The 56,806-nt window shown below is 46.6% G+C and carries 62 protein-coding genes (2 of these 62 only partly in view); 34 read left to right on the top strand and 28 right to left on the bottom strand.

Annotated elements, in window-relative coordinates:
- Window positions 1-84 carry the final stretch of an ureidoglycolate lyase gene (locus BCT27_RS24035; RefSeq protein ID WP_102397004.1) on the top strand. Its footprint begins 435 nt before the window's first position, so the window shows 84 of its 519 coding nt (coding positions 436-519); its start codon lies beyond the left edge, outside the window; it ends in the stop codon at window positions 82-84.
- Between the two features lie 92 nt (window positions 85-176).
- On the top strand, window positions 177-1,373 hold the full coding sequence (locus BCT27_RS24030; RefSeq protein WP_102397003.1) for a urate hydroxylase PuuD: 1,197 nt from the start codon (window positions 177-179) through the stop codon (window positions 1,371-1,373).
- 762 nt (window positions 1,374-2,135) lie between these two features.
- On the opposite strand, the gene BCT27_RS24025 is transcribed toward BCT27_RS24030, so the two are convergent.
- Window positions 2,136-2,648, bottom strand: coding sequence for a hypothetical protein (locus BCT27_RS24025; RefSeq protein WP_102397002.1), 513 nt, complete (start codon window positions 2,646-2,648; stop codon window positions 2,136-2,138).
- Between the two features lie 215 nt (window positions 2,649-2,863).
- Here BCT27_RS24025 and BCT27_RS24020 point away from each other — a divergent pair, with 215 nt between their 5' ends.
- Window positions 2,864-4,597, top strand: coding sequence for an SgrR family transcriptional regulator (locus BCT27_RS24020; RefSeq protein ID WP_102397001.1), 1,734 nt, complete (start codon window positions 2,864-2,866; stop codon window positions 4,595-4,597).
- A gap of 60 nt (window positions 4,598-4,657) precedes the next feature.
- Here the strand turns inward: BCT27_RS24020 and BCT27_RS24015 are convergent, their stop codons facing one another.
- The 4 genes from BCT27_RS24015 to msrP form a co-directional block, all read right to left on the bottom strand.
- On the bottom strand, window positions 4,658-5,539 hold the full coding sequence (locus BCT27_RS24015; RefSeq protein WP_102397029.1) for an AEC family transporter: 882 nt from the start codon (window positions 5,537-5,539) through the stop codon (window positions 4,658-4,660).
- A gap of 206 nt (window positions 5,540-5,745) precedes the next feature.
- The gene (locus BCT27_RS24010; protein WP_241905058.1) at window positions 5,746-6,288 is read right to left on the bottom strand and encodes a hypothetical protein; all 543 of its coding nucleotides are present in this window, start codon (window positions 6,286-6,288) and stop codon (window positions 5,746-5,748) included.
- 212 nt (window positions 6,289-6,500) lie between these two features.
- Window positions 6,501-7,118: a protein-methionine-sulfoxide reductase heme-binding subunit MsrQ gene (gene msrQ, locus BCT27_RS24005; RefSeq protein WP_102390005.1), complete on the bottom strand. Its 618-nt coding sequence runs from the start codon at window positions 7,116-7,118 to the stop codon at window positions 6,501-6,503.
- Window positions 7,118-8,143: a protein-methionine-sulfoxide reductase catalytic subunit MsrP gene (msrP, locus tag BCT27_RS24000; protein ID WP_017007955.1), complete on the bottom strand. Its 1,026-nt coding sequence runs from the start codon at window positions 8,141-8,143 to the stop codon at window positions 7,118-7,120. The genes msrQ and msrP overlap by 1 nt, the downstream gene beginning before the upstream one ends.
- A gap of 438 nt (window positions 8,144-8,581) precedes the next feature.
- Between msrP and BCT27_RS23995 the strand changes: the two genes are divergently transcribed.
- Window positions 8,582-8,992: a hypothetical protein gene (locus tag BCT27_RS23995; protein WP_102397000.1), complete on the top strand. Its 411-nt coding sequence runs from the start codon at window positions 8,582-8,584 to the stop codon at window positions 8,990-8,992.
- Between the two features lie 189 nt (window positions 8,993-9,181).
- Window positions 9,182-10,120 (top strand): L,D-transpeptidase family protein, encoded by a 939-nt coding sequence (locus tag BCT27_RS23990; RefSeq protein WP_102390001.1) that lies wholly within the window; start codon window positions 9,182-9,184, stop codon window positions 10,118-10,120.
- Window positions 10,121-10,185: 65 nt separating this feature from the next.
- On the opposite strand, the gene BCT27_RS25525 is transcribed toward BCT27_RS23990, so the two are convergent.
- The 7 genes from BCT27_RS25525 to BCT27_RS23960 form a co-directional block, all read right to left on the bottom strand.
- Window positions 10,186-10,371 carry a hypothetical protein gene (locus BCT27_RS25525; RefSeq protein WP_157939251.1) on the bottom strand — a complete coding sequence of 62 codons (186 nt, stop codon included), beginning with the start codon at window positions 10,369-10,371 and terminating at the stop codon, window positions 10,186-10,188.
- A gap of 183 nt (window positions 10,372-10,554) precedes the next feature.
- Window positions 10,555-10,800 (bottom strand): LPP leucine zipper domain-containing protein, encoded by a 246-nt coding sequence (locus BCT27_RS23985; protein ID WP_017007952.1) that lies wholly within the window; start codon window positions 10,798-10,800, stop codon window positions 10,555-10,557.
- Between the two features lie 187 nt (window positions 10,801-10,987).
- Window positions 10,988-11,452 (bottom strand): copper chaperone PCu(A)C, encoded by a 465-nt coding sequence (locus BCT27_RS23980; protein WP_102389998.1) that lies wholly within the window; start codon window positions 11,450-11,452, stop codon window positions 10,988-10,990.
- Between the two features lie 75 nt (window positions 11,453-11,527).
- Window positions 11,528-12,127 (bottom strand): SCO family protein, encoded by a 600-nt coding sequence (locus tag BCT27_RS23975; RefSeq protein ID WP_102396999.1) that lies wholly within the window; start codon window positions 12,125-12,127, stop codon window positions 11,528-11,530.
- Window positions 12,124-12,573 (bottom strand): hypothetical protein, encoded by a 450-nt coding sequence (locus tag BCT27_RS23970; protein ID WP_241908638.1) that lies wholly within the window; start codon window positions 12,571-12,573, stop codon window positions 12,124-12,126. Before BCT27_RS23970 ends, BCT27_RS23975 begins: the two co-directional genes overlap by 4 nt.
- Before the next feature lie 139 nt (window positions 12,574-12,712).
- Window positions 12,713-13,636: a polyprenyl-phosphate transporter gene (locus BCT27_RS23965; RefSeq protein WP_102318020.1), complete on the bottom strand. Its 924-nt coding sequence runs from the start codon at window positions 13,634-13,636 to the stop codon at window positions 12,713-12,715.
- 84 nt (window positions 13,637-13,720) lie between these two features.
- On the bottom strand, window positions 13,721-14,401 hold the full coding sequence (locus BCT27_RS23960) for a DUF4336 domain-containing protein (RefSeq protein WP_102317821.1): 681 nt from the start codon (window positions 14,399-14,401) through the stop codon (window positions 13,721-13,723).
- Between the two features lie 264 nt (window positions 14,402-14,665).
- Between BCT27_RS23960 and BCT27_RS23955 the strand changes: the two genes are divergently transcribed.
- The 3 genes from BCT27_RS23955 to BCT27_RS23945 all read left to right on the top strand — a co-directional run bounded on the left by BCT27_RS23955 (window position 14,666) and on the right by BCT27_RS23945 (window position 17,777).
- A complete protein-coding gene (locus tag BCT27_RS23955; protein ID WP_102396998.1) occupies window positions 14,666-15,505 on the top strand; it encodes a pirin family protein in 840 nt (279 codons plus the stop codon).
- A gap of 182 nt (window positions 15,506-15,687) precedes the next feature.
- On the top strand, window positions 15,688-15,918 hold the full coding sequence (locus BCT27_RS23950) for a hypothetical protein (protein WP_241810469.1): 231 nt from the start codon (window positions 15,688-15,690) through the stop codon (window positions 15,916-15,918).
- 116 nt (window positions 15,919-16,034) lie between these two features.
- A complete protein-coding gene (locus tag BCT27_RS23945; protein WP_102396997.1) occupies window positions 16,035-17,777 on the top strand; it encodes a bifunctional metallophosphatase/5'-nucleotidase in 1,743 nt (580 codons plus the stop codon).
- A gap of 501 nt (window positions 17,778-18,278) precedes the next feature.
- Here BCT27_RS23945 and BCT27_RS23940 read toward each other — a convergent pair.
- Window positions 18,279-19,202, bottom strand: coding sequence for a hypothetical protein (locus BCT27_RS23940; protein WP_241908637.1), 924 nt, complete (start codon window positions 19,200-19,202; stop codon window positions 18,279-18,281).
- A 258-nt stretch (window positions 19,203-19,460) separates the two neighbouring features.
- Here BCT27_RS23940 and BCT27_RS23935 point away from each other — a divergent pair, with 258 nt between their 5' ends.
- The 10 genes from BCT27_RS23935 (at window position 19,461) to BCT27_RS23890 (ending at window position 29,070) form a co-directional block, all read left to right on the top strand.
- Window positions 19,461-19,652 (top strand): hypothetical protein, encoded by a 192-nt coding sequence (locus tag BCT27_RS23935; RefSeq protein WP_102389986.1) that lies wholly within the window; start codon window positions 19,461-19,463, stop codon window positions 19,650-19,652.
- 319 nt (window positions 19,653-19,971) lie between these two features.
- On the top strand, window positions 19,972-20,247 hold the full coding sequence (locus tag BCT27_RS23930) for an HlyU family transcriptional regulator (RefSeq protein WP_102317826.1): 276 nt from the start codon (window positions 19,972-19,974) through the stop codon (window positions 20,245-20,247).
- Window positions 20,248-20,569: 322 nt separating this feature from the next.
- Window positions 20,570-22,117, top strand: coding sequence for a Re/Si-specific NAD(P)(+) transhydrogenase subunit alpha (pntA, locus tag BCT27_RS23925; protein ID WP_102396995.1), 1,548 nt, complete (start codon window positions 20,570-20,572; stop codon window positions 22,115-22,117).
- 12 nt (window positions 22,118-22,129) lie between these two features.
- Window positions 22,130-23,527 carry a Re/Si-specific NAD(P)(+) transhydrogenase subunit beta gene (pntB, locus tag BCT27_RS23920; RefSeq protein ID WP_102396994.1) on the top strand — a complete coding sequence of 466 codons (1,398 nt, stop codon included), beginning with the start codon at window positions 22,130-22,132 and terminating at the stop codon, window positions 23,525-23,527.
- Window positions 23,528-23,672: 145 nt separating this feature from the next.
- Window positions 23,673-25,106 carry an ATP-binding protein gene (locus tag BCT27_RS23915; RefSeq protein WP_102317829.1) on the top strand — a complete coding sequence of 478 codons (1,434 nt, stop codon included), beginning with the start codon at window positions 23,673-23,675 and terminating at the stop codon, window positions 25,104-25,106.
- Window positions 25,078-25,749 (top strand): response regulator transcription factor, encoded by a 672-nt coding sequence (locus BCT27_RS23910; protein ID WP_017007936.1) that lies wholly within the window; start codon window positions 25,078-25,080, stop codon window positions 25,747-25,749. Before BCT27_RS23915 ends, BCT27_RS23910 begins: the two co-directional genes overlap by 29 nt.
- Window positions 25,746-26,618, top strand: coding sequence for a DUF2861 family protein (locus BCT27_RS23905; protein WP_102317830.1), 873 nt, complete (start codon window positions 25,746-25,748; stop codon window positions 26,616-26,618). The genes BCT27_RS23910 and BCT27_RS23905 overlap by 4 nt, the downstream gene beginning before the upstream one ends.
- 227 nt (window positions 26,619-26,845) lie before the next feature.
- Entirely contained in the window at window positions 26,846-28,003 is a 1,158-nt protein-coding gene (locus BCT27_RS23900; RefSeq protein WP_102396993.1) for a conjugal transfer protein TraF, read from the top strand.
- Window positions 28,004-28,129: 126 nt separating this feature from the next.
- A complete protein-coding gene (locus BCT27_RS23895; protein ID WP_198597618.1) occupies window positions 28,130-28,282 on the top strand; it encodes a YoaH family protein in 153 nt (50 codons plus the stop codon).
- A 263-nt stretch (window positions 28,283-28,545) separates the two neighbouring features.
- Complete coding sequence (locus tag BCT27_RS23890; protein WP_102317832.1) at window positions 28,546-29,070, top strand: HD domain-containing protein; 525 nt, start codon at window positions 28,546-28,548, stop codon at window positions 29,068-29,070.
- Between the two features lie 87 nt (window positions 29,071-29,157).
- Here BCT27_RS23890 and nadE read toward each other — a convergent pair whose 3' ends face one another.
- Window positions 29,158-29,994 carry an ammonia-dependent NAD(+) synthetase gene (nadE, locus tag BCT27_RS23885; protein ID WP_102389981.1) on the bottom strand — a complete coding sequence of 279 codons (837 nt, stop codon included), beginning with the start codon at window positions 29,992-29,994 and terminating at the stop codon, window positions 29,158-29,160.
- A 302-nt stretch (window positions 29,995-30,296) separates the two neighbouring features.
- On the opposite strand from nadE, the gene BCT27_RS23880 reads away from it, so the two are divergent.
- Both BCT27_RS23880 and BCT27_RS23875 read left to right on the top strand, forming a co-directional pair.
- On the top strand, window positions 30,297-30,824 hold the full coding sequence (locus BCT27_RS23880; RefSeq protein ID WP_102396992.1) for a nicotinate-nicotinamide nucleotide adenylyltransferase: 528 nt from the start codon (window positions 30,297-30,299) through the stop codon (window positions 30,822-30,824).
- Between the two features lie 85 nt (window positions 30,825-30,909).
- Window positions 30,910-31,389, top strand: a complete 480-nt coding sequence (locus BCT27_RS23875) for a hypothetical protein (RefSeq protein ID WP_102317835.1) — start codon at window positions 30,910-30,912, stop codon at window positions 31,387-31,389.
- On the opposite strand, the gene BCT27_RS23870 is transcribed toward BCT27_RS23875, so the two are convergent.
- Window positions 31,383-32,048: a hypothetical protein gene (locus BCT27_RS23870; RefSeq protein ID WP_102317836.1), complete on the bottom strand. Its 666-nt coding sequence runs from the start codon at window positions 32,046-32,048 to the stop codon at window positions 31,383-31,385. The two genes, BCT27_RS23875 and BCT27_RS23870, sit on opposite strands and share 7 nt — an antisense overlap.
- A gap of 221 nt (window positions 32,049-32,269) precedes the next feature.
- On the opposite strand from BCT27_RS23870, the gene BCT27_RS23865 reads away from it, so the two are divergent.
- Entirely contained in the window at window positions 32,270-33,382 is a 1,113-nt protein-coding gene (locus tag BCT27_RS23865; RefSeq protein ID WP_102396991.1) for a 1-acyl-sn-glycerol-3-phosphate acyltransferase, read from the top strand.
- Between the two features lie 97 nt (window positions 33,383-33,479).
- Here BCT27_RS23865 and BCT27_RS23860 read toward each other — a convergent pair whose 3' ends face one another.
- Complete coding sequence (locus BCT27_RS23860) at window positions 33,480-34,406, bottom strand: LysR family transcriptional regulator (RefSeq protein WP_102317838.1); 927 nt, start codon at window positions 34,404-34,406, stop codon at window positions 33,480-33,482.
- Window positions 34,407-35,022: 616 nt separating this feature from the next.
- On the opposite strand from BCT27_RS23860, the gene chrA reads away from it, so the two are divergent.
- Complete coding sequence (gene chrA, locus BCT27_RS23855) at window positions 35,023-36,177, top strand: chromate efflux transporter (protein ID WP_102396990.1); 1,155 nt, start codon at window positions 35,023-35,025, stop codon at window positions 36,175-36,177.
- Window positions 36,178-36,608: 431 nt separating this feature from the next.
- Here the strand turns inward: chrA and BCT27_RS23850 are convergent, their stop codons facing one another.
- From BCT27_RS23850 to BCT27_RS23820, 7 genes are all read right to left on the bottom strand, one after another.
- The gene (locus BCT27_RS23850) at window positions 36,609-37,637 is read right to left on the bottom strand and encodes a Gfo/Idh/MocA family oxidoreductase (RefSeq protein WP_017016465.1); all 1,029 of its coding nucleotides are present in this window, start codon (window positions 37,635-37,637) and stop codon (window positions 36,609-36,611) included.
- Window positions 37,638-37,888: 251 nt separating this feature from the next.
- A complete protein-coding gene (locus BCT27_RS23845; RefSeq protein ID WP_102396989.1) occupies window positions 37,889-38,653 on the bottom strand; it encodes a heme ABC transporter ATP-binding protein in 765 nt (254 codons plus the stop codon).
- Complete coding sequence (locus BCT27_RS23840) at window positions 38,653-39,696, bottom strand: FecCD family ABC transporter permease (RefSeq protein ID WP_102396988.1); 1,044 nt, start codon at window positions 39,694-39,696, stop codon at window positions 38,653-38,655. The genes BCT27_RS23845 and BCT27_RS23840 overlap by 1 nt, the downstream gene beginning before the upstream one ends.
- Before the next feature lie 12 nt (window positions 39,697-39,708).
- Window positions 39,709-40,593, bottom strand: a complete 885-nt coding sequence (locus BCT27_RS23835) for a heme/hemin ABC transporter substrate-binding protein (protein WP_102317842.1) — start codon at window positions 40,591-40,593, stop codon at window positions 39,709-39,711.
- Complete coding sequence (locus tag BCT27_RS23830; RefSeq protein ID WP_102317843.1) at window positions 40,590-41,006, bottom strand: ExbD/TolR family protein; 417 nt, start codon at window positions 41,004-41,006, stop codon at window positions 40,590-40,592. Before BCT27_RS23830 ends, BCT27_RS23835 begins: the two co-directional genes overlap by 4 nt.
- Window positions 41,003-41,740, bottom strand: a complete 738-nt coding sequence (locus tag BCT27_RS23825; RefSeq protein WP_102317844.1) for a MotA/TolQ/ExbB proton channel family protein — start codon at window positions 41,738-41,740, stop codon at window positions 41,003-41,005. Before BCT27_RS23825 ends, BCT27_RS23830 begins: the two co-directional genes overlap by 4 nt.
- Before the next feature lie 2 nt (window positions 41,741-41,742).
- Window positions 41,743-42,531 (bottom strand): energy transducer TonB, encoded by a 789-nt coding sequence (locus tag BCT27_RS23820; RefSeq protein WP_102396987.1) that lies wholly within the window; start codon window positions 42,529-42,531, stop codon window positions 41,743-41,745.
- 165 nt (window positions 42,532-42,696) lie between these two features.
- Between BCT27_RS23820 and hutW the strand changes: the two genes are divergently transcribed.
- The 6 genes from hutW (at window position 42,697) to BCT27_RS26010 (ending at window position 50,077) form a co-directional block, all read left to right on the top strand.
- Complete coding sequence (gene hutW, locus BCT27_RS23815) at window positions 42,697-44,214, top strand: heme anaerobic degradation radical SAM methyltransferase ChuW/HutW (RefSeq protein ID WP_102389974.1); 1,518 nt, start codon at window positions 42,697-42,699, stop codon at window positions 44,212-44,214.
- Between the two features lie 13 nt (window positions 44,215-44,227).
- The gene (gene hutX / locus BCT27_RS23810) at window positions 44,228-44,752 is read left to right on the top strand and encodes a heme utilization cystosolic carrier protein HutX (protein ID WP_017008945.1); all 525 of its coding nucleotides are present in this window, start codon (window positions 44,228-44,230) and stop codon (window positions 44,750-44,752) included.
- On the top strand, window positions 44,749-45,279 hold the full coding sequence (hutZ, locus tag BCT27_RS23805) for a heme utilization protein HutZ (RefSeq protein WP_017008944.1): 531 nt from the start codon (window positions 44,749-44,751) through the stop codon (window positions 45,277-45,279). Before hutX ends, hutZ begins: the two co-directional genes overlap by 4 nt.
- 114 nt (window positions 45,280-45,393) lie before the next feature.
- On the top strand, window positions 45,394-47,565 hold the full coding sequence (locus BCT27_RS23800) for a TonB-dependent hemoglobin/transferrin/lactoferrin family receptor (RefSeq protein WP_102396986.1): 2,172 nt from the start codon (window positions 45,394-45,396) through the stop codon (window positions 47,563-47,565).
- A 207-nt stretch (window positions 47,566-47,772) separates the two neighbouring features.
- Window positions 47,773-49,575 (top strand): ABC transporter ATP-binding protein, encoded by a 1,803-nt coding sequence (locus BCT27_RS23795; protein ID WP_102396985.1) that lies wholly within the window; start codon window positions 47,773-47,775, stop codon window positions 49,573-49,575.
- A gap of 283 nt (window positions 49,576-49,858) precedes the next feature.
- A complete protein-coding gene (locus BCT27_RS26010; RefSeq protein ID WP_102396984.1) occupies window positions 49,859-50,077 on the top strand; it encodes a GDCCVxC domain-containing (seleno)protein in 219 nt (72 codons plus the stop codon).
- Window positions 50,078-50,131: 54 nt separating this feature from the next.
- On the opposite strand, the gene BCT27_RS23785 is transcribed toward BCT27_RS26010, so the two are convergent.
- A complete protein-coding gene (locus BCT27_RS23785; RefSeq protein WP_017008941.1) occupies window positions 50,132-50,464 on the bottom strand; it encodes a cupin domain-containing protein in 333 nt (110 codons plus the stop codon).
- 234 nt (window positions 50,465-50,698) lie between these two features.
- On the opposite strand from BCT27_RS23785, the gene BCT27_RS23780 reads away from it, so the two are divergent.
- Window positions 50,699-50,917, top strand: coding sequence for a hypothetical protein (locus BCT27_RS23780; protein WP_102396983.1), 219 nt, complete (start codon window positions 50,699-50,701; stop codon window positions 50,915-50,917).
- A 447-nt stretch (window positions 50,918-51,364) separates the two neighbouring features.
- On the opposite strand, the gene BCT27_RS23775 is transcribed toward BCT27_RS23780, so the two are convergent.
- Window positions 51,365-52,237 carry a ribonuclease T2 family protein gene (locus BCT27_RS23775; protein WP_102396982.1) on the bottom strand — a complete coding sequence of 291 codons (873 nt, stop codon included), beginning with the start codon at window positions 52,235-52,237 and terminating at the stop codon, window positions 51,365-51,367.
- 323 nt (window positions 52,238-52,560) lie between these two features.
- On the opposite strand from BCT27_RS23775, the gene BCT27_RS23770 reads away from it, so the two are divergent.
- Window positions 52,561-53,187, top strand: coding sequence for a YiaD family glycine zipper/OmpA-like lipoprotein (locus BCT27_RS23770; RefSeq protein ID WP_102317851.1), 627 nt, complete (start codon window positions 52,561-52,563; stop codon window positions 53,185-53,187).
- Between the two features lie 210 nt (window positions 53,188-53,397).
- On the top strand, window positions 53,398-53,604 hold the full coding sequence (locus BCT27_RS23765) for a hypothetical protein (protein ID WP_017008937.1): 207 nt from the start codon (window positions 53,398-53,400) through the stop codon (window positions 53,602-53,604).
- 134 nt (window positions 53,605-53,738) lie between these two features.
- On the opposite strand, the gene BCT27_RS23760 is transcribed toward BCT27_RS23765, so the two are convergent.
- On the bottom strand, window positions 53,739-54,014 hold the full coding sequence (locus BCT27_RS23760) for a hypothetical protein (protein ID WP_102317852.1): 276 nt from the start codon (window positions 54,012-54,014) through the stop codon (window positions 53,739-53,741).
- Window positions 54,015-54,329: 315 nt separating this feature from the next.
- Between BCT27_RS23760 and BCT27_RS23755 the strand changes: the two genes are divergently transcribed.
- Window positions 54,330-54,806, top strand: coding sequence for a hypothetical protein (locus tag BCT27_RS23755; RefSeq protein WP_102317853.1), 477 nt, complete (start codon window positions 54,330-54,332; stop codon window positions 54,804-54,806).
- 229 nt (window positions 54,807-55,035) lie between these two features.
- On the top strand, window positions 55,036-55,347 hold the full coding sequence (locus BCT27_RS23750) for a hypothetical protein (RefSeq protein ID WP_102317854.1): 312 nt from the start codon (window positions 55,036-55,038) through the stop codon (window positions 55,345-55,347).
- 95 nt (window positions 55,348-55,442) lie between these two features.
- Here the strand turns inward: BCT27_RS23750 and BCT27_RS23745 are convergent, their stop codons facing one another.
- Window positions 55,443-55,943: a P-loop nucleotide/nucleoside kinase family protein gene (locus BCT27_RS23745; protein ID WP_102396981.1), complete on the bottom strand. Its 501-nt coding sequence runs from the start codon at window positions 55,941-55,943 to the stop codon at window positions 55,443-55,445.
- Window positions 55,944-55,982: 39 nt separating this feature from the next.
- The gene (locus BCT27_RS23740; RefSeq protein ID WP_102396980.1) at window positions 55,983-56,381 is read right to left on the bottom strand and encodes an ACT domain-containing protein; all 399 of its coding nucleotides are present in this window, start codon (window positions 56,379-56,381) and stop codon (window positions 55,983-55,985) included.
- 243 nt (window positions 56,382-56,624) lie between these two features.
- On the opposite strand from BCT27_RS23740, the gene BCT27_RS23735 reads away from it, so the two are divergent.
- A protein-coding gene (locus tag BCT27_RS23735) for a DUF6500 family protein (protein ID WP_102396979.1) crosses the window boundary here: on the top strand, window positions 56,625-56,806 show its 5' portion. It continues 43 nt past the right edge of the window; 182 of the gene's 225 nt are visible here — the first part of the coding sequence; it begins with the start codon at window positions 56,625-56,627; its stop codon lies beyond the right edge, outside the window.

The following is a 56,806-nucleotide window of genomic DNA, read 5'->3' as shown; positions in this document are numbered from 1 at the left end:
GAGGGTGAAGGGAATAACTGCGATGAGCATTTCTTTTCTGCTGAGACGAAAGTGGTTTTAGCGTTGGACGGTATTAGCATGTGAATGTAGCTGATGCTGTGCTCGCGAGAACCCACACAGAGACAGGATAACAACGCAGACGTTGAACAGTGTCTGCGTTGATACAGGAGTTATATATGGATCCGTATATCACAGAGTGGCTAAATCTGGCGATACGATGGGCACACATGATCACGGGTGTTGCGTGGATTGGCGCGTCGTTCTATTTCGTATGGCTAGAAAACAACTTAAATCGAGTCAATCCAAAAGATGGCCTTTCGGGTGACCTTTGGGCCATTCACGGCGGTGGGATTTACCATCTTGAAAAATACAAGCTTGCACCACCAAGCATGCCTGAAACGCTGCATTGGTTTAAATGGGAAGCGTATTTTACTTGGCTAACAGGCGTGGCATTGCTGACCGTGGTGTTCTATTCCAATGCCGACCTTTACTTAGTCAAACCCGGTTCTGGGTTGTCATCAGGTACGGCGATAGCGATCGGTATCGGCGCTCTGGTAGCAGGTTGGTTTATCTATGATCTTCTTTGTGACTCCCCGTTAGGTAAAAAGCCGTTGTTACTTGGTGTCTTCTTGTTTGCAGGTTTGGTCTTTGCAGCGTGGGCGTTGAGCCTTGTGTTCAGTGGGCGAGGCGCTTACATCCATGTCGGTGCGATCATAGGAACCATCATGGTGGGCAATGTCTTTCGTGTGATCATGCCAGCACAGCGTGGTTTAGTGAAAGCCATAGAAGAAAACCGAGAGCCTGACCCAGCATTGCCTGCAAAGGGCTTATTACGCTCACGTCACAACAATTATCTCACCTTGCCTGTTCTGTTCATCATGATCAGCAATCACTTCCCAAGCACGTATGGGCATGAATACAACTGGGCAATTTTGGCGGGTCTGTCCGTGCTCAGCGTGATGGTTCGCCATTACTTCAACACACGCCATGGAAGCCAAAAGTTTGCGTGGACAATTCCAACCGCTGCATTAGGTTTGGTGTGTTTGGCATTTGTGTCATCGCCAGCAATGAAATCCGGTTCAGGTGTTGCTCCAGAGCAAGCCCAAGTTGCCCCTGTTTTTGTTGAAGTGAATAACATCATTGCTGAACGTTGCACTGTGTGTCATTCGCAGAGTCCGACACATCCTGCTTTTGCAGTTGCTCCCGCTGGCGTCATGCTGGATACCCCTGAGCAAATCAAATTGGAAGCCGCGAGAATTGTGGCGCAGTCGGTTACGACCAACATCATGCCACTTGGTAACATGACTCAGATGACTGACGATGAACGATCATTAATCGGACAATGGGCAGAGGATGGGGCGCAGATTCAGTAAAAGGCACTGATATAGTATGTCATTCCTTAAATGTAATTTAACAGCCTGTTAACAAAGTCGCCGTGTATCTCGGCGACTTTTTAATTTTGCGCACTATATCCTATAAAATTTAGCGAGTTAGGCGCGCCGTCATAGTCACAAACGACGATGTTTCACTATAATATTGCTTGTCTGATAGCGTGAAAACGTAAATTCACGTGGAAAACACCAATTAGCAGACAAATAATTAACAATTCATAATTTCTTGCAACTAAAATTACTGTATACTCTTGCGCAATTTATGTTCAATGACACGTAAATTCAGAAGTATGTAGTCAGTGAACAGCGCATTTTTAACGCCCAATAATCGAAAGGAACATATCGTGGAAACACTACTGGTAATCGCATTTATCGTTGCAGCATTCTTCATCGTTAAGAAAGAGCGTTCTTCACGTTCATAAGCGATACACACTGAACGATTTGCTGCTGATAGACTTTTGAGTACCACGTTTCAGTTGCGATAGAGTCAGTTTTACTATTGACCTGCGATTCAAATATCGCCGGTGAGTAGGTGTTGTTTTTGTGCGTTTCGTTGAAATTCGAAAGACAGCGTAGAAAGATCCCAAGCATCGATTTCTATGAATGGCTAATGATTCACATTGGCTGACAGTAGAGACAAAAAAGCAGAGCCCCAGGGTTCTGCTTTTTGTTTTTGGATTCTGTGACAGTTTTTCTTCTTGCGGCACTGAAGGGGGCGGGAGCGGTGAACAATCACGTCACTGTCTATTCGCAGACGATCGTATCCGCCGACGTTGATGTGAAAACATGTGCCAACACCGCACGTTTGGCATCTTCGTTTACACCAAACACATCGTATATTCCCGCAACACTTCCCGTCTCTTCTTCACTGGTAAATACCATGCCTGTAGCAACAGGTGTTCCCTCCGACATGGCCACATATAAGGTAATGTCTGTTCCCGGTGCTGGGTCTAAGTCGGTGAGAGATAATTGCGAAAGAAACTCTAGCATCAGTGCGTGATCAGACTCAGGCCATTTCATTGCCAGCGTTTTGGCATAGCGAACCATGAGTGGGTGGCAATCGACAGCGTAAACAGTAATACCTTCAACAAGGCTGCTCGAATCTTCTTTACCACGAAGGGCAGGAAGAGATTCAGCCGTCTGGTAAATCGCTAAACCTTGCTTACTTTCTGCTGTAGGAAATTGCGCAGCGTTTATATGACTCGCCATCCACGCTTGTTTTTTGTGGAAGTGCGAAAGAATTGCCGTGTCAGCCATGCGGGCTCCTGCTGCTTTGCATGAAATGCGTAGTGCATGTGAGCCTCGATAATAGCGATATAAAGTAAAATAACAATGCTCGAATTCTAAATAGGGGAAATAAACTGTGAGTGCGATCGCGCTATAACCCCTTGATTGTGAGAGGCGAACAGCCCGAATTTCGGTTAAAATAGGAAATCTAAGCGTTAATTTTTCTGAATTTGGGTTCCTCTTTTATGTCAGGCCAACGTCTTCAAGTGCAATTTTCCAAAATCTACGCGCACTTTCACGGTAAAGACAGCGATACAAACCTTCAAGATATGTCGGAAATCTTGTTCTGTACCCGCCGCAATGCACGCATGGTATTGAACAAAATGGCCGAGCAAGGGTGGTTAACCTGGGACCCTGCGGTTGGCCGAGGAAAACAAAGCCGACTGACCTTCCATCGTTCGCAATCTGATCTCCAAATGAAGCGCGTACGCGAATGGGTAAAAGACGGAAAACTCGATGCAGCCCTAGAGCATCTTGACAACGATGCGTCTAAACTCGCTCAACTCATTCAAGAGCAATTGGGTGTTACTACGCAGGAAGGCAAGCAGATCATTCGCTTGCCATATTACCGCGCGTTCCCAAGCTTGAATCCGGCTAAACCGTTGCGTCGGTCTGAACAGCATTTGATCACTCAAATCTTTAACGGCCTTACTCGTATAAATGAAAGAACCAACGATGTAGAGCCTGATTTGGCGCACCACTGGGAAGCGTTGAGTGCATGTCACTGGCGTTTCTATTTACGCCCAGCAGTGAAGTTTCACGATGGCAGTTTGCTGAGTGCGACTGATGTGATTGCATCATTAGAAAACCTGCTTGATAACGCGTATTTCTCTCATATCGAAAAGATTGAATCGCCTGCTGAGAATGCCGTCGATATCTATCTGCATTTTCCAGATTGCCGCTTGCACGAGACCTTGGCGGTTCCCATGGCGGCGATTCAATCCAAGTCTTCGATGGGCACAAAGAACGCCGAGCGTATTCCGGTTGGCACTGGCCCGTATCTGGTGGCTGAAAACAACAGCCGCCAGTTAGTGTTGCGCGCACATGATCAATACTTCGGCTTTCGTGCATTGACAGATGAAATAGAGATTTGGGTTTTGGATAGCGCTGCCATGTGTTACTTGCAGCCCACAGCGTCGCTCGATCCCACCGTGTTGGACTCCCGACAGGGTGCGCTGCACCAAAACGCGATAAGCAACGGAGAGCACGATCGATTAGCGTTGGATGAAGGGTGCAACTACCTTCTGTTGAATCGACGTACGGGCATTGCAAAAGATCCACGTTGGGCGGAGTACCTGCATTCGCGTATTGCCTCTTTTTCGTTGATGCCGTATTTGGCGCAAGATGGCATTGGTGAATATCGTCTCACCAACGCCTATGGATTGGTGCCAGGTTGGGTTCATACCAATGCAGGATCAAGTGATCGCACTGCGCCTGCTGTCACTCGTTTGCGTTTGGTTCACCAAGCAGATAACCCGCTGTTCCCGAAGTTGGCGCATGCGTTGAAGGCTATGCTTGCGGCTGATCATGTTGCGCTTGATATTGATGTCGTGAGTTACGAAGACATGATGCAAGGGAAGTCAGCGAAGAAGGTTGATATTTGGCTGTGTGGGATGAGCTTAGGGAATCAACGCAGTGACGCGATGTTGCCGTGGCTGATGAATTTCAATCATATGTCTGTGGCAATGCCTGACGAAGATTACGCAAAGCTGGAAGAGAGCATGAAAACCTGGCGCGGAACGCCAAACAAACCATTTCCGGCTGAAACCTTGGGTCGCATGATTGTTGAACAGCGCCAAATTATTCCGTTGTTTCATATCTGGCTGGGTGTGGTGGACAGTCGTGATCTGGAAGACGTATCGTCAAACAACGTTGGTTGGTTCGATTTTAAATCTGTTTGGAAGAAACCCATTTTCTAATGGGTGTATGGGCGTAGATAACGTTTGAAGTTAATATCACTGTAGTGGGAACGACTGCAGTTAAAACCACGCAAACGCGATGTACAGCAAAGCGGGAAGCGTAACAATGGTCAGGAAGTTGCCAAATAACACCATGGAGGCGACTTCCTCAGCACCTGCATCGTAACGCTGCGCCAATAAAAAGTTCATCACTGCTGGTGGCAGCATGGTGAACAATACCATCATCCTCATGTGTTCAGACGGCAAAGGAATGAACACATAGATTGTTGCGAAGGCGATTGCCCCTGTAACAAGGCTGAGCAACGTGCTGAGCATACCAATTCTCATACCACTCCATCGTATCGCCGTGAGCTGAACCCCAAGTGAAAGCAGCATGACCGGCACGGCAGCATTCCCGAGTAACACCATGGCTTCATGAAGCGGCTGCCACACTTTTATGTCAGCGAAATTTGCGGTTAGCGCCAAACACGCTGCGATCAGCAGGGGCGTTTTCAAAATGGAGAGAAAGCGCTGTGATTGGTTGCTTAACAGAGAAATACCTACCGTGGTGTGCAGCACCACTGATACCAGAAAAAGCATGATGGCAGGGGCTTCGGCACTTTGACCGAACGCATACCCAAATAACGGTATGGCAAGGTTTCCGCTGTTTCGGAACATTTGTGCGGGGCCCCATACGCGAAAGGGCATATTACAAAACTGCGCCAAGACCGCCATGATCATGCCGGGCAGCAACACGGCGATAACCGCTGCGATGATCAACGAAGACTGTTCCATGCCAAGTGGCATTACAGACAGCGTGGAGAAGACCAAACAAGGCACCATGACGTCTATGTTGATGCGATTGATGGGCCCCATATCAGGTTTAAAGGTTTTGCCCACGATAAACCCTGCCACGACGACGGCAAAAACGGGAAAGAGAATACTAATGACTTTTTCGAGCATCCAAGCCCCGCGAAGAAGAGAAATGACGTTGAAAATCAAAGATACAGTTAGCCTACAGACTTTGTATATACCCAAGCAACCTCAAGGTGCGTGTTCTATGAGAACTTGCCAAGTTTCAAGTGCGGTGTGGGCGTGAAAAACACAGTGTTTATGTGAGTAGCTTGGACTGTTCCAGGGAACGTTGACCATAAAAGGTCAACAGACATCTAGTCATTGCTTAACGGGTAAACCGCAGAAAGTAGGAGGTATTTAAACAGTGGAAGGCCGTCACGTTGACGGTGGAAAGGGTGGAAAATACGATGCATGCCATCGTGTAACCGACAATCCGCTTGAAGATCAACAGCAAGAGAGTTCGGTGAGTCAACAAGCTTGACGCCTTGAGCAATAAACTCTGGTAGGTGAATGGGCTGGTGTCCCAGCCACCAACTTGGGATCGATTTACTTGCCGCGGAACGGTCAATCCAATGGTCGGAAATAATGATTAAGCGTTTTTCTTTGTTGTCGTTTACGTCAAGTCGATCAAGCATCCAACAGGTGTCTTTTACCAATCCACGGCGACAAGCAACGTTGGCACTAATTAAATTGTGCGCGACGATATATATTTGGTGATCGGGAGAATCAACACGAAATACCATTTGTTTTAATGAAGACGCATCTTCAAGCTGAACAAAATTGGCTGGGATATCGATATTTTCGTAGGAGTGGATCAGCCGTCGAGACAATGCCTTACCAAGGTGGCTTTCTTTCATTCCACGATTATGAATCGTCGGATAATGTTGTTCACAGAAACGTAAACAATCAGACTGAAAGTCACGTAGACTCTGCGAGATAATTTCATCTAGCAAAAACGCCCACTCCAAAAATAAGAACGACTACATAGGGTTGCCTTAAAGTATGGCAAAAATTATGAGAATTCTAGAAATAGTTAACTCAATTAGGAGATATGGGTCAAAATAGGACACTAAGTACGACGAACGGCTGGGCGAATAACGATCCTTTTAATCGATTTCCAACGAATTGCGAGCAATCCCACCGACAGCAAGATATAAATTGCGGGTTCAATAAGACCAGATTTTACTGACCAGTAATAGTGAATAGGTACTAATAGCGCGGCAAGATAAACCGTATTATGAAGTTTCTGCCACTTCGCGCCCATTCTGCGTTGAATTGCGCTGGTGGACGTGACCGTTAGCGCGAGCAAAATAAGCCACCCGACAGCGCCGACCGTCATGTAAGGACGCGTGACAATTTCTTCCCACAGAAAGGCAAAGTTAAATGCCAGATCCAGCGCGAAGAACGTTGCCATATGTAGGGTTGCCCATGCAAAGCTGTAGATACCGACAACACGGCGACACCTCACCAACATGCCTTGTTTAGCAAATTTTGCGATAGGGCTGATCAGTAGGGCAACCACCAAGGTGTTAAGAGCAGCAATGCCCGTAAAATGCGTGATGCCTTCTACTGGGTCTGCGCCAAAACCATTGTTAAAGGTTAGCCAGACTAAATTGATGAAGAAACCAAGGCTGATGAGATGCACACCTGCCTTGATACCCCAAATGTGTTTCTGCGTTAGTCGCATCAATAGTTAGCTCGCAAATCCATACCAGAATACAAGCTCGCGACTTCTTCGCCATAGCCATTAAACATGGCGGTGGGTTTTCTGCGCGAACTGAAGATAGAACCTTCACCAATAAAGCGCTCTGAAGATTGACTCCAGCGAGGATGGTCAACTTGTGGGTTCACGTTGGCAAAGAAGCCGTATTCGTGACGAGCAAGCAAGTTCCATGTCGTTGGTGGTTGCGCTTCGAGTAAGTGAATTTTGACAACAGACTTGATCCCTTTGAAGCCATATTTCCAAGGCACAACCAAACGAACGGGTGCGCCATTTTGTGGTGCAAGGGTTTGACCATAGAGACCCACACTGAGCATGGTCAACGGATGCATTGCTTCATCAAGGCGTAAGCCTTCTACATACGGATAATCAATACCGCCTCCCACAAACTGGGAGCGCTGCCCTGGCATTTGATCAGGGTCATAAAGGGTTTCAAAGGCGACGTATTTTGCGCTGCCAAGCGGGTCAGCTTCTTTAAGCAACGCCGCCAGCGAAAAACCGATCCACGGGATGTTCATTGACCATGCTTCTACACAACGCATACGGTACAAGCGCTCTTCGAGTGGGAAGCGCTTGAGTAAATCTTCATATCCTAAGGTAATAGGATTGTTAACCAATCCCGTTACTTCGAGTTTCCACGGGTCCACTTTGAAGTTTTGGCTGTTCTCTACAGGATCGCCTTTCCCTGTACCAAACTCATAGAAGTTGTTGTAATTGAGTACTTTGGTTTCCGGCGTGAGCTCAATGCCCGTGCCATACGCGTTGTTCTTAGGTGCTACGATTGGGGAGCGCTGAAAAATTGCACTTGATTCGCTTTTTTTGTCATCGCCACCGAAGATATCAAAAATGCCAGCTTGGCTCTGTGCTGCAAAAGGCAATCCAGCGGTAACAATTCCCAGCTTCTTAAGAATCTCTCGGCGCGATTTATAAACCGACTCTGGCGTCAGGTCGCTTTCCTTTAGCTCAGATTTTTTCGTTCTACGGATCAACATGCCCGCTATCTCCTCAAACTAGATACATCCAACACGCCTGCAACTGCAGGTTACGTACATAGACCTATTAAACGTTGTTTTTCTTTCATTAGTTTATGCCTATTACGAGTAAATGATTGTTTTGATGCGTTGAACATCAAACTTTGGCCAATCAAGCTATTAGGTTAGAAAATGCACGCAGACGTATCGCGCGTTGGTCCCATTGATTGGCGGCATGGATTGGAGGCATTGATTCGAGGTATGGATTCGAGGTATGGATTGGTGGTGTTGATTTGAGGCATTGATGGGAAATTGGTTGCGTTACGCTGGTTTAACTGAGATCCCCAAGGTAAAGTGATTTGGCTGTTTCTCGACGAATGACATTGGGCATTTCAGGGGATCAGTCTTGTTGGCTCGCATTGTTTTGCTGACGGTGAATTTTTAGATATGGATAGAGTAATGAAAAGGGTTCTTCTTCTACTGGCATTGGCAACACCAATGTCATCAATGGCTGCTCAAGGGTTTTCTGCAGGCATATTTTTAGGTGCACCCATGTCAGGTGTGACGGTGTCACAAGATGCGATTCGACTATCCTTCGGGATTGAAGAAACGGGTGTGGCTGTCGATGGGCTTTGGAATCTTGGCGATTGGCTGGCAAGGCCTGAATTTGCGCCAATCTATGGTTATACCGGCTTTCAATGGGTGGACGATGAACACCATGAGTGGGGCCCGCGTGCGGGATTAGGCTTAGCAGTGCCATTGGGCCACGGGAATGTGGAGCTATACGGAGAAGCGGGTTCAACGTGGTATTGGCAAGAAGACGCTGCGTTCAAGTTTGAAGGTTCGCTAGGCGTTCGCATGTACTTCTAAATACGTGGTGATTTTTTCGCCATTCGTAATAGAGCACCTCAAGGTGCTCTTTGTGTTTTGTGTCATTCGCAAGAATAGCGCATCGATATATACATTCTCCCGAAATGTTAGGCACCAGCAAAGGTCGTATTGCGTGATATCTTTAATAAGAGAAACATCACGGACAATGAACATAGAGATTGTGGTTAGATGAAAAGCTTTAGATTAACGCTTGCGCTGATATTCAGTGCATTGCTCGTCAACAACGCTCAGGCAACACAGTATGCTTGGCCAGAGGCAGACACGCGTTTGGTTGGGGAAAACCCCGTGCATGTTGTTCAACAGGGCGAACATTTAGAAAAGATTGCCAAACAGTACAATGTTGGTTTTCTCGCACTTTTGTCTGCTAACCCAGGTGTTGACCCATACCTTCCCAAAGCGGGCTCGTTTGTCACTATTCCCCAGCAGCTCTTGCTCCCAGAAGTTGATTACGATGGCATCGTGATCAACCTTGCTGAACTGCGCTTGTATTACTTTGATAAAGCCGCAAAGGAAATGTACATCTTCCCGATTGGTATCGGTCGCATTGGTCGAGACACGCCGATCATGACAACCAAGATAAGCCAGAAGCGCGAAAATCCTACATGGACACCGCCGCAGAGCATTCGTAAAGAGTATTTAGAAACCAAGAACATTGTTCTACCAGATGTTGTACCGGCAGGGCCTGAAAACCCGTTGGGTTTGCACGCGTTGCGTTTAGCGTATGGCACGGGAACGTATTTGATTCATGGTACTAACAAAGATTTTGGTATTGGCCTTCGTGTAAGTTCAGGGTGCATTCGTATGCGACCCGCTGACATTGCATGGTTGTTCAATCGTGTGCGTGTTGGTGAAAAAGTGCGTGTGATTAACCAGCCGGTTAAAACCAGTTTCGAACCAGATGGCGCCGTGTACGTTGAAGTGCATCGCCCATTGTCTGCAGACGAATCACAGGCAGGCCAGCGTTTGTTGACGCAACCAGACGCGCGTGTCTCTACGTGGCTAACATCAAACCACATGAACGAGCGCCGCTATCGCGCAGCATTGGCGATTCAATCTGGTATGCCTATCGAAATGGGGCAACAAATCCTCGCTGATAACGACATTTAACCTAACACCGCACCATCTGACTAAACGCGCTGTTCCTTTATGGGCAGCGCGTTTTTATTTGTGCTTCACTTTTCTGCGTCTGCGTCTGCGTCTGCGTCTGCGTCTGCGTTTGCGTCTGCGTCTGCGTCTGCTTCGTCTTCATCCGACAGTCGTAACGTTAACCCGGTGTCATCTGCACAGTGTTCAGCCAATGAGTGTTCAGCTAATGCGCCCACAGGCCTATGTTCACGTTCGCGATAAATATGATACACGACACAAGTTGCCGACTGAACGCGAGGTTGAGCTTGGGGGAGAGTCAGAGAACGTTAGGCAGCAGAGAATCATGCGTAGCGATGGAATAGGTGAGGAATTGCGGGTTAAGCGGAGTACGGCGCACAAATAGCTGCGGCACCCGAAGGTGCCGCAGAATTATAGGGGGTGTTACTTGCTAAATCTTACTTAGTGTAAGACTGAGCCATGTTGTCGATACGCTCGTTAGCGCGTGCTGCTTCGTCATAAGAAAGCGCTGACGCCGCTGCTACATCTGATACATCGCCTTGTAGAGCTGAAACCTGGTTAGATAGAGAATCTACTTTAGACGAAAGATCAGCAACACTTTGCTCTAGTGATGAGCTGCCTGAACAACCTACCAATACTGCACTAGAAGCAATTGCCGCTAAAGTTAGAAGACGCATTTTCATAGTCAAAACCTCATTGTTTTTGTTTAGATGCCGAACTGCTTTTTACCTGTTTTACAACTGGCTGCAGTTTAACAATAGACCGCGATTGTCTATTCTGCCGCCTTAGGTAGACATCGGTGCGACTCATTTTTGATACAGCACAAAAACTAAGCCTGATGTCAGCCTAAAAGTTTAGAATTTTGGGAGTTTAGTGGTGATCTTTCTTCTTGTGCTTATGCATCTTGCCCATCATTATCTTCTTTACGGGTATGTTTTGATTGATTTTTGACCCGTCTGAAAACGTTAGAGAGAGCAAAACCTCATTGCCTTCTTTCATTGGCGACGCCAAATCAAAAAACATGACATGCAAACCACCCGGTTCCAATACCACTTTGCCATTCGCTGGCACTTCAATCTCTTTCACTTGACGCATTTTCATCATGCCATCATGCATAACATGATTATGCAGCTCTACCTTGCCTGCGGCAGGGGATGTTGCGCTGATTAATGAAATATCATTGCTTGTTGTGTTCTCTAGCGTCATAAACGCTGCGCTATTCGGGGCGCTTGGTGGCATAGCTCGCGCGTATGCGTCATGTAAATCAACACTCGCAAACGCCGAAAGTGAGGAAAGCCCCAGTGCTAACCCGAGTAGCGAAGAACAATATTTCATTAAGTAGCTCCGTTGTTACGTCAATAATAGCGAGAAAAATGAAGTATGTAGGATAAATGTGATAATTATTTATGGTTATTGTGTTTGCATTTTTGTTGTGAGTCGAGAAATTGCATCCGATACCATATTTGGGTTAAGCGTGTGCGGCACTTTCTCAAGCAAGTTCCCGTTTGGCGCTAAGAAGTAAAAGTATGAACTGTGGTCAACGGCATACTCCATGGCTGAATCTTCAAGTTCTGTAATTTGATAGAGAACGCCATACTTTTTAGCGAGTGCATCAATCGCATCTTGTGATCCGCTGCTGCCTTCAATGCGAGGGTGAAAGTAGCCCGCATATTCTTGTGCGGCATCGCCATCATCGCGTTTAGGATCGAGCGTGACGAAAACAGGGCGAACCTTATCGAGTGTTTCATCGGGCAGTGATTTGAGCGCGGCAGAAAGGATAGCCAAAGATGTTGGGCAAACGTCGGGGCAATGCGTATAGCCAAAGTAAACCACACGCACGCGTTCATCGGCATTATCGAAAAGGTTGATGGTGTCCTGTCCACTTTGAAGCAATCCCATATTTACGTTTGAAGACGCGACGTGTTCATCTGTTGCGTTCTGTTCAAAGAAATATCGGGCACCGAGTCCGGCGATTAGCGCAGTGGCGAGTACAAGGATTTTTAGTTTCATCGCACCATTCTTACGTCAATGGGAAGAGAAATGGATTTATCAGGGCTGCTAATCGAGCCACGCCATGTCATTTCTGCATCCATGCAAATTGGTAACATCACATCACCTTGAAATTGGTTCTTGTTGGTTTTAACCAACTTTAGCTTGTAGATACCCATGTTCATTTCTACCCCTTCGAGTTCCACTAACAAGTAGGATGCTTCGCTGTCTGCGTTCACACTCAGCGTGGAAGGAACTAAGGGTTCAACCGTGTCATTTGCTAGCGTCGCCGAGGCATTGGAGAAATCACAGGTTGTGGTACTCAATACGCAATCTGGTGCGACGTTACTTTGCTCATTTGCAGAGGCAAACAAAAAGCTGTCAGCAAAAAAGTAGCCAATCCATACACATGCAAAGAGAGAAAACACGCTGACAAAACGGCGAAGAGGGTGTTGCGAACTTTTCATTAGGTGATGTTTTAGTAGTGAATACATCAAAAAGCTTACCACCAATTGTTATAAATCTGTGTGAGGGATGTCTTGAAATTTCGCCTATAAAAAAGGGCTGCATTGCGCAGCCCTGAGTGTTTGGTTGAATAGTGAACGATTAGTCAGCGAGTTTCTCGGAAACTTTTTCCAATCCAATAACAATGCCAAAGCCAACAATCATCATCACAACGGCGATCATCAGCTGAGACGGTTGACCAGTAGCCGCTTCAAATGCTGAAGGAGAAAGGACTTTCTCAACCAATGGCACTTTCTCACCCGATGAGTTTATGCGGAAACTGATGGCTTCTTTCCACGGCCATACTTTACCTAGCGCACCGATCAAAAGGCCGGTTAGGAACGCAATGGTCAGGCTGCGGTAGTTATTGAGTAGCCAAGACAAAACATGGGAGAAAGAGAGAATACCGACAAGGCAACCCAGCGCAAACAACGCCAGAATAGGCAGGTTTAAGCTCTTCACTGCGTCGAGTACAGGCGCATACATGCCAAGCAGAAGCAGAATAAAGCTACCGGAAATGCCTGGAAGGATCATGGCGCAGATAGCGATTGAGCCGGCAATAAATACTGTCAGCATACTAAATTCAAGCGTAATAGGACTCGCGACAGTGATGCCATACGCAAATATCGCGCCGCCAATCGCCAACGCGATTTCACCGATTGCCCAGCGTTCGACTTGTTTGATCATGTGGATGGCAGACGCAACGATCAAACCGAAGAAGAATGCCCAAATAACAACAGGGTGTTCGGTGAGTGCGTAGGAAACGGCTTTTGCTAGCGTCAAAATTGCCGTCAAAATACCTGAAAGCAAAGAGACTAAGAATGTGCCGTTAACGTGCGTCCAAACAGCGGAGAAGCCTTCTTTGCGCCATTTTGAAAATAGGGAAGGGTTCACACGGCGAATACTTTCTAGCAGTGTGTCGTAGATACCTGTGATGAATGCGATGGTACCGCCTGAAACGCCCGGGACAACGTCAGCTGCGCCCATGGCCATACCTTTGAAAAAGGTGAGAATATTTTGCTTCATGAAAAGTTGATTTCTGCTGTTGAGAGAAAATTGCGCATCATTATAGCGAGTTAACAATAAAGGGCTATGAATAACTTGGCGTACTCAATGTCCGAGCAGCCATGCATATGCATTCGCCAGTTTCTTTTTACCGTCGAACCATATTGGATCTCCATGTACAGGTAAAATGTGCTCAAACGGCCAAGTTAGGATTTCTTGCAGGGACCATCTGAGCAGATTGCGTTCTTTCACTGACATTTGGTGATAGAAAGGAATAGAGGCTTGATTGTGACAACCCAATAGTTTTCCCGCCAATTGTCGACCCAGCGATCCTTCGTTTAACCAAAGAATGCTCTCTCCAAAGAGTAAAGTTTTACTCAAAGGGTCACAAAAAACGACGTCTTCGCTTCGATCATTGCCACGCACGATGGTTTGGTAGAGTTGTCCTTTCCAACGGGGTGACGTGGTTGAGTTGAGCGTGCCATCAAAGCCAATATCTGTTCGAACTGACGCAAGGCCAGGCGCGGAATAAAAGTATGCATCAGGATACGCGAGCCACCAATCGGACAGCGCAGCATGAAGATGGCAGTTAACGGTTGTGATGATACTGACGGTACCCAACTTGGCGATGTGTTGGCGAATGTCTTCTGTCAGTGTCGTGGGGTTGTGAATGAGCAATTCACCGCTTTCTAAGCGGACAATCATCATTCGCTGACCGATATTCACGCCAAAGCAACGGTAATCATCAGATTGATACCACAGGCGGTTTGCTTGCCACTCGATCATTTGTGCTCATCCGTGAAAAACCTTGTTGATCGATAAATATCAAACATTGCACGATCCACAAAGAGAATCTTTTCGCTCACCAAAAGCAAAAAGCGTTATGGAGACAATCTGCACGTTTCCTGCCAAATAGGATGTAACGAACTTTACCGATAATTTTGTTGGTGAGATGCGTATCGTTCGAATTAATTGAATGACTTGTTCTTATCTAGGTGGTGTTGTCTCTCGTCACTCCTTCGTAAACTGGGTGCAACTAAGGAGAGAACAATGACAACAAGAAATGTAACTCGCATCATTCGCTCACATGCCTCGAAAGACGGTGACGGTGTAAAAATTAACCGAGTGCATGGCTTTAACGATGCTAAGTTCAGCCCGTTCTTATTGATCGACGAGCTGAAAAGCGAAAACCCTGATGATTACATTGGTGGTTTTCCGCCGCATCCGCATCGTGGCATTGAAACACTAACCTATATGCTTACTGGGCATTTCCAGCACCGTGACCACATGGGCAATGTGGGAGAATTAAAATCCGGTGGGGCGCAATGGATGTCTGCGGGTAAAGGCGTTATCCACAGTGAAATGCCAATCATGAGTGAAGGTGGTCTGCATGGTTTCCAGATCTGGATTAACCTACCAGCTGCCAAGAAAATGAACCCAGCGCAGTACCATGATTTTCAGTCAGAAGAGATCAATGAATACGGTTCCGACACTAATTTGCTTCGTGTTATCTCTGGCAACTTGACCGAGAATGGCAACGCGCTAACAGGTCCCCTTCAAAAGACGGGCGTTGAAGCTGTGGTTGCAGATTGGCGTGCCGTGGAAAAAGAAACGCGTACATTGAATGTGTCAGAACGCTACCAAGTGAATCTGTTTGTGTATCGCGGTGATGTTGACGTTGAAGGCACGACGATTCCTCAAGGGCATTTTGCGCAGCTTTCTGCAGGTGAGACCATTTCACTCACAGCACAGAAAGAAGCGGGCGTGTTGATTCTGGCAGGTGAACCCATCAACGAACCTGTGGTGCATTATGGGCCATTTGTCATGAATTCAATGGCAGAGATAAACCAAGCCATGCGTGATTATGAAAATGGTGTGCTGACGGATTAAGTGGCTAAGAGCGCTTAGCCATCTGTGTAAAACCCTGAAGAGGAGCTTGGCTCCTCTTTTTGTTGGGATGCAAGTGCCTTCACATCTAGGGCGCAAAAGCCAAACAAAACGTTGAATGTTTTCGGGTCATTTGTTTAATTTGAATAAGACGTGACCCACGAAGAGAGAATTTAAGCGTGCTGATGGTTATCGCGCAGGCAGTTGAAACGGTTTTATTGGTCTCTGGCATTGTGATGTTGGTGCGCTGTGCGTTTCAATATGCTGCAAGAACGGACAATTGGCATCAAGTGAACGTGGTTCTTTTTCGTGTTAGAAGCCTTTCAAATGACGAGTTGAAGTGGTGGTATGCCGCCATGATCAGTTTGTCTCTCGGGTTAATGATAAAAGTTCTTGTGCTTTTTCTCGCGCATTGACTAACCATCAATCTGTTATCTCCCTGCATGTAAACGGTTTAACCAAAATGTGATGTATGTGAACTAGGCTTAGATTCTGATACCATCTCGTTTTGTGCACTGCATCAAAGGGAATCATGCCTAAAGTCACTCGCTTCACGCTCTCAATTGCACACATCAACGATACACACTCCCACTTTGAGCCAACACCTGTTTCGCTGTCTGTAAAAGGGCAGGAAAAGCGTGTTTACGCGACGAGTGGCGGTTTTGCACGTATTAAAACGGTGGCAACACAATTTCGTGAAAATGCTGAACGCGAAGGGAATGCGTTTTTATTCCTACATGCTGGGGACTGCTTCCAAGGCACCTTGTACTACAACCTTTTCAAAGGCGATGCCAACGCTAAACTGTTGAACATGCTTGATCTCGATGCTATGGCATTGGGGAACCATGAATTAGATTTAGGCAACGCCGCGGTATCGAAATTCCTCGATCACATCTCCTTCCCATTGCTGGCTGGCAACTGGGACGTCAGCCAAGAAATTCGAAACAAGCCTAGCCCGTTAAAGGGAAAACCCTTGTTGTATGATTTCGATACGCAAGAACAGCGTGCGAAAGTGCTGGTGAGAACGTTCGGTGATCATCAAGTGGCTATTTTTGGTGTCTCTATCGATAAAATGGCACAGATCGCCATGCCAGATGCTGACACGCCTTTCCTCGAATCAAAAATGGTCGTGTTGAATACCATTGCATACATCCGCGATACCCTAGGAATCAACAATATCGTGCTGCTTAGCCATCTTGGGTATGACCAAGATTTGAAAATGGCGGAAGAGGTAGAAGGTCTGTCTGTTGTCGTGGGTGGACATAGTCATGTACTGCAAGGTGATTTTAGCAATATAGGGTTGGGTAACTCTGAACCTTATGGCCGCAAAATTAACAATACGCTGGTGGTGCAAGCAGGGTGTCATGCCTTGGCCATTGGTAAACTTGATGTGACGTTAAACAGTGATGGCAGCGTCCTGTCGCACACCGGTGATAATTACCTCATGCTCGGTCGCGGATTGGCGCTGGATGCCTCATGGGATGTGGCACTCGATGAGCATGATTTTGATGCGGCTAAATTGTATCTTGCTGAACAACCGAATGTTTTACACTGTCGTGGCAACAAAGACGTCAAAGCATTGCTGAATACGGAATACCGTCCAGCCGTCTTAGCTATGCGAAGTGACGTTGTCACTATATTGTCCGATAGGTTACGCCATGTTCGTGTTCCTGACGAAAAAGGGCCGAGCCAAATAGCTCCACTGGTCTGTGAAGGTTTGCTTTATTCCGCCAATATTCGTGGTCATGGTGTCGATTTCGCCATCCATAATGCCGGTGGTGTGCGTGTGTCGCTTGAAGCGGGAAAGCTCACAGCGGCAGATGTCGCAGGGCGGTTATTGCCGTTCGCGATCGATCTGATGGTTTATGAACCCACAGGTGCTCAAGTCAAAGCGGCGTTGGAAGGGGCGATCAACAATGCCACTAATAACGGTGTGGAAGGAACTGGCAATGGCAGTTTCCCTTATACCGCTGGGCTACGGTATACCTATGAATGCGGAAAGCCTGAAGGACAGAGAATCACTCAGCTCCAGCATCAACTTGTGTCTGGGGAGTGGCGCGATGTTGAGCCAGGTAAAATCTATCGTGCGGTCTCGTCTGCGTACACGTCCCAAGGGAAAGAAGGCTATGACGCGTTGAAGAACCTAGGTACTCAGCCTGTGTCTATTGGGGTTATTTTGTCGGATAGTTTTATTGAATATGCACGGGCTAACGACAACCTACGTGCGCCAAAAGATACCCTGCAACATTATGTACCGTGTGCCGAATCTAAGTAAGTCGCTGATTCTTAGGTAACCATTCCAGAACTATTCGAGACTACGGAGGACGTTACTCCGTATTCTTGATCCTGCCTATCTCACTCATTTTCAATTTGAATGGTTTTTTGCGCAATATGTGTCCGCTTTTTGCATAGACGTCATTTGAGGAATAAATCGGCGATAACTTGCCGCATCAGCGCAAAGTGTTCATGCAGTGCCACCTGTTCCTCCACAAACAAGATTCTTGAAAGCAGTATCGGTAAATGTTTCACGGATATCAGAAAACGTTAAGTTTTTTCGTGGCGTGCCGATAACTACAACAGGCTTTCCTTAGGGGGATACTATGGTGGAAAAGCGTGATTGGTTAGATTTTGGATTAATTGCCTTTTGGATCGTTGCTTGGGCTTCGCTCGTGTACTTCGTTCCAGCCACTGGCATGTGAAGATGTTCCCGCCTAGCCACGTGCAGGCGGGCCTTCTTATCGCCATATAATACAAGAGGGCGTAATTCCTAACACGTCTAGGTTCGCTCTAGCTTTTGGTGTCGCTTCAGCAGAAAGCGAATGACGATGGGCTGCATATAGGTGGGTAGTTGTAATGCCCCAATAAGCGGTAAGTAGAGTGGTCCTAAAAACGCGCCTGCCACAGAGTAGGTCAGTAACACATTCCTGTTTCCTGCGGTAATTGCAGCGATAAATGCTTCTTCCTTTCCATGCTTTCGATAGCAAACAAACCCAATGATGAAAAATAGTACGCAAATTGCTAATGCAAGGAAGAACATGGCAATGGCGAACTCACGATCGCTGTTCCACAACCATCGATATTGTCCTGCAAGCCCGAACGGAAAACTGAACACCAAGAGAACGGTAAATTGTGCCAACTTGCTATGCATTCGGGTGAGGCGATCTTTAGACATGCTCTTGTGTATCAGGAAGGACAATCCCATTGGGCCAAAGATGAATACCGCAAGCCTCAGGCAATAGCTCTTCATATCGAGCGCGAAGTTATCGCCGCTGAACAACGTTAGATTGATATAAAGAATCACAGGCATCATCAAGGTGCTGGCGATGGTAAATGCCATTGCCTTTAGCGGTTCAAAGCCCATAGAGCGAACGATTGCAGGGGTCGCGAAGAGGCTTCCTGTGGCACAGACTGCTGTTAGTGCAAGCAGCAACTCGGAACTTGCGTTAAAGAGAAGTGCGATGCTCGCCACGACCACCGTCGTGACACCACCGTGTAATAAGGCGTAAAGCCACGCCTCTTTTTTAAATAGGGCTTTCACGAGGAGAGGTTGATCGATACCAATGAGGGTAAACAACATCAAAACAAACAAGATGTAAGGCAGAAAAGGCAATGCGGCTTGTGAAAAATCAGGTAGCAAAAAGCCGAACACGGCAGCCAATGCAAGAAGGGTTGATGAATGTTTGCTAAGAAATGCTAACAAAGAAGCCTCAGACGGAATCGTTAAAGCCAAATGCTATCAAATTGTAATCAGTATGATAAATAAAAATTAATAATGTCTCATTGCTTTCTGTTTTAATGAGAAACCTTTTTTAAACAATGAAATATGGAGATAGTCCAAAGTCAAAAAATTCATTCACATTAGATATTCTAATTCAAAGTGCAAAAAATAGTCATTATGAACAATGCAATTAAATGACTAGAATTTGCAGAGTAAAGTCAATCACATAGCGAGCATAAAATGACACAGGCAGTTGATTTCGGTCACGTTGTTACTTCTGTTGATAACTCTCAAAAAAGCTATGCGGTTTCTATCAAAGGATTGTTTGCCCATGCAATGGACATTTTGCAGACGCGTCAAGTAAACAAAACGTTGCGTTCAACGTCTGATTTACCTGATCACATCAAGCGTGACATCGGGCTGATCCGCTAGGCTTATTCCAGACCTATCATCGATAAAAGCGTTGGTTTTTGACCAGCGCTTTTTTGTATGTGTTGAATATCATTGTGACGTTGTCACTTGAATCTTAATCCTACTTATCTCTCTCTATTCTTAGACTTTTATGGTCTATCATATTGATTAACTATTCTTATTCACTTCGCTTATGCCACACATTTCCCTTATTGAACAAATAATTATGTTGTCGAACTGTGGTATTTAGTCATGATTAAACATCATGCGGAAAGAGGCTAGACAAGGCGTTCTCAGTTCGTCACTATGAATCAAAGACAACAAAAAAGAGTGATTTAACGTGGGTCTATTTAATTGGTTGTTTGGTAGCAAAGAACAAGGGAAACGTGCTGTTGAGCCAACTGAGTACAAAGGCTATCTCATTTATCCGGAACCAAAAGCAGAAGGCGGACAGTTTCGAATTGCTGGACGTATATGCAAAGAATTGGATGGCGAAATAAAAGAGCATTTGTTCATCCGCTCTGATTTGCTTCCGGGTGAGGAAAGCGCGAAAGATCTCATGCTTCAAAAAGCACACACGTTTATCGACCAAATGGGCGACAGAATGTTTGGCTAACTGACCGAGATCAAAGCAAAAAATTGCTATTTCGGTCAAAAAATAGGTCTAGCACGATGCTTGTTTAGTCTTGTTCGGAACGATGGAAGTGCGCTTTTAGCTAAATGAGTCTTTAATCAATAGCTTAAAACCAAAAAAGATATAAGAGGTCTGACCTCCGTCCATGGTTGAATTACGTTATTTTCTTACTAAAACTCGTTAGTATGGGTTTAAACACGGTTTGATCATTGATTGTTTTAGTTTTTTTCCTACATATCTTGATTGAGCACTTTTAGTTCGTTACAAACGATTTACTTACACTGCCAATAGTCAGGGATTAACTATGCAAATTGGTGTACCAAAAGAAGTACTTGCGCATGAAACGCGAGTTGCTGCCACGCCGAAAACGGTGGAACAGCTTTTAAATATGGGCTTCGACGTTGTTGTCGAAAGCGATGCAGGTCTGCTTGCCAGTTTTGACAATACTGCCTTTGAACAAGCAGGCGCCAAAGTGGTTGATGCCGAGACAGTTTGGCAGTCAGACATCATTTTCAAAGTTAATGCCCCTGCTCAGGTAGAAGGGAATGACGAGTTTGAGAGCCTAAAAGAAGGCACGACACTCGTGAGTTTCATTTGGCCTGCGCAAAACGAAGCATTGATGGAAAAGCTTGCTGCTAAGAATATCAATGTGTTGGCGATGGATGCGGTTCCACGTATTTCTCGCGCACAAGCCTTGGATGCATTGAGCTCAATGGCAAACATTGCGGGTTACCGTGCTGTTGTCGAGGCGGCTCATGAGTTTGGTCGTTTCTTTACGGGTCAAATTACTGCTGCGGGTAAAGTGCCACCGGCGAAAGTGTTTGTTGCAGGCGCTGGTGTTGCAGGTCTTGCTGCTATCGGTGCTGCGGGTAGCCTAGGTGCCATCGTTCGTGCATTCGATGTTCGTCCTGAAGTAAAAGAACAGGTCGAAAGTATGGGTGCAGACTTCTTGCAAGTCGCTTTTGAAGAGCAAGCAGGAAGCGGTGACGGTTATGCGAAAGAAATGTCTGATGACTTCAATCGCAAGGCTGCCGAGCTTTACGCTGAGCAAGCAAAAGACGTTGATATCATTATCACGACAGCACTTATCCCAGGTCGTCCTGCGCCTAAACTGATCACCAAAGAAATGGTCGACTCAATGAAGTCGGGCAGCGTGATTGTTGATTTGGCAGCGGCAAATGGCGGTAACTGTGAATACACAGAAGCTGACAAAGTTGTGCTAACGAAGAACGGCGTAAAAATCATCGGTTACACCGATATGGTGGGTCGTCTTCCTACCCAATCTTCACAACTCTACGGTACTAACCTCGTTAACTTGATGAAGCTGCTTTGCAAAGAGAAAGACGGCAACATCGATATCGACTTTGAAGACGTGGTATTGCGCGGCGTTACTGTGATTAAAGAAGGTGAGGTCACTTGGCCTGCACCACCAATCCAAGTTTCTGCTCAGCCACAAGCGAAGCCTAAACCTGCTGCAAAAGTAGAAAAAGTTGAAGAACCTACGTCTCCAGTGAAAAAAGTCGTTGGCCTTGCCGCGGCTGTGGGTGTATTTGCTTGGGTTGCTTCTGTTGCGCCTGCTGCATTCTTGTCTCACTTCACCGTGTTTATCCTTGCTTGTGTGATTGGATATTACGTGGTTTGGAACGTGACACATGCGCTTCACACGCCTTTGATGTCAGTAACGAATGCAATTTCCGGCATTATCGTTGTTGGTGCACTTCTTCAAATCGGTCAAGGCAATGGGGTAGTTTCCTTCCTCGCGTTTATTGCCGTTCTGATTGCGAGCATCAATATCTTTGGCGGTTTCACAGTCACCAAGCGCATGCTTGAAATGTTCCGTAGAGATAAGTAGGAGTAGCCGATAATGTCTGAAGGTTTAACACAAGCGGCATATATTGTAGCTGCGCTCTTTTTCATCTTGAGTTTGGCAGGTCTGTCAAAACAAGAGTCTGCACGTACGGGTAACTACTTCGGTATTGCTGGTATGGCGATTGCGTTGATTGCGACCATTTTTGGTCCTGACGCGCAAGGCATCGCGTGGATCATCGTTGCAATGGTCATTGGTGGCGGTATCGGTATTTACTACGCTAAACGCGTTGAAATGACCGAAATGCCAGAGCTGGTTGCCGTGCTTCATAGCTTCGTGGGTTTGGCTGCGGTATTGGTAGGCTACAACAGCTTTATTGATCCACCAGCAGTGAACCTTGCGAACCCTGCGGAGATTCATGCTGCGCATGTCATCCACATGGTTGAAGTGTTCCTAGGTGTGTTCATCGGTGCGGTGACCTTTACGGGTTCAATCGTCGCATTCGGTAAACTGCGTGGCATCATTTCTTCATCTGCACTGAACATCCCACACAAGCATAAGTGGAACCTTGCTGCGATCCTCGTTTCGACTGCACTCATGATTTACTTCGTGAAAGCAGACGGCAGCATGTTTGCTCTGATTGTGATGACACTGATTGCGTTCGTATTTGGTTGCCACTTAGTGGCATCAATCGGTGGCGCAGATATGCCAGTGGTTGTGTCTATGCTGAACTCATACTCGGGTTGGGCGGCAGCGGCAGCGGGTTTCATGCTGGCAAACGATCTTCTGATTGTTACCGGTGCGTTGGTCGGTTCTTCGGGTGCGATTCTGTCTTATATCATGTGTAAAGCAATGAACCGTTCTTTCATCAGTGTTATCGCGGGTGGCTTCGGTCAAACTGTATCGGTATCAAGTGATGGCGAAGAAGAAGGTGAGCACCGTGAAGTGAGTGCAGAAGATGTAGCCGAAATGCTGAAAGATTCTCGCTCCGTTATCATCACCCCTGGATACGGCATGGCAGTTGCGCAAGCGCAATACCCAGTACACGAAATCACTGAGAAACTGCGTGCGAAAGGCATTGATGTTCGCTTTGGTATTCACCCAGTTGCGGGTCGTCTACCTGGTCACATGAACGTACTTCTGGCTGAAGCGAAAGTACCGTATGACATCGTTCTAGAAATGGACGAGATCAACGATGACTTCCCTGAAACAGACACTGTTCTTGTTATTGGTGCGAACGACACGGTTAACCCTGCCGCGATGGAAGATCCAAATAGCCCAATCGCAGGGATGCCTGTCCTTGAGGTATGGAACGCGAAAAACGTTATCGTCTTTAAACGTTCAATGAACACAGGTTACGCGGGCGTTCAAAACCCACTGTTCTTTAAAGAGAACACAGCGATGTTGTTCGGCGATGCAAAAGCATCGGTAGATGCGATTTCTAAAGCTATCTAATCTACCTTTAACGCGAAACAAACGTCATTGACGAAAAAGCCAGCATCTCGCTGGCTTTTTTTTATGCAAACGCCAGCAATGGTATTGCTCTCTTACAAAATGCTGACATTCCAAAATGTTTTGGTGCTAATCTCACGCTATGCGAATGTTTCTTCTTACCTTTCTTCTCTCTGTTAGCAGTTTTGCGATGGCAGAGGCGTCTTTCCCTGAACAGCTTAATGCGTTCAGAGCGTCGCTAATGGAAGAAAACCCTGTCGCAAGTTACGAACTCAATGCCATTCATAGTGAATACCCGAAAGCGCTATTGGTGCCAGACAGCCTTCTACCGCAGTCGGCGTCATACCCACTCAAAGATCTAAAACGACTTTATCAAGCGTCTGAGAAATGTCAGGGGCCTTGGCCGGTGAGTCCACTCGTTACTGATCCTTTGGTTTTCACCCGGGCGCTATGCTTTAACACACGCCTTCCACCTGTTTGGTTTTCACGCTCTAACTTAATCCATCCAGGCGGCGGAAGTTATGCTGCTAAGTTCGTAGAAAAGTATCCGGATGTACGCGAGGATCTATTACGTTTCTTTCATATCAAGGAACGTTTATTATCCCCGCCAGACACATTGCTCGGTCGCTTACAAAGAATGTCTGAAAATGGCATCAATGCACTGAATGGCGGCGCAGAATTTATACTTTCTGGTGACGAATTGTGGGTTCGACAAGGTAGTGACTACGAGATCTTCGCTGCAGAGGAGTGGTTAGCACCACTTGAACATGCAGATTTGTTGGTAGCACCAACGGGATCAGAAAATTACTGCTTATCGCGTATCGGTAATGTTTGTTGGAATATCGAGCGTGCCCCTTCTTATTGGTCGCAGCTTGTTTTAGGGCTAGGTGCGATTAACTTAGTCTGGTTTGGCGTTTGGGTGTTTAACCGTTGGGCGATTAAACGACGTCTGATGCAAGAACGCATGCTGGTGTTACAGATTCTAACGCATGAACTGCGTACACCGATTGCAAGTTTATCGATGACGGTAGAAGGTTTTCGTCGAAAATTCGATAGTCTCCCTGAACCTTTGTATGATGAATTCAGACGCCTCTGTGAAGATTCCATGCGATTGAAGCAACTTGCTGAAGCCAGCAAGGATTACCTTCAATCGAATCAACAACAACTCTATCGCGAGCACATTCCTTCATATGTGGAATGGCTTTCTTTCATCTGTGAAGAGCGCGAAGTTGAATTAATGGCGGGAGAGGATGCAGAGATCGCGGTGAACGTGTATTGGCTGACAACGTCTCTCGACAACCTGATAAGTAACGCCAAAAAATACGGTGTTACGCCAGTAAAAGTCATCGCGGAAGTGAATGGCGGTCTCCTGACAATAAAAGTGCAGGATCAAGGGCAGCTATCCGCGAAAGATTGGAAGACAATAAGAAAACCGTTTGTGAGTGAGAAAGGCCTAGGCCTTGGTCTCACGATCGTTGAATCAATGATTGATAGGATGGGGGGTCGCTTAACATTAGTCGGACCGCCTACCACGTTTATTCTGGAGATACCTTGTGACCCAAACGACACTGCTGCTCGTTGAGGATGACGCAAACTTAGCAGACGGCCTATTGGCGAGTCTGGAGCAAAATGGCTACAAATGTTTATACGCAGACTGTGCAGAGAAAGTGGAAGCTTTATGGGCAGATGCAGATTTAGTTGTACTTGATCGCCAACTTCCTGAAGGCGACTCAATGGATTGGCTTCCAAACTGGAAAAAGATCAAAGATGTTCCAATTATCATGCTAACAGCCATGGTGTCTGTGCGCGATCGTGTCGGCGGTTTGGATTCAGGCGCGACGGATTACATGACCAAACCCTTTGCTGAGGCTGAGTTACTCGCGCGTATTCGTGTGCATTTACGCCGCCCGGTAACGGAAGGCGACAGTGTGTCTGAAGATGACATCATTGTTGGCACATTGCGCATTAACATGGCACAACGCAGTGTTATTTGTTCGGGTAGTGAAGTGATATTGACCCGCACTGAATTTGACCTGTTGGCGTTTTTAGCCAAAAACGCAGGACGAGTATTTACGCGTGATGAATTGCTTGATCAAGTGTGGGGTTACAACCATTACCCAACAACACGAACGGTAGATACGCACGTGCTTCAGCTTCGTCAGAAACTGCCTGAGATTGAAATCGAAACGCTGCGTGGCGTTGGCTATCGAATGAAGGTGCAATGATTTACAGGCTTGCTTTTTTCTTCCTTTTCTTGACGACGCCGTTATCTGTAACGGCGGCGTGGTTTAGTGGTTCTGATGCGCTAACGTCTGCGCATCAGCGATTGCTGGAAGGTGAAACAGCAGCCAGTTTTGATGCCATGGTCGAAGCATGGCAACAAGTCAAAAACGACACTGAAGAGCGCCATTTAGCGGAGTTGCTTTCGCTAGCGATCAATGAAGATTGCGGCCGCAGTCTTAGCACGCTTTCATTGCCAAGTTGGCTTCAAAGTGTGGTTGTGCGCCGTGAAACGGTTCAAACCCCTAACCGCGTTTACTACCAGTTTTCTTTGTATGGATCATCCAAACAGGGCATCGGTAATGTATCGTTTTCGGCATGGCCCGATCGTTCATTGGTTCAGGTTGATTTGCCCGAAGACAAAGCCAACGATTTTAAGCTAGAAATCGAAGGGCTTTCTCGCGCCGTTAAGTCGGGCCTTTACAAACTGGAGCTAACATCGCTTTCCGGTGAAGTGTGGTCATCATGGATCATTGTTAGTCAGCCTGAGCCTATTCAGAAAATCAGTTGGAAAGACAGTCGCAGCTGGCGTATATCGCCACCTACCGATTTAAAAGGTACGTGCCCGCGACCTTTCCTTTCAATGAATTTATACCGCCAAGATTCCGATGATTTAGCACCGATTTGGTCTGAAGAAAAAGACAAAAACTTGCCGACTTCTTTACCGGTGCTTGACGTAACGGATGGTCAATATTGGCTGACTGTTGCCTTGATAGAACGCCGTTGGCAGGGCGCGATTTTGTTTGAAGAAGTGCAGCGTATAGGCCGCGCTATCGATCTTCCTGATATCGATCTACGTACGCTTTCCCCCTAGATTTCATCGTTTAACCTGAATGTTGTTCAGGTTAAACCCTAAAATTACCGCGCCAAAATACCCATCGCTATGTTTGAATCCTGTATTAACATTTGAATAGCGTCACACCTTAGAGACACGTCGTCATCATCTTAAATCGCCTCGACTAGTATCAGTAAAAGAACTTAGGCAGCGTGCTTCATTAGTATGATTGCTTGTAACTGGCACTTGGAGATGGATTTCAAATCATGAAAAAAAGTATTGTGGCGCTCAGCGTAGCTTTTGCTTCTTTCTCAACCTATGCCGCCAACTACAGTGTAGATGCGCGTATTGATGCAATGGGTGGCGCAGGTACTGCTGCCGCAGATTATTTGGCAGCGGGGTTTCATAATCCAGCACTGGTAGCGCTTGAGCCCACCAGCGCATTTGGCGTGTTGTTCCCGACAATTGGTATTCAATTTCGGGACCCCGATGAATTGGTTGATGGACTCGAAAATTTCGGTGATGTTTACGACAACTTCCGAAACAACCCCTCAAATTCAGATAACCAAACCAACACAGCAAATGCATTGCGAAATCTAGATGACCGCGTGGCGTATGTCAGTGGTGGTATTGGTGGTGCGATTGCCATCCCTACCAATACGGTTTCGGGTAACTTTTTTGTGAAAGGTTATACCGAAGCCATTGTCCTTCCAGAAATTTCAGATGCTGATGTTTCTGCGATTGAAAACGGCACATCTACATCTTTGTCATCCAATGCGCGTGTTCTTGCGTTTGGTGTGGTGGATGTGGGTCTTGCACTGGCCGGTAATGTTGAATTGGCAGGGCAGCGAATAGCCGTCGGCGTAACGCCGAAATCACAGAAGCTGTATACCTACCATTATGAGGTGTCGGTTGATGATTTCGATGTTGATGATTGGGATGCAGATGAGCACCGTACAGAAGACAGTTCGTTTAACATGGACATTGGTGTTGCATGGCAGAATGGACCTTTTCGTGTCGCGCTTGCCGGTAAGAACTTGATTTCGAATGACATCAAAACGGCTTTTCGTACCCGTGAATATACCTACCACGTTGATCCGCTTTATACACTGGGTACTGCCTATGTCACTGAACTTGCGACCTTTGCGTTAGACATTGATTTGAATGATCAGACGCGCTTTACGGGTTCAGGGCCAGAGATTAAAGACAATACACAACTCGTCAGAGTTGGTGCAGAGTTTAATGCATGGGGTTGGGCACAACTTCGAGGTGGCTATATCAATGACCTTGAAGACACGCTAGACGGCACCTTGACCTTGGGCTTAGGTTTGTCTCCAGCCAACACTGTGCACTTTGATATTTCAGCGTCGATCATTGATACCAATAGCTATGGTGCTTCGGCGCAACTCGCCTTTATGTTCTAGATCGGTTCTAGGGCGTAACAACAAAGCCAAATGCAAAAAAGGTGAATAGAAAAAAGCGAACAGTGACAACTGACTAAGTCGGCATTAGAATACGCGGCATCCTAACTGATAGATTTGAGATCGCTGATGAACAATATGCCGACGCTAACGCACAGTGAACAACAAGAAGCCGCTGAGCGAATTCACGCATTAATGGCGACGGGAATGAGCAGTGGCGAAGCCATTATGATCGTTGCCAGTGAAATCCGCGAACGTGAAGCTGCAAAGAAAGACGATTAATGTGAAAACGGCCAATTTATTGGCCGTTTTCTTTTTCAATTCCCTTCAAAATGTCGGAAAATTAGCCACATACCGATACTCAAACAACTCGCAATTAAAAATTCAGAGCTTCAAGCCACGTACACTGTAGAAATTCGATATTTCACATCAGCCCCGGTGCTTGTGTGGGCGGATTTCGCAGTCAACAGTGCGCGGCTGAATCAATGTCTTTAGGTTAATTGAGTATATTCCTCTCTCAGTCATCGTCTTTGTAGGGAACGCGCTTGAACGATCGATTGCTACTCGCCAGAACTTTTGCCCGCGCACGCCATGAAGGACAGAGGTATGGCGAATTTCCATATCATGTTCATCTTGATGATGTAGAGCGTCTTGCTCAGCCATTTGGCATGAATGCCATGATCATCGCACAACTCCATGATGTACTTGAAGATACGACAACCAGCGTAGATGAAATCGTCCATGACTTTGGCGAGCTGATTGCGTTGTCTGTTAGCTATGTCACGGACCCTATTGCCAGTGATAGGGCAACACGCAAAAAACAGTTGAACAGCCGTTTACAATCTCTTGATGAGAATGACGATGCCGCAAAACTCGCGCTCATTGTAAAAGCGTGTGATCGATTGGCGAACGTCAAAACCTGCCGATTGTTCAGCCCCGAAAAATTTGTGATGTACCAATCTGAACATGCACAATTTCGAAAAGCGGCTTATCGACACGGTATCTGTGAAATGGTGTGGTGGGAGCTGGATATGTTGATCGAAGTGGGGGATAAACTCGCACGTTTTTAAACATGGATCTTATCGCGACCAACGCCATGGAAAACGCCTGTTATTAGACAGGCGTTTTAAGTGTTAACCAATGCGTTTGCTTAACGATTACTCATCATCGTAAATCGTTGGAATAGGTTGACGCTTGTGCTGCGTCATCTTGTATATAGACACCAAACGTTCAGAAACACGTGCTTCCACTTCCTTACCTTCTAAGAAATCATCGATTTCGTCATAAGTCAGTTCCAGCGCATCTTCATCTGCTTTTTGCGGTGCCAATTCTTCCAAATCTGCCGTCGGCGTTTTCACCACTAACAATTCTGGCGCACCCAAGAAAGCGGCAAGTTGACGCACTTGACGTTTGTTCAACCCAAAAAGAGGGGCAAGGTCGCAAGCCCCGTCACCAAATTTGGTGTAGAAGCCCGTGATGTTTTCCGCTGAATGGTCAGTACCCAGTACAAGACCACCAACCAGTCCTGCAATTTCATATTGCGCAACCATACGCGCGCGCGCTTTGACGTTGCCTTTAACAAAATCTACTTTGGCATCGTCTTGCGGGATCAGACTTGTGTTTTCAAGCGCTGATAGGGAAGACGCATGTAGTCCGTCGACGCCGTCTTTGATATTTACGCTGACAGAATGGGTAGGCTGAATGAAGCTCAGTGCAAGTTGCGCCTCGTCCTCGTCTTGCTGAATACCGTAAGGAAGGCGAACGGCAATAAACTGGTAATCCGTTGTGCCGGTTTCTTGATTTAGCTGATCCACCGCCAATTGCGCGAGTCGACCACATGTTGAAGAATCCACACCGCCACTGATGCCCAACACGAGTGAACGCGTGAAGGAAGCTTTGAGTCGGTTTTTGATAAAGTTAACACGACGTTCAACTTCAAAGGCAGGGTCAATTGACGGGAGTACTTGCATCTCTGCGCGGATAGCTTGTTCCATTTCGCGGTTTTCCTCATTTTCGCTTTCGCTGAACAATTCAGGCTATTTTGCAATATCTTGACGATAAAATCATGTTCATTCATCGCCATAACCTTTAATACGAAAGATTTATACGCGAATTACCTGAATTTAGTTTCTTGGTTTTCTCTGTCGTCGAAAGGTAACAATCACGAGAGTGAGTGTTTTGTGCGTAATTTCATCAGTTGCACCATTAAGATGCCTCAAAATAAGCAAATCGACTTCTCCTTGATCATGAACTGTGTCAGATTAAGGACTACTAACAAATTGATAAACATTTTGAAATGACTGAGAAGAATACTCCTAAACAAATTGCTATATTTGGCAGCGCATTTAATCCGCCAAGCTTTGGTCATCTCAGTGTTATTCAGAGACTCTCTCATTTTGACCGTGTATTGCTAGTGCCCAATTTTGCACATGCATGGGGCAAGAAAATGGCGGATTTTGAAAAACGTTGCGAGTGGGTAGAGGCATTTATTAACGATGCATCTCTCGACAGTCTTGAATTGTGTTCTGATGAAAAAGATATTGCAGGCGGAGAGGCGGTAACAACCTGGGCGTTGTTAAACCATCTTCAGAACCAATATCCCAATTCTGAACTGACGTTTGTGCTTGGGCCGGATAATTTTCTAAGCTTTGCAAAGTTCCACAACTCCGCTGAAATTATGGCGCGATGGAATATATTGGCTTGCCCTGAAACGGTGAATATCCGCAGTACTCATATTCGTGAGTGCTTGATTGCAGAAGGTGACGTCTCTTCGTTAACCACTCCTACTTTGGCAAGACGATTGACGAAAAAGGATTTTGATTAGGTTCCCCATCGTGGTGATGTAATCATCTGGTCTTTTCGTTTTTTAAAAGAATAACAATATTCGATATTTACGGGATTTTTGTACTGTGTTGAAACACTTTGTATGTGCAAGCCTCACTTTTTGTACGCTTGTGACGCCGTCACTTCTTTACGCAGCTTATTCTCCTGAACATGAATCATCACAAACCATTATCAAAGATGGTGGTAAGTATCAGTTAAATAGCGATTTTGGTCGCCGATCTGATTTGATGGAGTGGAGAGTAGAAGACGTTGAGCTTCCTAATATTTGGGACGGCTGGCGTTATGGTTTGGATGCGCCAAACTATTTAACCGCAGAAGCGGGAAACAGCTATTATGGGTTCGGTGTTTGGAAGCCTGAAGAACTCCAAGAATACAGTTTGGGTTCAGACGGTGTTACCACACAAGACTGGTTAATGGACCACGGATTGAATTTTAGCTTTGGCACAGATTCGGTTGACGGAGGTGCCAGATATCGGTTTGATGTGCGCTGGCATGAACAAACCGATACTGAAATTATGTTGCAGCTTCAAGTTCCTTTTCAGTAACCCGCAATCGCCTTCAGCTTGGCCGTCACATCTTCTTCGTTGAGTGACGCCTTGCTCGCAATACTCTTTACTTTTTGCCCTGACTTTATCGCGCGTACCCATTCACGAACCAAAAGTTGATCTGAAAGCTCGCCAACAGACATCTGCAATGTCAGCTCTAGAGCATTGTTTTCTGCAATATCGCCCAACAGACCTTTCGCTAACTTATCGATCGCTTTTTCAAGCAACGCGGTTTCTTTCGGCATGCCCTGCAAAGGTGAATGAACGGTAACATAGTCGCGCAAACATCGAAGCAAGCGGCCGTAGGCTGAATCCCAGTCTGTGATGCCTTGTTTCTGGTGGTGACGTAATTCTGCCATCAACCCATCGATGAGTGGAGAAGGCGAGAAAAAACCGGATAATGTTGGTAGTGCTACAACCGTTCGTACTGAGAAGTCCAATGTAGACACTTCAGCACCTTGCAATATCGTTACCGCACTCAAACAGCCAGATGGAAGCCAATAGCTTTGACCTGCGCACACTGGAAATTCGTTTTTGCCGAGTCGAATTAACGCTGCGCCTTTATGTACATAAAGGAAGGTAGCGTGATGCTGTGCTTTGCGCCCACCCACAAAAAGTGTATCGGCTTGATGAAATTGAAACTCGATGGCTTGCTTCATGTAATGATTCTCTTGTTACAAGGCGCACATACTCATTGGTTTTGCTGATGAGATCAAGCAACTCGCTATTTGATTGGAGAAGAAATCGCCAGCTTGTTACATTCTTAGTATATTAGGGTGTGGTTAGACCTCCAACCTCTCAGGATTTATGATCAAAACCATGTTTGAAATCCTTTATCCACGTAGAATGGCGTGGTTTTCAACGGAGTAAGTAGAGTCTCGTGCAACAAACTAATGATCCTTTCTCAGAAATCCGTCCTTTTCGTGATGACGAAGTACCTGGCGCACTTGATCGCTTGGTGAATGACGAAGAGTTTATCACTGCAATCCTAAAATATCGTTTTCCACGCATCTCGGGCGTAGCCAGTTGGTTAGTTAAACCTTTCCTTAAGCAGTACCTCCGTTCTAAGTGGAAAAAGATCTCGACGATACGTGATGTGCAATCGCACATAGCGAAATACATGGAATCAATGATAAAAAACACGTCGGAAGGATTGTCGACGAGTGGCTTAGATAAACTTGACACCAACCAAAGCTATTTGTTTGTATCTAACCACCGCGATATCGCGATGGATCCAGCAATGGTTAACTGGTGCTTATACAACAATCAGTTCGACACAGTGCGTATCGCGATCGGCGACAACTTACTGAAGAAACCCTGTGCGACTGAACTAATGAAATTGAACAAAAGCTTCATTGTTAAACGTTCAGCGAAAGCGCCACGTGAAATGATGAAAGCACTCTCGCAATTGTCTGCGTATATCAAATCATCACTGGATGAAAAACAGTCTATTTGGATTGCGCAAAAAGAAGGGCGAGCAAAAGACGGCGACGACAGAACGGATCCAGCAATTTTGAAGATGTTCTCGTTAGAAGGCCGTCGTCAGAAAATTGATTTCGCCGACTACATTTCTCAACTGCGTATCGTGCCCGTGACAATCTCTTACGAGAATGATCCCTGCGATGCTGCAAAAGCGAACGAGCTATATCAGAAAGAAACTGCCGGTGCGTATGAGAAAGGTGAGTTTGAAGATATCGAAAGCATCGTTCAAGGCATTGTCGGACAGAAACGCCGTATTCATGTTTCTTTTGGTGATGTGATCGGCAATGAGTTCGATACGCCAGAAACGTTAGCTGCAGAAATTGATCGCCAAATTTACAAGAACTATCACTTGTTCCCGTCTAATTACATTGCCGCAGGTCGTGAACACGAATCGGTAACAGACAAAGAACGTGTGCAATTTGACACTAAACTGTCCGTATTGCCAGATGGTGTAGCTGAAATCGTTCGCGCCATGTATGCGATGCCAGCAGGTAAGAAAGTAGATATCTAACACGCTGTTTATATTAATAGATTAAAGAAAAACGGAACTAGTGACAACGTCACTAATTCCGTTTTTTTTGGGGCATATAACGTGTCAAAAAGGCTATTTATAGCTGGCTGTCGCTCAACGGTGCTATTGCTGAGCGCTCTATGTTCTCAGCAAGAAAATCGACAAAGCGACGAACCTTGGGCGCAAGATATTCACGACGCGGGTAGACAGCATAGATCGGCAGTTTTAATGTTGGCTTCCAATCTGACATCAATACCTTGAGCTTTCCGTCCTTTAATTCATCCGCAAGCAGGTAGGTTGCAATGTAGGCGATACCGACACCCGACTTTGCTGCCTCTAGTACCGCGGGTGCGTTATTGATTCGGTACCCGCCACGCACTGTGACTGACTGATCACTGCCATCCCGAGAAAATGGCCATTGGTCATAGGTACGCTGAACACTTTGATACGTAATACAGTTATGCTCACGCAAATCGGAAGGGTGAGATGGCATGCCGTGTTCTTCAATATACTCGGGCGACGCGACTAACTTAAACTGACAGTCCGCCAATTTTTTCGCCACCATTCCTTCAGGCAAATTCTCATGAATGGCTAGCCAGCAATCAAACCCATCCTCCAAAAGATTAGGACGATGGTCGAACAAATGCACTTCTAATTCTAGAGAGGGGTTTTGTTGTTGAAAGGCCGATAGAAGGCGCGTTATCTGCACATTACCGAAAGACTGCGCAATACCAATCTTGAGTCGACCCGACACTTCGTTTCGATATCCAGCGACCATTGCTTCGGCATCTTGCATGGTCTCCATCAGCTTACGCCCATACGCGGCATATTGTTCGCCAGCTTCGGTGAGAGAAACTGAGCGGGTATTCCTTTGAACAAGCTGAACACCTAGGCGTTCTTCAAGATAGCGGATTTGTTTGCTGACTTGAGATTTTGAAATCCCCAAGAACTCTGCTGCACGGGTGAAGTGTTGTTCGTGTGCAACGGTCGCCAGTACGACCATCTGCTGAAGGTTATCTAACATGCGGTATTTAGGTCACTGATAAGATAGGGGATAAGACTACCACATTTCTTCGTTTATTCATGAGTGACGTTGTCACATTATAAATCTAATCGTTATCGATGGTACTAGGCTGTGATCTGTCTAGCGATAACAATCCAATGCTCCGCATTTTTATCTTCCACATTGCGCTATTCCAAGCACCGATCATAAGTAGGGACGCTCGGCCTCTCTTTTCTCTTCAGTCTTTCTACGATCTCTCTTCCTTGGGCGTTTATGGCCGAGAGATCAGTAAATGGCCAGTTTGTAAGTGAGTTTCAATCAGAACGCTTTGATTCTTCGATAGTTTTTCTGTGTGTAAATACCTTTTAAAACAAGGCCTTACCGCCTTTGTTTATTTGTGGAAACAATAGATATGAAAGTTAGTGTGTGCTCACATACATTTGTAGTAAATATACAGATCCATACGATCTTCATGAGAATATGAGCGGATTACAGGGATCGTGTTTGTGTCGGAAACGGTGCCAAAACGGGGTTTATTTACCATCGATGACATTAATAACCATGATTAGTACAAAGTGTTTTCATTGATGGGATGGGCTCCGTTAAACTTGACGGCATAAATGGAGGTACACGAACAATGTTTGAAGTTTTTTATCGTTTCTTTGTTTTGGGCTGTATGAGTTTTGGTGGCCCAGTTGCTCACATCGGATATTTCCAACGTGAGTTTGTTGAGAAACGTCATTGGATAGAAGAAGAGACGTTTTCGACGGGGTTAAGCTTGTGTCAGTTTCTACCTGGACCTGCAAGTAGCCAGTTAGGCATGTACATTGGTTATCACAGAGCAGGGTACTTAGGTGCGTTAGCAGCGTTTGTCGGTTTTACGTTTCCCTCTTTCGCGTTGTTAACACTGGCTGCGGTATACAGCGCAAAATTGGGCGATTCGACGGTTCTTGCGTTACTGATTTCAGCGGCGAAATTATTGGCGGTTGTTGTTGTTGCGGATGCAATTTGGACGATGGCGAAAAAGTTCCTGACGGATGCAGCGACCGCGCTCGTGTGTTTTGCGTCAGCTGCATGGATCTTGTGGCAAACCGGACTGGTGGCGCAACTCATGCCAATCGTGATTGCTGGCGTATTAGGGTGGGTGTTTATCAGAAAGCCGGAGTCAGTAGTACCGAAAGCGCGTGAAGGGGTGAACCTGACCCAGACCGTCGCTCTGTTCGGTGTGTTTGCGGCTTTGTTGGTGCTTCCTGCATTAGCGAGCGGTTCTGGCCTTATCAGCGTATTTAATCACTTCTATCAAGCGGGTAGTTTTGTATTTGGTGGTGGTCATGTCGTGCTGCCATTGTTACAGCCCTTGATTGGCGACGCAGTGTCGGGTGATGCCTTGGTTGAAGGCTATGCGGCGGCACAATTGGTTCCTGGCCCTATGTTTACCATTGCAAGCTACATTGGTGCTTCAATGGACGGAATTCACCCTGTGCTTGGCAGCGCCATTGCTACCTTGGCAATATTCCTTCCAGGTGCGTTGCTTTTATTCGCGGCATTGCCTGTGTGGCAGGCGGTAATGAGCCATCATAAGTTTGCAGGCGCTGTAACACTGATTAACGCGGCTGTGGTGGGGTTATTGGTGGCGGCATTCTACCAGCCTGTTTGGGTGTCTGCTGTCCACGGTATCGCTGACATCGTTGCAGTCGTTGTTGGCTTTGCGGTGATGCGCAAATTCAATATCTCTGTGTTCTGGCTACTGGGTGGCATGTTGGCGTATGTTGTTGTCAGCTCAATGATTTGATTCATCTAAACCTCTGATTAATCTGAGCCATGTCGATATCTAAAGCCTGCCTTCGTGCAGGCTTTTTTACGTTATAATAGTCAGTTAAGCAGTAGATATAACATATCATAATGCACTATAACTTTAACTTTGTGGTTCATTTACAAAATGATTGGGTGTGATGTATTCATGCGTGTCGGGCAGCAGAGACGCGCTGTTTGCTTGCGGGAGTTGAGTCCTTCGTCGTTTCTATCATGGTGTTGGTTTTAACGCTGTGAGCGTCGGATCTGGGCGTGTTAAGAAAGAAAAGGGCCAGTACTTGCAGCTTGAAAACAGATAGGGGCAATAAAAAGCGCCGAGGCTAATTGGCAGCCACGGCGCTTTAGGATTGTCTTTTTTTGCATCTAGGTCGTTCTAAACCTATGGACCAAAATCTCGCGACGAACAGTAGATTAGAATTCCCAACGTTCCGTTTTCCCAGCATCTGAAGAATGTTGGGCGAGTTCAAGTGCGTAGATAACTTTAACCGCGTCATACGCATCAACAGGTGATGAACCCGCATTCAGTATGGCGTGAGCAAGTTCTGCGAAGAGCTGACTGTAACTGCCATACTCAAGGTCGATCACTTTATCAGTGACGCTGTCACCGATTTCTAGCTTGCCTTGGTGCTGCTGACGGCCGAATTCTGAATACGTTATAGTGACACCGTCACGTAACTGCTGCTCTTGGATGTCTAAGCCGCTGCAAGAGAAGGTAGCACGCTCTCCTTGCACAACAAATCGCGTTCCTGTTCCAGAGCGATAAGGGCTGGATGACAACATCACGTCTTTATCCGGGTAGTGAAGTGTCATGTGGAAGTAATCGGTCGTTTGAGACTGTTTACGAATGGCTTTGCAGGTTGCCGTGATTGAATCAGGATCACCGAACAACACTAATGCCTGATCAACCAAGTGAGAGCCGAGGTCGAACAGAATGCCTGCACCATCACCCGGTTGTTCACGCCAGCGAGGGCGAACATCGGGGCGGAAACGATCAAAATGCGATTCAAAGACGCGCACTGTACCGAGTTCGCCAGATTCAATCAGTGCCTTTGCGGTCAAGAAATCACCGTCCCAGCGACGGTTCTGGTATGGACAAAGGATCTTGCCGCGTTCTTTGGCGATTTTGATGAGGTCGAGGCCTTGACCACTTTTCACAACGAAGGGTTTTTCGAGTAATACGTGGCAATCCGCTTCGAGTGCCTGACGCGCGAAATCATAATGCGTGTGGTTTGGCGTAGTGATCACCACCAAATCGAGGTCTGCTTCACTGAGCATCTCTTCGATAGAGCCATAGAGCCCAGCATTGGGGAGGGCGTGATGAACCGCGTCACGTTGCGTTGATACAACAGCCACAGGTTCGAAATCTGGTAGTACTGAGAGAAAAGGGAGATGGAATGTTTGAGCAGACAAACCAAAACCGACAATACCCGTCCGAATCATTCTAGTATCCTTGCATGTGATTTAATTTCGGAGACCTAAAAACTATAAGGTACTTCGGTGTAACCAAGCAACCTGACGGTGAAGGATACCTGTTCTCCCGAGGTGTTAAACAACAAAGCCCTCATCATGAGGGCTTTGCTAGAAAGGCAGTACGTATGGCATTTACACAATACTCATTCGATTGGGCATCATGCTAATACGATTAGACATCATGCCAATACCACCGGACGCAATTTCAATACGATCGGACGTTATGCTAGTACCACCGGATAAGACGCTTGCGGGTGAGGGATAACTTGTACCGCCCAGCCATATACGTTCTCGATATTGCTCGGTGTGAGCACTTGGCTTGGGGAGCCATCCGCCACGATATGTCCATTATTCAGCATAATAATACGGTCAGCGTATTGTGCTGCGAGATTAAGATCGTGGATCACGGCGATCACCGTCGATCCCTCTGAGGCTAACTGCTTTGCCAATCGCAATGTCTTGTGTTGATGCCCGATATCCAGTGCTGATGTGGGTTCATCCAACATCAATACCGTTTCTCTTGGGGATTGTGAAAGCTGAGTCAGAACACGCGCTAAATGCACTCGTTGCTTTTCGCCACCCGATAGGCTTGGGTAGAGACGCTCCGCAAGATGCAGAACATCCGTTACCTGCATCTTGTCTTCTGCAATCGCAGAGACGGTCTTTTGCGAGGCGCGCAATGCAAGGCCACCGAGTTCAACCACTTCTCTTACCGTGAATGCAAAGGTCAGGGAACTATACTGAGGCAGAACGCCCACCGACTCCGCCAAATCTGCTGGTTTCCACGCGTTGACTGACTTGCCATAAAAAGACAACTCACCGTTACATGGCCACTCCTGACTAAAGAGTTTCAGTAGGGAGCTTTTTCCTGTGCCATTTGGGCCAAGGATAATCGTGAGTTCGCCACCATTGATGGTGGTGCTGAAATCATTCAGTAGCACCTTGTTCCCAAGGGTTAACGACGCGTTCTTTATCTCGATACTCATTATGCCAAACGTCCTCGTTGTTTCAGGAGCAAGCCTAGGAAGAAAGGTGCACCGATCGCGGCGGTGATGATACCGACAGGGATTTCAAGCGGCGCAACGATCGTACGAGCAATCATGTCAGAAATCAGCAATACCAAACCACCAAGCAGCATAGAAACAGGAAGTAGGGTGCGGTGGTCAGGGCCCGTTAGCATACGTCCGATGTGCGGAACAACAAGACCGATAAAGCCAATCATGCCTGATAGCGCGACGGTGACACCCACGCCGGCTGCCGTCAGCAAAATCAGCGTCCGTTTTAACGTTTGCACATTAATGCCCAGATGACGCGCTTCTGCTTCACCCAAAAGCAGCGCATTTAAGTGCTTAGCGTGGCGTTGGTATAAAAACGCAAGAATCGCGAGTGAGGCGTAGGCCAGAATGATCGCATCCCAGGTTGCGCCAGCCAGTGAACCCATGGTCCACAGTGACAAATCACGCAGTGCTTGGTCATCGGCGAAGTAATTCAGCAAGCCCATGCCTGCGCCAGCAATTGCGCCAAGCGCAACGCCAGCCAACAACATAATGGTTACCGACGTCCCGTTGCTGCTAGTGCCCAAGTAATAGATGGCATAGGTCGCCAGCGCACCACCAAGAAAGGCGAATACCGGCACTGTGCCCAATACAAGAAACGCGGTATGGCCAATCACACCGCCAAACAACACAATGGCAATGGCTGCCCCCAACGAGGCACCTGCGGACACACCAATAATGCCAGGATCTGCCAGCGGGTTGCGGAACAAGCCCTGCATCACGGTGCCACACATGGCAAGAATGCCACCAATCGCAATCGCCAACAGGGTGCGAGGCAAACGCACTTGTTGAATGATCACGGTCGCGTAAGCAGGAAGATCGGCTTCAATAGGCAGAAGCGCTTTTAAACTGTCGCTGAAACCAATGTTCATTGGCCCCAAAGTGATGGAGCTAACAACGGCGATATACAGCAAGATCGTCGCCATCATCATCAGCATTTTTGCTGGTAAGCGACGGATCATCATATCGTTCATGGGATATCCAAATTACTCAGCAGCGACGATGCGGCCATTCAGTGACGTAGCCAGTTCAAGGCTCGCCAAACCAAAGCCCCCCAAGATCGAATAGCCATTGATTGCAATGATTCGATTGTTCTGCGCAGCAGGCGTTGCAGCAAGCAAAGGCTGTTGCTTCAACACGCCGTCAATGCCGCCCACTTGATCGAGCGTACGCTGAGAAATCAAAATGAATTCTGGCTGCATCTGCACAATCGCTTCACTGGAAAGCTGCTTATAGCTGGTGGTTGACGCAGCAGCAGGGTTAACACCACCTGCAAGTTCAATCACGGTATTGACGGTGGTTTCATCACCCGCAACGGTCAGAGGACGACCGTCAGACAACATCATGAACATCACGCTTGGTTTCTTCGCTGGCGCATTCTTCTTCAGTTGCAGAATGTGCGTTGCGACATCGGTTTTAATCTCTTCGCCTTTCTCTTGTGTGTGCGTTAAAGAAGAGAGGGCATCAACACGGGTATTGAAATCTTGCAGCGTGTTGCCCGTTGGTAACGCTTCTACTTTCACATCTGCCGCTTGAAGCAGGGACAAGGTCGAATCTGGGCCCATTTCAGCAGAGCCGATCAAGTGTGACGGGCTCAATGCCAATAGACTTTCAGGGGCAAGTTGACGGTGATATCCCATCACAGGAATGTCACGGCCATCTAAGTAATGGCGGCTGGTTAAGTCGACAGCAACCACGTTTTTATCTGCACCCAGCGCGAACAGCAATTCGGTCACTGTTGAACCCGCACTGACGATACGCACATCTTTCACGCTAGACGCGCTGTTATCGTTTGCCATTGAAAAAGGAGAAAGCACGGCGGCAAGAAGAAGAGAGGCCGCTTTCATTGACGTTTTGTGAGATTTTTTCATTGTTCTTCCATAACGATATTGGTGGCGTTGATGTTGTTGTTCTGCATAAAGGCGAGAACCTTCAACATGCTTTCGACGCTCGCTTGTTTGTCGGCTGCAATCACAACCGGCTTATTTGGATTGGCTTTGATCAGCTCAAGCAGGGCATGGGCAAACAGATCCCATTCAGGAATCGCATCACCTTGTAATGCCCAAGACGGCGATCCGTTGAGAACGGTAATCGCAATCACATCCTGATTGGGTGATTCAAGCACCGCAGAATCCGAGGTTTGCGGGATCGCCACTTCCATGGTTTTGATTTGAATGTTCGCTGTTAGCAGCAGGAACACCATCACGATGAAAATGATGTCCAACAGCGGCGTCAAATCCGGTGTAAAGGAACTGGCTTCTTGTTGAGGTTGAGAACGAATCATGCGTTCGCTTCCGACATTTTCACGCCGTTAGAGGCAGCGTCTTGCTGATTCTCACAGTTCGATGGGCACACCTTGGTGCAGCAAATGCCTTTCTCATCCACAGACACGCCTGCAAGGTGTAAGTTGAAATGGTTCAGCACATATTCGATTTTCGCCAAGGTGCGATCTGCCCACAGGCTAAACAGCTGAGACGCCGCAATAGCAGGAAGCGCAATCAATAGGCCAGCAGCCGTGGTCGACATGGCCAAACCCAAACCGTCAGCAAGTTCCGACGGAGAAATCGCGCCTTGCGTGACCGACAAGCCTTTAAACATTTCGATTAGGCCAATCACGGTACCCAGCAAACCGATTAGCGGGCTAAGCACGCCAATAACATTCAAAAGCTTCAGGCCAGAGGTAAATTGGCGGCGCTTCTTCTGCAGCCAAATGCTCACTGCTTCTTCACGCAATGATTTGGTGAATTGACGGTGGCTGATCAACATACAAAGGCCTTGAGACAAGGTCGCTTTATCTTGATGGTGCGCCTTAACGTATTGTTCTAACTGCGCGTCGTCAGTCAGAGAAAGGGTATAGATCTCTTGCTGAAGGCTTTTACTGCGCGTTTTCGTATTCAGCGCGGCAAAGATTGAACGTTCGAAAATGAGCATAAGCATCAGTGCTGACAACAGTGTCAGCGGCCAAGTCATGATGCCAAGTTGTGCGTGAATGGAGGAGAAAAATTGTAGATCCAACATGATTAATCCAGATTAAAACGAACAGGAATTCTTACTCGGTGTGCTAAGGCCACACCGTCATTTTTGTAACCGTTAAAGTGCCACTTCTTCACCGCCTTCAACGCGGCGTCGTCTAATTCATTGAAGCCAGAACTTTGCAAAATATTCTGTTTGGTTTGGTTACCGTCTTCATCAAGCCAGACTTCAATCAACACGTTGCCTTCCATCCCTTTGCGTTTCGCAATACGGGGGTATTTGGGTTGGCTAGGACGAACCTTGAACGTAGGGCGCTGTACCAATACAGGGGCACTGTTCTTTGCTTGGTTAACGTGAGCATCAGCCGTGTCGACGTTGGGTTTCTTCTCTACCTGCTTTTCCTCTTTCGGTTTTTCTTTGAGAGGTTTTTTCTCAACAGGCTTCTTTTCGACAGGCTTAGGTTTTGGCTCAGGGGTCTTTTTCTCAAGCGTTTTTTTCTCTACCACCGGTTTTTTGACTATTGGTTTATTAACAATAGGCTTGTCAACAGCGGGTTTATCAACAACGGGTTTCTGGAGCGCTGGTTTTTTCTGGACAACGGGCTCTTTCACCACAGGCTGCTTAACAGGTGGCTTTTCAATGACTTTCGGTTCTGGTTTTTCGGGAGAGGGTTCAGGCTCTGGCTGAGGTGCGGCAATAAGTTGTATCGCAACACGCGTGCCAGTGTCGGCATCATTCATCGAAAATTGGGGTGGTGGTGGCGTTTGGGCGGATAGCGCCAAACTGTGTAGTGCAACTGAAACGACACCACAAACAACGTACCGTCGAGCGTTCACACTTTTCTCCTGCTTCGTGAAAACGACTGAAACTATGTGCATTATGCACGAAATACAAATGATATCAATTATCAGTTGCATTATAATTTGATATGCATAAGATAGAACCGAATTGAAGACAGCCCGAAGTGTGGCGCTGTTATCTGTATAAGGTCGTTTTCGGCGATGATGTTTGATTTAAGCAACGTTGAACTGGTTGGCCAACGCACACCAGACCCACTCCGTTTTGCCTTCCAACGTAAAAAAAGCCCGCATGCTGGTGGCATGATGCACGCTGTAAAAGGGGACGATATTCAGTCGTCTCTTGAAGCTGCACATTCACTGGTACCTGCGAATCGCTTCGCACCACGCTGCCTGTATATCCACATTCCTTTTTGTCGCGTGCGCTGCACTTACTGCAATTTCTTCCAATATGCGTCGAGCAAAAACCTGATCGACAGCTATGTGGATGCGCTTCGTAAAGAGATCGAATGGAAAGCTGCCCAAGCGTGGACGCAAGGCGCACCATTCCAAGCGGTTTATATCGGCGGTGGTACACCGACTGACATTTCAGCGGCACAGATTCACACCATTGTTTCGGACATTCGTCGACTCTTCCCATTGACGCCAGATTGCGAGATCACCCTAGAAGGGCGCATTAACCGCTTTGGCACGGATAAGTTTGAAGCGGCACTGGAAGCGGGTGTAAACCGTTTCTCATTCGGTGTTCAAAGCTTCAACACCCAAGTACGCCGCAGTGCGAAACGCCTTGATGATCGTGAAGTCGTCATCGAAAAAATCCAACAATTGGTGTCTTACAATGCCGCACCGATTGTTCTCGATCTTCTCTACGGATTGCCTTACCAAACATTAGACGTGTGGCAGCAAGATCTTGAAGATTACCTAGAGACCGGCGCACACGGCGTCGATTTATATCAATTGATTGAGATGCAAGGTTTGCCAATGGCCAAAATGGTCGAGCAAGGCAAGCTGCCGCATCCTGCTGATACCCAAATGAAAGCGACCATGTTTGAAATGGGCGTGAATTTCATGGCGAAACACCATCAAAAACGTTTGAGCGTGAACCATTGGGCATCAGACAACCGCGAACGCAGTATCTATAACTCATTGGCTAAAACCACCGCTGAAATCATGCCGTTAGGCGCGGGCGCGGGTGGCAATGTTAATGGGTGCCAGATGATGCAAACCCGTGACATGGATACCTACATCGCGGCGATTAACGAAAATCGTTACCCTGTCACTATGATGACCATGGCACCCGCCAATAAAGCGGTGGCGGCTGAAGTAAAATCTGCCTTCGATGCAGGCGTAGTAGCGGAGCACAAGCTTGATAAGGTTGCAGGCAAAGGCACCTTTAACGCGCTGATCCCACTGTTTGAAGCATGGGAACAAAATGGCTTGGTCTACCTTGAAAGAAGTGATGCCGAGTTCGCACATCGTGGCTACGTGAAGCTAACACTGGCAGGGCAATTCTGGGCTGTCACGCTTGCACAAAACCTGATTGAAGTGATTCAAGGCAGTGCACCAAAAGCCTCAGGCGCGATGGCACCTAAGATCATGGGCGGTATGGCGATGCCAAAAATGGGCATGCCGGGCGCGTCCTCGATGCCTAGCGACGCAAAGAAAACAACGTCAGAAGACCAAAAAGAATTAGAAAGTAAAGCGGCTCACGTCGCTGCATAGGAGTAGTAACACAATGCAACAAGCGATTATCGTCACCTCTGAAACCAAACAGCGCGTTGCTGAATACCTTGAGCAAGATATTCATACCCCTGTTTCGAACATGGTAGACAGTCTGAAATTGACGGAAGGCGAAATCACGCTGGCACTGCCAGAAGAAATGATCGCGCGCGCAGATGGCGCATTGGCACAAAGCATTCTTGAAGTCATGCCTACGTGGGGCAAAGTGACCACCATCGTGCATTCTGGTGGTTCAGTCTTTGAATTTAAAGCGGCATTCCCGAAAGGCAAACTGGCTCACGGTTACTACAACCTGATGGGCCGTGAAGGCCAATTACACGGCCATCTTCGTCTTGAGCTTGTGTCTGACATCGTATTCGTCAGCAAACCATTCCGTGGCACTGAAAGCCATTACATTGGTTTCTTCGACAGCACAGGTCATTGTGTATTCAAGATTTACCTGGGTCGTGACAAAAAACGTCAGCTATTCCCAGAACAAATTGAACTGTTTAATGCCATGAAACAGGAGTTGGCAAAATGATTGATAAGGCAGAACGTCTACAAAACCGTCTAGGTCCAGAAATCCAAGAATTCCGCGATGCGCGTAAGACGTTGCAATTGGGTACTGTTGATAAAGATGGCAAACCGCATACCAGCTATGCACCGTTCGCGTTTTCAGAACAGGGTTACTACATCCTTGTGAGTGACCTTGCTACCCATGGTCAAAACCTGAAACACAGCAAAGCCGTATCGATCATGATGATCGAAGACGAAAACGAAGCGCGTTCTATTTTTGCTCGCCGCCGTTTGTCGTTCGACACCAATGCAGAGCTTATCGAGCGTGAATCTGCGCTTTGGCAGCAGGGCATCGACGTGATGCAAACACGCCTTGGCGAGATGATCGACAACCTTAGCCAGCTAGGTGACTTCCGTCTATACCGCTTAAACCCAGTGATTGGCCGTTACGTGAAGGGCTTCGGTCAAGCTTTCGACGTAACAGGCGAAGACCTGCTTTCTATCGTGCACCTCAATGAAGGTCACGTTCAGAAAATGAAAGAAGGCATGTAACGCTTTCAACTAAGGCTCTGGGTCCTTCAGAGCCTTTCATTATAAAAATAATAATTTTTTCGTGCTGAATTCAGCGTGAGCGGCCTTTTATTGCCTAAAGAAAGAGTGAAGGTTATGACAATTAAGAAAAACAAACTGGCACTTCTCGTCAGTCTTTTCTGTGCGGGAAGTGCTGCCGCACAGGAAGTGTACACGTTTGATGAAGTGGTTGTTTCAGCAACCCGTAGTGAACAAAACATCAGTGATGTTGCGGCTTCAGTCGATGTTGTTGATAGTAAAAACATCGAAGAAGACTTAGCGCAAGATCTAGAACAAGCCATTGCCAATGAGCCGGGCGTTTCTATGCCAGGTACAGGTCGCTTTGGTAACTCAGGCTTCAACATTCGTGGCTTGAGCGAGAATTACGTAAAAACCATGGTTGATGGCGTCGAACAGCCTACCTCTTTCGACCCTGGCGCAGATGTCATGCGCAAATATAACAACAACGTAGAAACCGACACGCTTCAGCGCATCGAAATCAACAAAGGCCCATCATCAAGCCTTTACGGAAGTGACGCTTTAGCGGGTGCCGTGATTATTCGCACCAAAAATCCTGAAGATCTTCTGGCTGACGAAGGCGACGATACCTACGCCGCAGTGAAAACGGGCTACTACAGCGTTGATGAAAGCTACAAAGCAACAGCAACGATAGCTAACCGCACTGGCGACTTGGAAACCTTACTGATTTTCACGCACCGTGATGGACATGAAACAGCGACGCACGGAAGTGGCGCAGACATTGAAAACCGCGATCGCGGGCAAGCTGACCCATTCGACATCAATTCTGACAACTTGCTTGCGAAGGCGTTCTACCAACTGAATGACGATCACCGTATCGGCATGACAGGTGAAATTTTTAATCGCGAAGCTGATGGCTTAATTCTGTCGAATGAAGGCTATGAAATCATGCCGGGCTTCGTGTATACCCGCAACAGTGCAAGCGATGAAGACAGACGCAAGCGCTTGACCTTCGAACACGATTGGCAAGCTAACCTGATTGCGTTTGATCGCTTGAAATGGCACCTAACAGGGCTAGAAAGCGAAAGCCTGCACAACACATATGATGAAACACCAGCGCACGGCTACCGTAATCGCATGCGTAACGGTGAAGACAAGAGCGTTCAGCTTGATGCACAGTTCGATAAAGCGTTTGAGCTAGACACGAGCTACCACGAAATCAGCTACGGGTTTAACTACATTACTAATGAGTTCAACCTTGATTACCGTGACATGTACTTAGAAGGACACAAAGCGGGCACGTTTGAAAACAAAGACGGTGATGTACCCAATGCTGAGTCAGTGAAGTGGGGCATCTTCATTCAAGATCAGGCTTTCTTCTTAGAAGAGCGTTTGGTGCTTAATGCTGGCCTTCGTTACGATAATTTTTCTGCAGAACCGAAAGGGACATCGGATTATGCTAAGTCAGAAAGTGACGCTGTAACGGCGAAATTAGGTGCAGTATACCATTGGAATCAGCGTGTTAGCTCTTATGCCAACATCAGCCAAGGCTTTAAAGCCCCAACGCTGCAAGACTTGTACTACTTCTATGAAACAGATGCGGCTTATGGCGCTGTTTATGAAGCAAACCCAGATTTGAAGCCCGAAGAGAGTGTTGGCTACGAAACAGGCCTGCGTATTACACAAGACTATGGCCGCTTTGATTTTGCCGTGTACTACAACGATTACAAAAACTTTATCGAAGGCACTAAGTTGGCTGACGACAATGGTGAAGGTAAAGAGTTGTGGTCTAAGCAGAACATCAGCAAAGCGGAAATCTACGGTGCTGAGTTCAAAGCACAACTGGCGTTGGATGTACTGATGGATGCGCCGACAGGCTTATACTCAGATTTCAGCGTGGCCTACACCCAAGGTAAAGACAAAGAAAACGGCGAAGCGTTAGATACCGTGTCTCCACTTTCTGCTTACTTCGCATTGGGTTATGCCGACGTAGAAGGCACTTACGGCGGTAAAGTGGCGGTGAAAGCGGTCGCCGGTAAGTCAGACGATGATTGGAGTAACGCAAACGGCAACGATAACGTCACCGCACCTGGTTACGCTGTCACAGACGTAACCGCGTTCTACCGCCCAATGACAGACTTAACGCTTCGTGCAGGCCTGTTTAATGCCTTCGACAAGAAGTATTGGGAATACACCAACCTGATTGGCTCGGAAGCAATAGACCAAGGACTTGATCGTCGCACGCAGCCAGGACGTAATTGGGGTATAGAAGCCGAATACGTCTTCTAACGCGATAAACAGAAAACCTCTGTAACGTGTTAGTGATAAACACCCCGGTTCAGCCGGGGTGTTTTTGGTTTCAGCTAAACGTGTTTCAAGTGGCAGAAAGCCTGCCGTATTTATTAATCCCGCAACAAGGTGCGTTACACTGTCTGAGTAGGCTTCATTCAACAGCGACAATGCCCCTCTATAACGATAAGAAAAATTGGAGACTCAGTGAGTAAAGGTGTTCTAACCGAGCTATCAACAGGATGGCTTATTCAACAGGCGAAAAAGCAAAAGAAACGCCTGATTATCGCAAACATCATTGCCGTATTCGCCACCTTAATCAGTGTGCCAATTCCTTTGCTTATGCCGCTGATGGTTGATGAAGTGCTATTGAATCAACCAGACAAAGGCATCGAATTCTTTAACCATCTTTTGCCAGAATCTCTCCAACAGCCAGCCAGTTACATTGTGTTGGTGCTAATGATGGTGATCGTCATGCGTGTGGCGAGCCAGGCATTAAACATTTGGCAGAGCCGACAGTTCACGCTGGTATCCAAAAACATCACCTGTTTCATCCGTCAGCAGCTTCTCGACAAGCTCGGGCGTGTGAGCATGAAAGAGTTCGAGCAGCGCGGTAGCGGCGGTGTGAGCTCGCATCTTGTGACAGACATTGAAACCCTCGACAACTTTATTGGTAACAGTCTTAGCCGATTTGTGGTGGGTGTGCTGACCGTCTTTGGCACCGCGATCATTCTATTGTGGCTGGATTGGATGCTCGGTTTGTTCATCTTGTTGGTGAACCCTTTGGTGATTTTCCTTTCCCGTAAAATGGGTCAGCGTGTTAAACACCTCAAGAAAGCAGAGAACCAATCCTTTGAGCGCTTCCAACAGCGTTTGGTGGAAACCCTTGATGGTATTTATCAACTGCGTGCAGCAAACCGCGAGAAAGCCTACCTCGATGTATTGAAGCAAGATGCTGATGCTATCCGTCATGATGCAGACAAATACGCGTGGCAATCAGAAGCAGCAGGGCGCATTTCCTTCCTCATGTTCCTCATTGGCTTTGAGCTGTTTCGTGGTGCTGCCATGTTGATGGTGTTGTTCAGTGATTTAAGTATCGGTCAGATCTTTGCTGTGTTTGGTTACTTGTGGTTCATGCTGAGCCCGATCCAAGAGCTGCTTGGCATTCAGTATGCGTGGTTCAGTGCATCTGCTGCCATGAAACGCTTGAATGGCCTGCTTGCGCTAGAAGAAGAGCAAATTATCGAAACTAAAAGCGAAGACCCTCTTGCGAAGTGCGATACCTTTGGCGTTGAAGTAAATGATGTCACGTTCGCTTATGACGACGAGAGAACCGTACTTAATGGTTTGTCACTGTCATTGCCAGCAGGGAAGCGCGTTGCCTTGGTGGGGGCGTCTGGTGGCGGTAAATCGACGCTTATCCAGCTTCTACTCGGCCTTTACCGTAAATCTGATGGCGACATTCTGATTGATGGTGAATCCGTTGATACCCTGGGTTATGAGACCCTTCGTCAGCATACTGCCGTGGTGTTGCAGCAACCGGTTATTTTTAACGACACGCTTCGTGCAAACCTGACGCTAGGCCGAACCGACTTTACCGATGAGCAATTATGGCAATCGCTTGAAATTGCACAATTGGGCGAAGTGGTAGAGAAGCTTGAAAACGGATTGGAATCGCAGCTGGGCCGTCAAGGCTTGAAGCTTTCAGGTGGCCAACGTCAGCGTCTTGCCATTGCTCGCATGATCCTCACGAATCCTAAACTGGTGATTCTGGATGAAGCGACATCAGCACTGGACACAGCAACAGAAGCGGCACTGCATGAAGCGCTAAATAACTTCCTGCAAGGGCGCACCACATTGATCGTGGCGCACCGTTTGTCTGCGGTAAAACAAGCTGACCTGATTTACGTGCTGGAAGATGGCAAAGTGGCGCAATGTGGTAGCCACCAAGACCTGGTGAATGCTGATGGCGTTTACCAAACCTTGTACGGCAACCTTCAAGCGGGCTAACACCTCGTACTAACCACTGATTGAAAGCCTCGCAAACGCGAGGCTTTTTTGTATTGGTTGTCCCGTCCTAAATAAGGTTGGCATGATAGATACGCAATTTGTTCCATGTACATAAGTGAGAACAAGGAATAAAAACTCAGCAAAACGTAAGGGTAAATTGTCAGGTCGTGATGTAAAGCCGAGGTTCTTAAATCCAAATTGGAAAGTGCGTGAAGTCTGTTCCACCATTAACAGACCCTAATGAGTAACCAGTAATTTACTTTTCTAGATGCAGTGAGAGCCAATGAAAGTCATTTTGAAGTCGGACGTAACGTGTCCCAATTGCGGACATACGAAAAAAGAACTCATGCCCATCGGGGAGTCGCAGCAGCACTACGAATGCGAAAACTGCCATGAGGTATTGTTGGTTACGGAAGGCGGGTGCTGTGTCTTTTGTTCCTATGGCAGTGTGTGCTGTCCACCTGTTCAGGTGAATGGCACCTGCACGAAAAAACTGCACTAAACGCGTCTATCAAACAGTGTTACTGACTCACTGATATCTCTTTGCTGACACCATTCATTCTTTATCGCGATAAAACACCGCTAACCAAACGGTTTCTTGGTCTGGATCTGTCCAGCTAACACGGTGTTTTGTATGGGCAGGTAGCGTTACCTGATCGCCTTTGCGCATTGTTAGGCGTGAACCATCCTCGAAGGCCAACTCCGCGTGTCCTTCCAATACCATCACCCACTCGTGCTCATCTTGGTCATACCAATCTGTATCAGGGGTTGTTTGTCCCCGCGACACTATTCTCTCAATTCGGACAAACGGGTGTTTAACTATTTCATCAAAAACTTCGGCATTTCGGGCGTTTGGAAGGTTTTCTAATAGGTTGTTTTGTTTAAACATGCTTTCACACTCACTGCTACGCAACTCATTGATTAAAAGTAATAAACATCTTAGCTGTATGTCGTCAAAGGTCAGAAAGAAGAGGGGGCATAAGGGAAACTTATGCTCAGAACACACGGCATAATTACAAAATCATAACAATTTCGCTTCCGTCTCATAAATGCATCACAAATCGAAAGTGATATGAAATTACACTCAGCGCGTTAGAGGTCAATTTATACCAAGGAGATAACGATGAGTGTACATATGTGGTATTGCGATAGCTGTAAAACTGAAACTGGTCACGAAGTGCGTGAGCAAGGCCACCACGATCCTGCCGTTCGTGCGAAGGCAACCCCGCCTGCAGGCACACATTCAGATTCAACAGAGTGTACTTGTACGGCATGTGCCAATGTTCAATGGGTAGATCCTGTCGATATCTTCCATCTCGACGTGCATGACTTTGGTGATTAACACCACTTACAGCATCTTCCATGAATAGAAGCTCACAGAAAGTGCGCCAACGTGGTCGGCATATGATGATGTAGACATGAATGAGGGCAGAGTTTTTCTGCTCTTTTTGTTTTACCTCTTGCCACACACCACCATCCTATTCTTCTTTTACGTTCTCTGTATTCCTATGCCATTTCATGTAGTGAATATTACATACCTTAACGCACTATAACTTAGACTTTGTAGTTTATATCTCAATGCATAATAACCGGTTTAAATTGTTCGCCGCTTACCTATCTAATTGATAATAAATAGATAATGTAAAGATAAGCCTATCAGGTGTAGGGGAGTATTCGCTGTGGAGGCTACGCAGTCACACAAAGAGTGATGGGTAATTAAAAGAAAAACGCCCTCCAATCACGGAGGGCATTTCTTGTTTTTCTGTCTTGGTTTCGGAGAAACCGACGCTTAAAGCTCTCTCACTTTTACGTTTTTGCCACATGAGCGTTCCATTTCTGCACAGGCTTCAGCGATGCCTTCTTTAGAGAAACAGATACGGATTTCATCGAGCGTGTTTTTTGGGCCAGAACCTTCATCACAGGCCAATTCGATCATGTTTGCTTTCAGGCGAGGGTTCTTGTCGATAACCGCTTGTCGGATCTCGTCTTGAGAAAACTTCCCTGACGACAGATCGGGCAAAGAGAGGGAATCCCATAATTGGCCGGTGAAGTCATAATACTCCGAGCGAGAAAGGCCAGAGCAGGTGCCGTGTTTCTTCCATTCATGGCTAATCAGGTAATCTGATGGCATAAACGCGAAGATTTCCTTCTTGTTAATCTTGTCCACCATGTTTGCTGGCACGTCGCAGTTGCCTGGGTAGCCTTTGTTGTATTGTGGCCACAAGCCATGAACTATCCATTCACGGGAACACTGTGGCTGGCCTTTGCCTTTTACAAGACAAAACTCTGGTGAATAGCTCAACGCTAACTTGTAGTAATCAAATTGTCCTGCCACATGCTTGTTATCGCTTCGCGAATACTTCTTCGATTTTGTTGGATTAGTGGTTTTAACCGTGCCGTTCTCCTTCACAGTGCCACAATCCGTTTTCGTCCATTTGTCGCCGCTGCCATCGATACGAATACGCACAAAGTCTTTGGCAGCGTTGTTGTAAGTCAGCGTTTGATACGTTGTACCGACATCTAACGTAGGTAAGCCTTTGGTTGATAATTGCTTAATGCGCTGCGCATAAGGACATTCTTGCGTGGCAGTAAAGGTGTCGGCGAGAGAATGCGAAGAAAAAAGCACCGCCGCGAAGATAAAAGGGACGTTAAGGCGTTTCATGTCTAAACCTGAATAGGGAAAGGAGAGATAAGCATACTGATAACCGCTGCCCATCTTGTCTAATTAGCGATACTTATGCCGCTGTTAGCATGGCATTTCAAGTGCCTGCTGGTGGATTTATCAATAAAAAACAACAAAACGTGAAAAAGAGATTGTCTCTTATCGCAACCATGTGATTGAATAAAACGCTGTACAATAAATTATGGCACATTGACTTTCGCCTGACATTTCAAGCTTTTCGAGCTCGTAATATCCGTCGAAACAAGCAATGCGCAAACATGCTCAGGATAGGGCATGCACAATAACAGTGGAGATCTCTCACTATGCGTAAATCGATCCCAGTCATCACATTGGTGGCAGCGTCAATTATTTTAGGTGGATGTGCGACAAACACAGGCAGCGGTGCTGCAATTGGTGCCGCGACAGGTGCCATCTTGGGTAAAGCGACGGGCAACCACAAAGACAAACGTATTTTCATCGGCGCAGCCATTGGTGCATTGGCTGGCGCTGCTGTGGGTCAGTACATGGACCAACAAGAAGCCGCATTCCGAGAAGAACTTGCAGGTTCAGGCATTGAAGTGGTGCGTGAAGGAGACAACATTCGCCTTGTCATGCCTTCAAACATTACGTTTTCGAGCAACCAAAGTAATATTTCACCAAGCTTTGACGAGTCGTTGGATGCCGTTGCGAAAGTCATGAACAAATACGACAAAACGTTCTTGAGCATTGAAGGGCACACAGACAGTACAGGCGATGCGGCTTACAACATGACACTGTCAGAAAAGCGCGCGGAAAGCGTGAAACGCTATCTGAAAATGCAGGCCGTGAATGCAGATCGTTTGTATGTGACGGGATACGGTGAAACGCAGCCATTGGTGTCGAATGATTCCGCGGCAAATCGCTCTAAGAACCGTCGCGTAGAAGTGCAGATCGTCCCAAACACCGCGTGATGATATGAAATAACATACTGTAAAGATTGAGAAAGGAGCCCAACGGCTCCTTTTTCTTACTTCAGATTCAGACAAGAGTATGAAAACGGTATGAAATTAACGCGAGTATCTCACTTGGGGCAGAAAAATACGCAATTAGGCTAGAGCACTTCGCAAGTAAGTAATACCATACGTGGAAATTACAAACCTAATCGTGAAAGGAATTTATTGATGGCATTAGTCGCTTGCCCAACCTGTGAAAAACAAGTTTCTAAACGTGCGCTTGCATGTCCTGGTTGCGGAGAACCTGATCCAGCGCGCTATCATTCTCGCAATACTTGGCTTGGCCGTCTTTTTTGGCTAGCTGTTTGGGCTGCAATTGGTGCGCTAGTTTGGATTAAAGTGGTTCCGCTTGTAATGGATGTATTCAAACAGTAATTCATTCCAACAAACACTGTACGGAGGAGAAGAAACGCAGTCATTTTGCGCTTTCGCTTCTCCGTTTTCTCTTCTTCTTCATTTTTCTTCGTCAGTCAGAATGCCATCTTCGACGCCACAGACATGACCCCCTGTTACTGCACGTTATCGTATCGTCTTGGTTGTTGGTAAACGTCGCAATCTTGCCAATCTGTAATGCTAAGGTGAGTGAGTAACACACCAGGCGAACAATCTCCGACCGCAATTTTATAGAAAATCAGTGCCGTTTCTTCATCACCACCGAAACATTTTTGAATAGAACAGATCGCATTGTCTTTTTCCGTCCCTTCGCTCACTAACTGGCGAACCCAGTCATACTCCATAGCGCCTTCGTTTATGATGGTTTTTCTTCCCAATGTGAATGCGGCCATCTTTCAGCTTCCTTATGAATATTAAAGAGTTGTGACAGAAACGTTATTACGTTTATTAAAACGTAAAAGACCACGTATTAACTCGATTCACGTCGCAAAAATATGCATCAAATATAATATGACATTCGCTAAAAAGTCATGAAAACGGCAGGAAATGCAGCGAAAAAAAGGCTTCGCATTGAACAAACTCTGCAAATTGAGTCAATTTTTATAACCCATAACACAATTTTTTTAGTCCATTCGAGGATCAGAATTAAATCGATGTTAGCCTGACCCGGTTCATTGGCCACATACTTAAAAACTATGAAATGGATTTTGTCGAACTGGCTTCGAAAGAAGAAATACGAAAAGTTCTTTGGTCGTGTGGAAGAGGATTTCTTCAAAAACGACAAGTACAGACCTTATATCGAAGAGAAGATCCTCGAATCACTGCGAGATAGTCAAAACACCAAGCCCAAAAGGGCAGTGAAAATTGTGCTTGCGTGTATTCGTCAGTCGTTACTTGATAAGTATTTAAGCGAAAACCGCTACATCCGCTTCTTGGAAGACAACAAGCAAGAATTCTTTGCAGCCAGCGAAGAGGGCACAGACGTTGCTCAAGGCTACGAGAGACTCATTCAGAACTTCATCCACAACAAGCAGATAGAATCTTCAGATTACATCGCTTCCCACCTTCCTAAATTCTACAGAAAGCTTGCCAAAGAGTTAGATGTTGATATCAATTACCCGATGGGCGAGAAAGGCGAACAAGACATGCTGGACGACATCATCATGATCCTCAACAACAAATAGTCGCCAGCAGAGCACGGCTCGTGCCCAATTTCACAGTCTCTTTCTCGAATTTATATATCAATATTCTGTATAACGTTATGTTGTTAAACAATAAAGCGAAGATATCGCGTGACCTAGGGGCATGGCGATGAGTCATAGGGTAATTGTTTTAGCAATGGCTAAAATGCACCCTTGCCGAATTTTCAAATTGGATTAATATATACTGTATATATAAACAGTAGTAACGTATATGCCAGCGATTAGATACCAGCACAATTACAAATCAGTGGTGCTTTCTGATAAGAATTTGCACCTCAAACATCCATTGCTCCCGGCTTTCCTGAAAGACGGGAGCCTTGTTTACTATCCGTTTGGTGGGTTTGTGCGACGTGAAGTGTTGACGTATGAACAGTACGTAAAACTCATGTTCATTAGCGCTTTCTCCCACACGGAAGAAGGCAGTGCATGGGAAGACATCACCAGCCACAAGGTGCTCGGTGTGTTCATCAAAGGGGAATACTTTGTCGTGCTTTCTGAAGGAAAGCCCATCATGGTGCAGTGAGCACGTGGCTTAAAACTTTCGCCGTAAAAAAAAGCGAGTAAAAACCGTCATATAAATCCCCCCATCATCATAGATGAGAGCTCTGTTATCTTCGTTTATGTATCGCCGTCACAAATTGTGTGAATGTTCAGATTTTCTTCTTCAGAAGGTGCTTCAAAATATGCGGAGACATGATTAAACATTTCTTCTGTATCAAAGGCTTGCCGTTCAGGTATCGCGAGTCTGCGTTGTGCTATTTGGCGTAAGCAACGTGCATCACTTCTATCTAGAAAGATAAGTTCATGTGATGCAGAGATAAGATTCGCCAATTCTACGAACCATTTTCGCTGCGTTTGCGTGTTTGCTGGGAAGTCCAACACCACGTTTGTTCCCGCCTTCAGAATGCGCTGAACATGGTCATGAACGAGGGGTTTCATGCGACGTGAGAACATCAAATAGTCATCAAAGCTGTTAATTTGATTCGGATACAAGGCAGTCAGCCATTCATCCTCAGAGAGTAAAACGGCATTCTTTTCTTGGGCCAACGTGCCAGAATACGTCGATTTCCCCGCGCCCATTTTGCCGCAGAAAAAGTAGAGGGTGCCAACAGACTGCATGTAACGCTCCGAATCATATGAACGAGATAGGTTTACCCATCAGCCTTGCACAAATTCCTGCAACGCCGCCAATGCAGGTTCTGCTTTTTCGGCCTGAACGAAAATATGATCGTGATAATACGCAGCAATCACATTGGCACTGATACCTTTATCCGCCAGTTTGGTGGCAACGGCCGCAGTTAGGCCAACCGCGTCAAGGCTTGAGTGAACGGTCAGCGTGATTTGCTTATATACGCCTTCATAGTTAAGCCCAGCTTGATCTGCCGCGGATTTGCTAACGAGCAAGGTCATGCCTTCTTCCTCTTGGAACGTCGCACGAGGGTTAAGCGCAATATACTCACTCAAGACGCCCGATACTTTACAAAACACCCACTCGCCGTCAATGAGCGCAGGGTGCATTGACGCTAACAACTGATCGAGTTCTTTGATGCCTGCCATGATGATGTCCTTATGGTGAGTGCCGATGTGTACCGACGACATTGATTCCGCTTTCTATGTTTCGCCATCATCTTCGATTCAGCATGGGCAACACAATGCCAAACGCCATGAAAACGCCCTGATCGAAGAATAAATGCCAACACCGTCAAACTCCCCAAAGTGCCACTTTTACGCGGAACTGTTTAAATATACAGTAGTGGTTGTATTTGCATCATAAAACCACGAAATAAGGAGCAAAGCGCAATGCATCCCATGCTTCGCGAGAAAATGTTGAAGGTGTGCCAACAGAAAATAGAGAAAAAAGGCGAGGGCGTGAATGTGTCCTTCTATGCCTTTTTTGCCAATAAGAACGACAACCCTGAACAACTCATGGACGCAGCCACATGGTGGATTCAAACGCACAAGCTCGACCACTTTGAAAAAGC

The sequence above is a fragment of the Enterovibrio norvegicus genome (genome assembly GCF_002876705.1).
GTDB lineage: Bacteria > Pseudomonadota > Gammaproteobacteria > Enterobacterales > Vibrionaceae > Enterovibrio > Enterovibrio norvegicus_B.
Note: the sequence above shows the minus strand (reverse complement) of the source record. Positions and strands in the feature narration are given on the sequence as shown.

Coding starts and splice junctions, on each gene's coding strand:
- chrA (WP_102396990.1), top strand. CDS start 35,023: ATGTTTGAAGTTTTTTATCGTTTCTTTGTTTTGGGCTGTATGAGTTTT.
- BCT27_RS23770 (WP_102317851.1), top strand. CDS start 52,561: ATGCGTAAATCGATCCCAGTCATCACATTGGTGGCAGCGTCAATTATT.
- BCT27_RS23860 (WP_102317838.1), bottom strand. CDS start 34,406: ATGTTAGATAACCTTCAGCAGATGGTCGTACTGGCGACCGTTGCACAC.
- BCT27_RS23955 (WP_102396998.1), top strand. CDS start 14,666: ATGACAACAAGAAATGTAACTCGCATCATTCGCTCACATGCCTCGAAA.
- BCT27_RS23840 (WP_102396988.1), bottom strand. CDS start 39,696: ATGAACGATATGATGATCCGTCGCTTACCAGCAAAAATGCTGATGATG.
- BCT27_RS23945 (WP_102396997.1), top strand. CDS start 16,035: ATGCCTAAAGTCACTCGCTTCACGCTCTCAATTGCACACATCAACGAT.
- BCT27_RS23935 (WP_102389986.1), top strand. CDS start 19,461: ATGACACAGGCAGTTGATTTCGGTCACGTTGTTACTTCTGTTGATAAC.
- BCT27_RS24020 (WP_102397001.1), top strand. CDS start 2,864: ATGTCAGGCCAACGTCTTCAAGTGCAATTTTCCAAAATCTACGCGCAC.
- BCT27_RS23830 (WP_102317843.1), bottom strand. CDS start 41,006: ATGATTCGTTCTCAACCTCAACAAGAAGCCAGTTCCTTTACACCGGAT.
- BCT27_RS23870 (WP_102317836.1), bottom strand. CDS start 32,048: ATGAAGCAAGCCATCGAGTTTCAATTTCATCAAGCCGATACACTTTTT.
- BCT27_RS23980 (WP_102389998.1), bottom strand. CDS start 11,452: ATGAAATATTGTTCTTCGCTACTCGGGTTAGCACTGGGGCTTTCCTCA.
- BCT27_RS24030 (WP_102397003.1), top strand. CDS start 177: ATGGATCCGTATATCACAGAGTGGCTAAATCTGGCGATACGATGGGCA.
- BCT27_RS23780 (WP_102396983.1), top strand. CDS start 50,699: ATGAGTGTACATATGTGGTATTGCGATAGCTGTAAAACTGAAACTGGT.
- BCT27_RS23745 (WP_102396981.1), bottom strand. CDS start 55,943: ATGCAGTCTGTTGGCACCCTCTACTTTTTCTGCGGCAAAATGGGCGCG.
- BCT27_RS23970 (WP_241908638.1), bottom strand. CDS start 12,573: ATGAAAAGTTCGCAACACCCTCTTCGCCGTTTTGTCAGCGTGTTTTCT.
- BCT27_RS23765 (WP_017008937.1), top strand. CDS start 53,398: ATGGCATTAGTCGCTTGCCCAACCTGTGAAAAACAAGTTTCTAAACGT.
- BCT27_RS23750 (WP_102317854.1), top strand. CDS start 55,036: ATGCCAGCGATTAGATACCAGCACAATTACAAATCAGTGGTGCTTTCT.
- BCT27_RS23835 (WP_102317842.1), bottom strand. CDS start 40,593: ATGAAAAAATCTCACAAAACGTCAATGAAAGCGGCCTCTCTTCTTCTT.
- BCT27_RS23800 (WP_102396986.1), top strand. CDS start 45,394: ATGACAATTAAGAAAAACAAACTGGCACTTCTCGTCAGTCTTTTCTGT.
- BCT27_RS23760 (WP_102317852.1), bottom strand. CDS start 54,014: ATGGCCGCATTCACATTGGGAAGAAAAACCATCATAAACGAAGGCGCT.
- BCT27_RS23895 (WP_198597618.1), top strand. CDS start 28,130: ATGAACAATATGCCGACGCTAACGCACAGTGAACAACAAGAAGCCGCT.
- BCT27_RS26010 (WP_102396984.1), top strand. CDS start 49,859: ATGAAAGTCATTTTGAAGTCGGACGTAACGTGTCCCAATTGCGGACAT.
- hutX (WP_017008945.1), top strand. CDS start 44,228: ATGCAACAAGCGATTATCGTCACCTCTGAAACCAAACAGCGCGTTGCT.
- BCT27_RS23960 (WP_102317821.1), bottom strand. CDS start 14,401: ATGATCGAGTGGCAAGCAAACCGCCTGTGGTATCAATCTGATGATTAC.
- BCT27_RS23915 (WP_102317829.1), top strand. CDS start 23,673: ATGTTTCTTCTTACCTTTCTTCTCTCTGTTAGCAGTTTTGCGATGGCA.
- BCT27_RS23900 (WP_102396993.1), top strand. CDS start 26,846: ATGAAAAAAAGTATTGTGGCGCTCAGCGTAGCTTTTGCTTCTTTCTCA.
- BCT27_RS23740 (WP_102396980.1), bottom strand. CDS start 56,381: ATGGCAGGCATCAAAGAACTCGATCAGTTGTTAGCGTCAATGCACCCT.
- BCT27_RS23785 (WP_017008941.1), bottom strand. CDS start 50,464: ATGTTTAAACAAAACAACCTATTAGAAAACCTTCCAAACGCCCGAAAT.
- BCT27_RS24025 (WP_102397002.1), bottom strand. CDS start 2,648: ATGGCTGACACGGCAATTCTTTCGCACTTCCACAAAAAACAAGCGTGG.
- BCT27_RS23905 (WP_102317830.1), top strand. CDS start 25,746: ATGATTTACAGGCTTGCTTTTTTCTTCCTTTTCTTGACGACGCCGTTA.
- msrQ (WP_102390005.1), bottom strand. CDS start 7,118: ATGCGACTAACGCAGAAACACATTTGGGGTATCAAGGCAGGTGTGCAT.
- pntA (WP_102396995.1), top strand. CDS start 20,570: ATGCAAATTGGTGTACCAAAAGAAGTACTTGCGCATGAAACGCGAGTT.
- BCT27_RS23995 (WP_102397000.1), top strand. CDS start 8,582: ATGAAAAGGGTTCTTCTTCTACTGGCATTGGCAACACCAATGTCATCA.
- msrP (WP_017007955.1), bottom strand. CDS start 8,143: ATGTTGATCCGTAGAACGAAAAAATCTGAGCTAAAGGAAAGCGACCTG.
- BCT27_RS23775 (WP_102396982.1), bottom strand. CDS start 52,237: ATGAAACGCCTTAACGTCCCTTTTATCTTCGCGGCGGTGCTTTTTTCT.
- BCT27_RS24015 (WP_102397029.1), bottom strand. CDS start 5,539: ATGCTCGAAAAAGTCATTAGTATTCTCTTTCCCGTTTTTGCCGTCGTC.
- pntB (WP_102396994.1), top strand. CDS start 22,130: ATGTCTGAAGGTTTAACACAAGCGGCATATATTGTAGCTGCGCTCTTT.
- BCT27_RS23825 (WP_102317844.1), bottom strand. CDS start 41,740: ATGTTGGATCTACAATTTTTCTCCTCCATTCACGCACAACTTGGCATC.
- hutW (WP_102389974.1), top strand. CDS start 42,697: ATGATGTTTGATTTAAGCAACGTTGAACTGGTTGGCCAACGCACACCA.
- BCT27_RS23985 (WP_017007952.1), bottom strand. CDS start 10,800: ATGAAAATGCGTCTTCTAACTTTAGCGGCAATTGCTTCTAGTGCAGTA.
- BCT27_RS23975 (WP_102396999.1), bottom strand. CDS start 12,127: ATGAAACTAAAAATCCTTGTACTCGCCACTGCGCTAATCGCCGGACTC.
- BCT27_RS23880 (WP_102396992.1), top strand. CDS start 30,297: ATGACTGAGAAGAATACTCCTAAACAAATTGCTATATTTGGCAGCGCA.
- BCT27_RS23950 (WP_241810469.1), top strand. CDS start 15,688: ATGGTTATCGCGCAGGCAGTTGAAACGGTTTTATTGGTCTCTGGCATT.
- BCT27_RS23990 (WP_102390001.1), top strand. CDS start 9,182: ATGAAAAGCTTTAGATTAACGCTTGCGCTGATATTCAGTGCATTGCTC.
- BCT27_RS23845 (WP_102396989.1), bottom strand. CDS start 38,653: ATGAGTATCGAGATAAAGAACGCGTCGTTAACCCTTGGGAACAAGGTG.
- BCT27_RS24010 (WP_241905058.1), bottom strand. CDS start 6,288: ATGAAAGAAAGCCACCTTGGTAAGGCATTGTCTCGACGGCTGATCCAC.
- BCT27_RS23965 (WP_102318020.1), bottom strand. CDS start 13,636: ATGAAGCAAAATATTCTCACCTTTTTCAAAGGTATGGCCATGGGCGCA.
- nadE (WP_102389981.1), bottom strand. CDS start 29,994: ATGGAACAAGCTATCCGCGCAGAGATGCAAGTACTCCCGTCAATTGAC.
- hutZ (WP_017008944.1), top strand. CDS start 44,749: ATGATTGATAAGGCAGAACGTCTACAAAACCGTCTAGGTCCAGAAATC.
- BCT27_RS23850 (WP_017016465.1), bottom strand. CDS start 37,637: ATGATTCGGACGGGTATTGTCGGTTTTGGTTTGTCTGCTCAAACATTC.